Below are 53790 nucleotides of genomic sequence, written 5' to 3'. Positions count from 1 at the left end.
CGACGCGCTCGCCGCGCTCGGCCGCCCGCATACCGACCTGTCGTCCAAGCAGGAGAAGACCACCGCGACGCAGTTCGGCACGCTGGGAAGCGGGAACCACTTCGTCGAGGTGTGCCTCGACGAGCGCGACCGGGTGTGGACCGTGCTGCACTCCGGGTCCCGCGGCATCGGCAACCAGCTCGCCACCAAGCACATCGCCGCCGCCAAGAAGCTCGCGAGCCGCTGGTTCATCCCCCTGGAAGACCCCGACCTCGCCTACGTCGTCCAGGGCACCCCCGAGTACACCGCCTACATCCGCGACATGCTGTGGGCGCAGGCGTACGCCATGGCATCCCGCGCGCGGATGGACAAGGTCCTCAGCGATGCCCTGTTCAGCATGGTCGGCGCAGGACAGCGGGTCCGCTCCATCAACTGCCACCACAACTATTCGCAGCGGGAGCATCACCACGGCAAGGACCTGTGGATCACCCGCAAGGGCGCCATCAAGGCCGACACCGGCGACGAGGGCGTCATCCCCGGGTCGATGGGCACCCGGTCGTACATCGTGAGCGGCCGCGGCAACCCTGCCTCGTACAACTCCTGCTCGCACGGCGCCGGGCGCCGCATGTCCCGGACGCAGGCCCGTCAGCGGCTGACGGCCGAGTCGCTCACCGCGGCGATGGCTGGCCGGACGTGGAACGCCGACCGTGCCCGTGCGCTCGTCGACGAGCACCCCGAGGCCTACAAGTCCATTGATCGTGTGATGGACGACCAGCACGACCTGGTCGAGATCCAGCACGAGCTCCGGCAGGTCTTCAACTACAAGGGCTGAGATGCCATGGGCAGACGTCAACGGACGGCTGCCCATCGGCAGATCAGGAAGGCCGATCGCCGCTTATGTGTGTCGTCACGTCGTAGAATCGGCCTATGAGGCGGAGGGATCAGCGTTCACCAGGTGGCTGGTGTCAACGTGGCCGGATCGCCGTCGTCGCCCTCTCGGCAGTCACCATGCTGTCTGGCATCGCGTCTGGTTTCAGCGCTCTGCCCAGCGTCCCTCAAGTGATCTTGGGCGTTCTAGCGACAGCAGGCGCTGCACTTCTGGCGGCGGAACCCTCTGCATTAAAAAAACTCTCGCAGTTTGCATAATGTCCGTCTTGCCTCTTGCCTCTTGGCACGTGGGCATGTGCCGTGTTATAAATCGCTCTGATCATGGAATTTTCAGCCCTCGGCCGGGTCACCGTCGAGGGCCTTTTGCATGTCGGGGGGTGCCCGGCATGCCCGAACCTCCACGGCGTGAGCCCATCACCATCCCCGTGGCCGCGACCAAGCTCGGCAGGCCGGAGCCGACGCTCCGCGTGCTGGCGTCCCGTCACAACGCCCGCAAGCTGCGGAAAGTTGGCAAGACCGCCTGGTACGACTGGCACGACCTGAAGACCATCGTCCGCCAGCTCGACCTCGGCCTGCCCGTCCCGAAGACCCCGGACGAGCGCGACCAACTCCGCGAGCAGCTGCACGCCGAGCGGTCGGCCGCCTGCCCGTAGACGCACGTCCTCCACCCCTGTGGGACGTGCCCGCCCCGCGCTGGCAGCCCCCCGCCGGCGCGGAGCCCACCCTGAGGTACGGCCCGGCCCGAGCACTAGGGCCGCTCAGAGGCCGGGCCGTGCCTTCCCCCTCCCGGCCCTGGAGGACCCTGTGGAAGCGCCACTCAACGGCAAGCTCGTCTTCTGGTACGACACGCACAACCGCGGCCAGCCCGGCAACGTCGCCAGCCTCGAGCTCGAGGGCACACCGTGGCACGCCGAGTTCCTGGACTGGGCGCGCGGCAGCGGCATCGACGTGGACCTGGCCAGCGCCGTGAAGGTGCACGAGGTCGACGGGAAACTGTTCGCCACGGTGACGATGTACGAGACCGATGCCCAGGGCCGCAAGGTGCTGGACGGCCAGAACGACTTCCGTAAGCGCACGGAGACGTTGGTTCTGTCGTCGCGGCCGCCGGCTCCGCTCTCGCGCGAGGACCTCGAGCGTGCGGCTGTCGGCGCTGAGGGCTGATCGGATGTCTACGCGGTTGCCGACCGAGAGCGTCGTCGAGGTGGCGTCCTGGCTGCGCGGCTGGCGCGGAGACCTACCCGTGCTGATCGAGAGCGGCCCATTGCGGATCGTTCTCCAGCAGCAGTACGGCCGGGAGCTGGTGTTCGAGGCCGACGCCATACAGCGGCTCGTCGTACGGGGAAGGAAGCGATGATGGTTCAGGGGCACTACGCCGCGCCGGGCGGCGATCCGGCGGAAGTCGCGGTGACATTGAAGTTCCTTCTTAGGCGGGACACCTCGGGAGGCAACGCCATCGCGCTGCCTACCGGTGAGCCCGCGCAGCACGACTTCACCGCCGGGTGGCTACGCCTCGTCGGCCCGACGTTCGGCGAGCGGTTCCAGAGGCACCTGGATGCGGCGCTGAACTCGCTCCCGGTCATCGAGATCGGCCCCGATTCCAGCCCGGACGAGCGGAGCCTCGCCGAGCTGCGAACCCGCCTGCAGGAGCTGAGCGGTGAGCGCATCGGCGCCGACATCGATGCCGCCACCGCGCTCACCGGTCTTCGTGAGGTGGCGACGGGTCTGGACTCCGTCCGCCGAGTCACGCTGGCGCCGCCGGTCAGCCCGCCGTGCACGGGTTCGATCGTCCGTTACCGGGGCAAGCAGGGCCTCCACGCCGTCCGGGCCGCGATCGTCACCGCCGACGTCCAGACCCTCGACCCGCGCGGTGTCGAGGCTGGCCACGTCCCGGCGCTGGACTCGCCGGAACACGTGCACCTGTGGGTGTACACGCCGAGCGAGGCCATCGGCGGAGGGTTCGCCGAGTTCAACGTCGGCCCCGGCGACGAGCCGGGCACCTGGCATTGGCCCTCGCAAGGGGAGCGACTGTGAGCTGCGCCGTCACCATGAGTCGCGAGACCCGGGAGGTCGCGCCTACCTCCGATGGATGGCGCCGTTTCGAAGCCACCGGCGTTCTTGCCGTGCGGTGTGCATGTGGAACGACAGCTCGCGGCGGAAGCGCCGAGATCATGACGATGGCCGCTCCGCACATTCAGCGAGCACAGGGCACGGCGCCGAGTACGGCCGGGACTCATGAGCGCTGAGGCTGAGGCGCTCAGCGACCGCATCTTCCGTGCCCTCGCTGACGCGATCGGGGCCGGCGAAGTCAGCGGCGGGGCGGAGGATCTTCCGCCGTCGTCATGAACTCCCGGCCCCCGCGCGGCCGGTGGCGTCCGTGGCCGCTGGGAAGCGGCATCTCCCCGGATGGGGGGACACGCCGGTTCGAGTCCGGCCCGGGCGACAGCACAGCGGCGTAGGGGAGCTCGGAGTCCCCGCCTGCCTCATAAAAGCAGGAGACCACCGGTTCAAATCCGGTCGCCGCCACGAAGGGCGCCGCGCAGGGACTCGCGGCCTGGCACGGCGCCCTCCACCACATCACGACCCTGGAGGTGGCGTGCTACAGGGCTTCGGTGTGGACAACCTCTTGGTCTGCACAGTCTGTGGGGCACCCGTCGTGGACGGTTGGCAGCCGGAACACATCCAGTTCCACGAGGCTCTCAACGGCCAGGCCGCCACCGGGGCGGCATGATGGCCATCGTCCCCGAGCTGTACCAGCTGCGCCCGACAGTCCCGATGCGTGCCCAGGTGGTGCGCTTCCACGGGGACAACGCCGAGGAAGTCGCCGCCTGGATGCGGCGAGTCGCCGCCGGCAACGACGAGTACTACCCCCAGGTGCGCATCCAGGTGGAGTACCTCGCCAGCGGCCCCCGGATCCTCGTGCCCGCGCCGCTCGGCTGGCAGATCTTCACGCCCAGCCTGGTGCTGCACCTGGGCGGCGGCCAGTTCTGGAGCTTGGCCGACGAGAAGTTCACAGAGGACTGGGAGCCCGTCGTGGAGCCCGCTGGCCCGCCAATGATGGAGGGCGATCGGGTGCGATGAGCCGAGAGCGCAGCGATCCGCCGTTGAACTGGGCGCCCTTCCCCGTGACGAAGGTCACGGACGACATCTACTACGGCTGGCCCGAGGATGAGCGGGATCCGTGGTTCTGGCACTGGTGCACCGGTCACGCCCCGGGCGACCAGCCGCCCGTCGACGCGGGCCGGTGGTCGGCATCAGGCACCGGGTTGCACACGCTGGTGTCGCGGGAGCCGCTGCATCTGGAGCCGTCTCTGCACTGGCTGTGCTGCGGTTTGCACGGGTTCGTGCGGAACGGTTATTGGACACCCGTGTGACGAGGGCGGATCCCCACCCCTTGAGCCCGGTCCGGCTCCGAGACGGGACTCACGGAGCCGGACCGTAGACCCTCTGCCGACCACGGGGGATACCCCCCTCAGTAAAGGATCACGAGTGACCTGCCAGCCTGCGGCACCCATCGTTGAAGGACTCGACCTCCGCCTCGACGTGTCCGAGGGCGGCCTTGTGGCCAGTGCGGTGCTCATCGCGAAGGTGGTAAACGAGGACGGCAGCGTCAGCATCTCGATCTCCACCAGCCCTGGCACGAGCTGGCTCGACGAACTGGCGCTCGTGACCGCCGCACGCGAGATCGTCAAGCCCGATTTCTCTCACTCGTGTGAAGACGACTGACGGCGACGACGACTACGAGCGCGCCCACACCCAGGCAGACTCCACACGACCCTGCTCACGTATCCCCCCGGAGAGTCCCTTGACCAACCCGCACAGTGCCGTCTCGGTCCTGACTGCGTCCCTGATGCGAGACGAGATGCTCGCCCAGGAGCCGGACCAGGTCGCGACGATCGTCAAGGGCCTCCTGATGGACCTTCAGGAGAACGGCATGAAGGTCGTCGCAGATGTAGAGCAGACCGCATACATCGTCGCCACCGGCAACGACTTCGATGGCATGTTCATCCGGGCGGCGTTCGCCACCCGTGAGCTCGCCGACCAGCACGCCGCCGAAGGCGAGCACCCCCCCGAGCGCTGTGCCGAAGTTTGGGAGCAAGTACTGCGTACCGCGTTGCCCGGACACGCGATCCTCCACACTTACCACTCCCACTCCGGCCAGTGGCTGGTTAAGCACGACCCCCGGGACGTGTGGGACTTCGAGGACCACCCCGAGTGTGAGGTCCGGTGGGACACTCCTGCTGCGCTTCAGGTCTGGGGTACCGACCATGATCGTGTGAAGGCGGCGTTCGATGAACTGCTCCACAAGCGCCGCGTTGAGGTCTGCGAGGGCCATCACCGGCACGGCTGGGGCGAGGACTGGCGACCGTGAGCGCCCGCCCAGAGCAGGACATGCTCTCCTGGTTGCACTGCCAGATTCTCGCCAGGCAGGGGGCGGCCGAAGCGGTGCCGCATGGCCCTTGGCACATCGAGGGCAGGTACCCGCAGGGCATCAGCAACGCTGAGGCGATCGTCATCGCCGAGACCTTCACCGGTCCCGAGGTCCCGCCGAACATAGCTCAGCACATCGTCGCCCACGACCCTCGGGACACCATCGCCCACTGTGAGTACGAGCTGTGGGAGCTGGCCCGGCACGAAGAGAGCCCGTTCCGTGATTGTGCGCTGTGCGGGTCACGTGATGGGGACTTCCCGTGCCAGAGCCTCCTGCGCCTGGCGCACGCCTACCGCCACCTTCCCGGCTGGCGTCCCGAATGGGCTCCCGAGTGATCTGTCCCTTGCCCTGTGATGATCTCCGTAGACCGCTAGCCGGACCCTGCTCGAATACACGTTCGAGTATCCGGGTACTGTCCTGTGTATGGACGAGCCTCGGCCACCGGTCGTCTGGATACCCACCTACCGCCACGGAGCTGGCCTCATAGCCTGGCTGAGCCACGACGGCGAGTGGTGGGCTCACCTGGTCTGGGTGAAAACCAACCCCAAGGCGCGCTACAAGGAGCCGGACTTCGTCCGCTTTGAGGCGTGCTTGCCCGCCACGATGATCATCCCTCGTACGGGCTACGACTACTCCCGGGTGCCCCGGTACAAGGTCTGAAGTCTTCGGCTGCCCCGTTCGCGTCCAGGGGGTCCTGCCCTCTGCGCCTGTCGTGCCGCGGTGGCTACGCGGTGGTGGGCGGGGAGCCCGCCAGCCCGCAGCGGCGGGGCGGCCGACATAACTGCATCCTCGGGCCTCGCGGCCACCAACCCTCAGGGAGGTCGCCGCCGTGACCGACTACAAGCTGTGGCCCGCCACCAACGGCCCCAATACGGCAAGCGCCGACGACGCGGCGACCGTGGGCACCGAGTTCAAGACCGCCACAGCGGGCCGCTACGTGAAGGGCATTCGCTACTACCGTGGGACAACCGCTGTGGTGGCGACGACCGCCGCCGTGTGGGCGCACGACTCCGCGACCCTGGTATCCGGGTCGTCGATCACGTTCGATGCGCCGACCGGGACGGGGTGGCAGGAGAAACTCCTCACCGCTCCGTACCCGGAACTGACCCCAGACACCCGGTACGTGGTGGGCGCCCATTTCGCCGACAACTACACAGCCACCCCGTCCTACTGGACGTCCGGCGCGGGCGCTTCGGGCATCGGGGACGCTGACCTGTCCGCCCCGAACCCCGGCGGGTCGGCCGGCGGGCAGGGCAAGTACGCCTATGGCGAGACCCTGTCCCGCCCAACAGAAAACGGCAACGGCACCGCGTTCTGGGTCGACGTCATCCTCAGCGACTCAGACGGCTCCGGCGGTGGCGGCGACCCAGACCCCGAGGAAACCGGCACCGTCAGCGCCCAGCTCGTCGGCTCCGCCATCGGCGACGCCTTCGCCGGGCTCATCGACTGGGAGAACGGCGACATCGTCGCGACCCTCCACACCGCCGCCTGGACCCCCAACCTCACCACCCTGTCCCGGGTCTCCGGCCTGGCCAACGAAGTGCCCACCGGGCACGGATACGTCCAGGGCACCGGCCAGGAAGTCGACGGGCGCACCTCCACCTTCGTCCCGGCCGCCAGCCTCACCGCCCGCGCCAACACCACCGAGTACGCCGTCGGCGACCTCGTCCGGCCCGCCTCCTCCAACGGCCACGTCTACCGGTGCATGGTGGCCGGCACGTCCGGGTCCAGCGCCCCGACCTGGCCCACGACCACCCTGACCACCGTGACCGACGGCGAGGTCACCTGGCTCGAATGCGGCCGCGGCGTGGCCGTCCTGGCCTGCGACACCATCCCGTTCGGCGGCATCACCGGCGAGGCGCTGTACCTGGTGCTGTCGGACCGCACTGCGGCGCTCGCCGCAGATCAGCCGATCATCATGGTCGTCCAGTTCGAGACGGCGACGTCCGGCACCGACCAGTTCGACTACGTACCGCCGGAATCCGGGCTGATCCACTTCCCGGTGTTCTGATGCCGCACCGGCTCACCGGCCGCAGCCGCCTCGGCCGGCTCCCGCAGACTTTCGCCAGCGCGGCCACGACCGGCCCGGAAGCGTGGCCGGGGTGGACCGGCGGCTACACCCAGACGATCGAGGGCGACGACCTGATCATCGACGAGGGCGGCACCGCCGATGCCCACCGGGTGATCTCGGGCGTCCACATGATCGGCGGGACCATCCACACCGTGCCGGGTATCCAGTACGTCGACATCATCGGGTGCCTCGTGGAAGGTTGGCAGCCCTCGTTGGGCGGGATCAACCTGTCCTACGGTGACAACTCCTTCTGCAGCATCCAGTACTGCCGCGTCTCAGCGATGAGCGACCAGGACGGCACACCCGAGAGCTACGACAACGTGCGCCTCAACTACGGGCTCAGGGTGTTCGCCGATGACCTGCTCCTCGCCCACAACGAGATCTTCTGGGTGCCCGACGCCATCCAGATCGCCGGGTCCCGCAACCAGATCATCGGAAACTATGTCCACAATTCGACGTTCTGGGACGACGGCGAGGGCGGCGAGGGATCGTCCCCCGGCGGGGACCACAACAACTGCCTGCTGCACAACGGCGGCGTCGTCGACGAGCTCACCATCACCGGCAACACGTTCCTGCTGGACCGCCAGGGCGCCGGGATGGTGCAGACCGGGGCCCTGAGCCTCCAGCAGTCCGCAGAGTTCCCGGGCGCGTACACCAACATCTTCATCGAGCGGAACCGGGTCGCCGGCGGCGGCTACGCCCTCTACAGCGGGTACGAGCCCGCCAAGGAGGGCAACTCGCCGGGGACCAACTTCGTGGTGCGGGACAACGTCTTCAGCACCCGGTACTTCCCCGACTGCGGGTTCTTCGGCCCGGTGACGGGGGCGCAGCCGTGGGGAGAGGACGGCAACACCTGGGAGGGCAACAGATGGGGTGACGGCATCCGCGCCGGCCAGCTCGTGCCCGCCCCGTGATGGGAGGCGACAGTGGCTGTCATCCGCCAGTCCGCGCCCGCACTGTCGCTCACCGTTCTCCCCGAAGCCGGTCTGGACGCCGCCACCGTCCTGGAGTGGGGCTGGCCCGGGCTGGTCCTGGCGATCGGGCCGCCCGGCACGCTGGTGGCCACCAACGCCGAGCTGCCCGTCGCGATCGTCCGGCAGTCGGCGCCCGCGCTCGCCCTGGCCCTCGGCAACCTCGGCACGCTCATGGCGGCCGGGACGCCGCCCGCAGCCGCGGTCGTACGGCAGAGCAGCCCGGCCCTGGCGCTCACGCTGGGCGGCGCCGGGACGCTGGTCACGCTGAGCGTGCCCACCGCCGCGGCGGTGATCCGGCAGTCGGCGCCCGCGCTGGGCCTGGCGCTGGGCGGCGCGGGCACGCTCGTCACGGCGAACGCCCCGGTGGGCGACGTCGCGGTGATCCGGCAGAGCGCCCCGGCGTTCGCCCTGGCGCTGCCGGGCGGCGCCGGCGCGATCGAGGCCGAGGACCTGCCGCCGTGGGACATCTCGCTGGAGCTCGGCGACCCGTACATCGAGTGGGCCGTCGGCGCCGCGTACGTGTGACCCGGGGCGGGGGTGGTCGGGGTGAGGGACCTGGACATCTCGTTCGGGTCGCGGCCGTGGCTGCATCTGCCGTTCACCAAGGTCCCACAGGGGGTGACCCTGACCACGCTGCCGGTGCGGATGGCGATCACGCCGTACACGCAGGCGGGCCCGGCGGGTGGGGATTGGCTGAACGCCGAGTGGACGCCGGGGGCCTCACCGCCCGCGGCGCGGATCCTGATCGGGCCGGGCACCTCCCGGCCGCTGGCGCGTGGGACATACGTGCTGTGGGGCGAGGTGACGGCCTCGCCGACGCTGCTGGTGCTGGAGTCCCGGCGCCTAGTACGGATCACCTGACAAGCGAAAGCCCCCGGCCGGGTGCCGGGGGTGGGGCGTCAGCCGTCGTAGTCGGCCTGGCCGTCCCAGAACTCGCGCTCGCCGAGCGGGTCGAGTTTCGGGCCGCCGCGCCACGACACCGTGGTGCGGGGCGCGGGGTCGTGCTGGGTGCTGGGGTCGGTGGACATTGGGTGTCCTTCCGGTTCAGGCGGCGCGGCGGGCGGCCGGGGCGGCGGCGTCGAGGATGCGGGCGGCGGCGCGGTGGTAGCAGGCGCGGCCCTTGAGCCCGGCGGTGCAGGTGCAGGTCACCAGGTGGACCAGGTAGGTGGTGGAGCCGTTCCCGGAGACGGTGGTGTAGATGCCGGGCCGGGAGGTCCGCAGGATGCCGCCCTGCTCGATCAGCTCCATGGCCTTGTCGATCTGGGCGGGCTTGAAGTCGGCGAGGTCGGCGGCCGCGCGGGCGCGGCGGATCTTGGCGGCGCAGCCGGGGCCGATGCCGTTGGCGATGGACTTGGCGGAGCGGAGGGTCCGGCGGCACTCGCGGCACTCGGTGGTGGTGGGGGTGGAGGTGTCCATCGGGGCGCTCCTTCAAACGTTGTCCTTATTTATGGACAACGTTAGCGCTCTACCGAAACATTGTCCAGTTGTAGGGACAAAAAAAGGCGGACGGTTGGTGACCGCCCGCCTTCCGGGACTCACACGAAACAGCGCTCCCACTGCATCGTCATCGACACCGCCCCGCAGAAGTACGTCGCCGCCCTGCTGGCCACCAGCCCCGACGACCGGTACAACGGCCCGTACCCGTGCGTGTGCAGCCAATGCGCCAACTTGCCCACGCTCTGCATGGCCTGGTTGTACTCCGCCCTGGCCGCCTGCTCGATGTCGGCGCCGTCCGCCACCGCCTGGGCCACCCGGCCAGCATGCGCTGCCACGAGCTGGTTCAGCAGGCGCCAGTCCAGCTGGGCCATCAGCGTCAGCGCCATCTGCGCACCCGCGTTGGTCCGCGTGACCCGGCGCAGATCCGCATCCGCCTGTCTCCCGGCGCGCATCATGCGGTTGATCTCCTTGGCCAGCATCTCCTCGTTGTCAGCCATCCTGCGTAGCCGGGCCAGCTCCTGGGCCGCGTCGCTGGCCCGGGTCGAGGCGTTGACAAAGGTGGTGCGCAGGGCCCGCCGCTGCGCACCCTGAGCGGGCGCTTCGGCGCCGACGGCGCGGAGCAGCTCGCGGAGTTCGTCGGCCGAGCGGCCCCGGGCGGTCTCGGCCGCGCGGTGCCGGTGCTGCTTGACCAGCTCCTCCAGGCGGCCCTGTCCGGCGGCCAGGTCGCGGTGCGCCTGGGACCAGGCGGCGGGCGTGCGGAGATCGATCTGCGGGGCGGCAGGCATGGCAAGCTCTCCTAACATTGTCCGTGTGTATAGACAACGCTAGAGGCAGAGTGAAACATTGTCCAGTTATATGGACAATGTTATGAGCGGGTCCCCCGAGAGCTGAATCCGGCGCCCATCACGACTCGCTCTTCCGCAACGCGGCCACAAGCTCAGGCATGGCCGCCAACGCCTCCCGCACTTTCTCGGGAAGAGCGCTCGTGTCCGCCGCCGACGCCTCCGCGATCAACGCCGCCGCGTGATCCAGATCCACCCCGCGGCGGACCCGGGATGCCGAGTTCCTGCTGCCAGGCGGCCGGCCCCCGCCGGCGCCACGTCCCGGCCGGCCCCTCTCCCACGCGCGCCACTCCTGCTCGCGCTCAGGGAGCCAGCCCCTGACCTCCCTGCCGTCCTCGTCGCCGATCAGCGCATCCGGCTCCGGCGTGGGGTGGCTGTCGGCGTACCGAGTGGTCCACTTGAACACGGTCGCGGTCGGCACGCCGAACCACGCGCCGACCTGCTTGGGGCCCAGATACCTGATCGTCCTCGTCGGCGTGTTCGTCACGGTGACCTCCATAACATTGTCCATGTAACTAGACATGGACAATGTAACGCGCGGCGGCGCCGGCGTCGACCCCACCCCGCGGGGGAGGCATGTCCACCGCCTTCCTGGAACTCGCCGCCAAGAAGGCCGAAGCGCGCTACGGGACCCCCACCCGCCGCTGGGCCACCCCAGGCGAACTCGCCCGAGAGCTCGACCCGAAAACGATCCAGACCCCCGCGCTCGAGATCATCGATAAGGCGCTCGTTGAGGTCGGTGACGGTCACTGCAACCGCCTGATGATCTCGCTCCCCCCTCAAGAGGGGAAATCCGTAAGGATCTCGCGGCGCTTCCCTGAATGGCTCCTCACCCAGAAGCCCGACCTGCGCCTGGCCGTCGTCTCCTACGCCCACAGTGTCGCCCGACGCCACGGCCGTGCCATCCGAGACGACATCACCGGCAAAAGCGACATCCTCGACCTCAAGGTCAACCCCAACTCCTCCGCCGCCCACGAATGGGAACTCGCCGGCCACGACGGCGGCGTCTACTGCGTCGGCATCAAAGGCAGCTTGACCTCACGCCCCGTCGATGGCCTGATCATCGACGACCCGTATAAGGACGGCGAGCAGGCCGACTCCGACGCGTGGCGCGAAACCGTACGCGACTTTTGGACCGAAGTCGCGATCCCGCGCCTCGGCCCCGGCGCGTTCGTCGTCGTCGTCCAGACCAGGTGGCGAGATGACGACCTGACCGGCTGGCTGAAAGCCGAGGACACCAAAGGGCGCTGGCAGGTCATCAACATCCCCGCCCAAGCCGACCACGACCCGAACAAGGGCGAGACCGATCTCCTGGGCCGAGCGCCGGGCGAGTATTTGCGCTCCGCCCGAGGACGCAGCGTCGACGAGTGGGAGACCAAGAAGCTCGAGGTCGGCTCCCGCACCTGGACCGCCCTCTACCAAGGGCGCCCATCTCCGGCCGAAGGCGGGATCTTCCACCGCATCTGGTGGCATCTGTACAACACGCCCCGATGGGTCGTCCGTGGCGACGGATCCCACTGGGCGATCAACCCCGACGAGGTCATCCTGTCCTGGGACATGGCCTTCAAGGACCTCGACTCCTCCGACTTCGTCGTCGGCCAGGTATGGGCCCGATGGGGCCTGCAGGTCTACCTACTCGACCAGGTCCGTGACCGCATGTCCTTCGTGGAGACGCGCAAAGCGGTCCGCATGCTCGCGGCTAAGTGGCCCCAGGCCACCTTGAAACTGGTAGAAGACAAGGCCAACGGCACCGCCGTGATCAACTCCCTCCGCCATACAGTGGCTGGGCTGATCCCCGAAGAGCCTCACGGGACCAAGATCGCACGCGCCTCCGCGATCGCCCCGTTCGTCGAGGCCGGCCAGGTCTTTCTCCCCTCCCCGGAACTCGCCCCGTGGGTCGGCGCGTACATCGAAGAGACCGCCAGCTTTCCCCGCGGCTCCCACGACGACCAAGTCGACGGCATGTCCCAGGCCATCAACCGCCTGCTCCTGGCCCCTCTTCTCGCCGGCGACCTCATCGTCGAGGCCGACGACCTCGACGATGACCTGGACGGCCACGAGATCAGCCCCTACTGATCAGTGAGGGGGCGTTCGTGGGGATCGCCGCCCGCCTACAGGAGGCTTACTACCGGTTCACCGGCCGGGCCGAGCTCGCCGAGGTGAAGCGTGCCTATCGCTTGACGGTCGAGCACCTGCAGGAGTCCGTCGCCGGCCTCGAGGCACGCGCCTACGAGCCGGGCTGGCAGCTCATGACGGCCCACGCCGAGCAGGAGTTCACCCGCGCAGGCCTCAAGCAGATCTCCTCCGTGAACCGTGTCATGGCGATCAAGAACCCGCTGATCAAGCGCGGCATCGCGCTGCGCACCGCCTACGTCTGGGGCCAGGGCGTCCAGGTCTCAGCCCGGGCCGCCGGGAAGAAGAGCGGCCCACGGCGCCGCGGGCAGCAGGACGTCAACTCGGTGATCCAGGCGTTCATGGACGATCCCGGCAACCGCCGGGTCTTGTTCAGCCAGCAGGCCCACGAGGACCTCGAGCGCGCCCTCGGCACCGATGGGAACCTGTTCTTCGCGGGGTTCACCAACCCGCGCACCGGCCGGGTGCAGGTCCGCATCGTGCCGTGGGACGAGATTTCCGATGTGATCAGCAATCCCGACGACGCGTCCGAGGTCTGGTTCTACCGCCGGTCCTGGACGACCCCGCAGGGCGGCACGCAGGAGGCGTACTACCCGGCGATGGGCTACTGGCCCAAGGTTCGGCCACGGGTCATCGGGTTCCGCGGCATCGGTGACAGCGCCGTGCTCCCCATCCAATGGGACTCCCCGATCAAGCACGTCGCCGTTAACAGCCCGCTGCACTGGAAGTGGGGCCTCGGCGACGTCTACGCCGCGGTCGACTGGGCGAACGCCTACCGCGAGTTCCTCACCGACTGGGCCCGTCTGGTCAAAGCGCTGAGCAGGTTCGCGTGGCGCCTCACCTCCCGCGGCAGCAAGCAGGCCGCAGCCAAGGCCAAGGTCGCGTCCGCGCCTAGCACTGACCCGCTGACCGGCGAAGCCCGCTTCGCCGGCGCCACAGCGCTCATGTCGCCCGACATGGCACTGGAGGCCATCCCTAAGTCCGGCGCCACGATCGACTCCGAATCCGGCCGGCCACTCGCCGCGATGACCGCCTCAGCGCTCGACGTCCCGGTCACCATGCTCCTCGGCGACCCCGGGACGACCGGCGCCCGGGCCGTGGCCGAGACACTCGACCAGCCGACCGAGCTGGCCATGACGATGCGCCGCGAACTGTGGGCGGACTTCATGCGCGACCTGTTCGGCTACGTCATCGACCAGGCGGTCAGGGCACCCGACGGGCCACTGAAGGGTGTTGTCCGGCGCGAACCCGACGGCCGCGAGGTCATCGAGCTCGCAGGGAAGACCGACCGCACCATCGACATCACCTGGCCGAGCCTGGACTCGATCGACGCCGGGCAGATCGTGAAGGCGATCGTGGAGGCCGATGGCACGCAGTACCTGCCGCCGCTGATCGTAGTCCGGCTGCTGCTGCAGGCCCTCGGGGTGCGCGACGTCGACGAGATCCTGGCCACCCTCACCGACGACCAGGGCCGGTTCCTACGGCCGGACGGCGCCGGCGGCGGGTCCGGGCAGGCGGCCGCAGACGCCTTCCGCCAGGGGCAGGATCCGGCGGCGGCGTTCGGCGGCGGAGATGCCTCACCCCCAGCCCCGGCCGACGAGGACACCCCGGAGGAGGATCTGGTGCAGAGCCGCCTGAGCGGGGACAGCGCACAGCTGGTGCCGGCGTGATCGAGGCGCCACCCAGCCTGGACCAGCGACAGCAGGGTGAGGCCTGATCATGGCGCTGCACATCGTGCCCGTAGCCGAGTCCTCGCGTCACACACCATCACCGAGCTGCGCCTGTCGCCCCGCCCATAAGCGGGTGGTGCACGACGGTGTTCGCCGCATGGCGATCGTGCACAGGCGAGGGGGCAGGGGTGGCGATCACCGAACGGACCCTGGCCCTGGTCCGGGAGATGCGCGCGAACCTCGACCGGATCGTTGACGACCAGACCCGGGCCACCACCAAGGCGTGGGTGCGCGCGTGGGACGAACTTATCTCCGCGTTCAACGCCGCCGCCGACGAGCTCATCACGTCGGCCGTCGGCGGCCAGTGGCCCTCGCGCCGCCAAATCGCCCGCGCCGGCCGTACGCAGCGGGCGCTCGACCTGGCCGCACGCAGCCTCGCCGAGCTCGCGCTCAAGGCCAGCAGCGACGTCGCCCAGGCTGCGTGGCAAGCCGTCTGGCTCGCGGTCGAGGCCACCCTGCCGATCCTGCGCTCCCAGATGCCCACCAGCCCCCGGGCGCAGGCTGGGATCCGGTGGGACCGGCTCGACGAGGCGGCCGTCGAGGCCATCGTCAAGCGCACCACCCAGCAGATCACCGCCCGCCACCGGCCCCTCGCCGCAGACGCCACCGAGGCGATGCGCCGGGAACTCATCCGCGGGGTGGTCGTCGGGGACAACCCTCGCGACGCGGCCCGCCGCATGGTGAAACGCTGCGAAGGCGCGTTCAACGGCGGCTTGGCGAGGGCCACGAACATCGCCCGCACCGAGATGCTCGACGCGCACCGCGCCGGCGCCCAAGCCGCCCAGGACGCCAACGCCTCCACCCTCGCCGGATGGGTGTGGACAGCCGAGCTCACAGCACGCACGTGCGCTTCATGCTGGGCTCAGCACGGCAGGGTCCACCCGCTCGAGGAACCGGGCCCGCTGGATCACCAGTCCGGCCGCTGCGCCCGTACCCCCAAGACCAAGACGTGGCGCGAGCTCGGCATCGACCTTGACGAGCCCGAGGACGTCATCCCCGACGCCCGGGCCGCGTTCGCCACGCTGTCCCGCGCCGAGCAGCTCGCCATCCTCGGGCCCGCGCGGCTCGGCATGCTCGAGGACGGCGAGATCAGCTGGGAGCAGCTGACCACCCGCCGGAGTACCGACGGGTGGCGCGACTCCTACCACGTGACCCCGCTCGCAGTGCTGAACCGCGGCTGACCGCTACGGCAGCGGAATGTTGATCCAGCCCTCCTGCTGGTCCCACTTCAGCCGCAGCTCTCTGGGGGCGTCGATCTGGTACGCCGAGGTGATGGTGAACGACACCGAGGCGTGCGCCTCGATCACCGCTCCCTCGGGAAGTCGGCGCGCCAGGTCCTGGAACGGCGCCCCATCGGCCGTCACCCCGGTCGCCCTCGACCTGCCGACGTTACGCAGCACATACTCGCTGCCCCTGCTACGGGTGATGATCCACTCGATGGTGCTGGTGCTCATGATCACGTACTCCTGTGTCTCGACTCCGAGTCGCATTCGCGCCACCTCGCGCGACGTCCGGATCGCCGCCTCGAACTAGCAACGCGGCGAACGGTACACATCGCCGGCCTTAACGTCCCCGCCTGCCGATCCGGCCGGGGCAATCCCCGAGACGGAGGGGCCGTGTCGAACCCTGACCTGCTGAAACTGCTCGCGATCATCCTGCTCGGCGCGGCCTCGGTCTTCGCCATCACCCGGAAATCCTGGGTCGCGGCGCTGGTCTGCGCCGCCGGCGTCTGCCTTCTGCTCGCTGGCCACCCGCTCCTTCACTTCTGACCCTTCGAGGACTGACCATGCCCGAACGGCAGCTCCTGGCGGCGGCCGCCCACGCACATCTGCCTGCGGATCCCGCGGCGATCCAGGAGCACCTTCCCGGCCGTCACGACCAGAGCAGTCATGCGAGGAAAGGCCGCGGCACGTCATCGGCAGGCGCCACCAGTACGGCAGGCGGCAAGCCCTCGGCGCCCCGCCGCCCGGCATCCGGTGGCAGCTCCGGCAGCGGGACCCGCGCCGCAGGCCCGGCGCCCGCCAAGGACACCAAGACGCCCGCCAAGCAGACCACGGCGCCCGCGCGGGACAAGAAGTGGCTGAACGACCACTACGGAGAATGGCGCGACAGCCTGTCCCCGGCGCAGGACAGGGCCCTCGGCTTCTACCAGTCCCCGGGCTTCGCGTTGATGAACGGGCAGCTCAGAGGCCTCGACAAGGCCGACATCAAGGCCAGCGTCAGCTTCAACGACGCAGATCTGGCCCGCGCCGCGAAGGCCAGCAAGGACCTGAAGGCGGCCATCCGGAAAGCACCGCCCCTCACCGAGGCCATGACGGTGTACCGGGGATTCTCGGCTGACCAATTCGGTGACCTCAAGGCCGGCCAGATGGTGTCCGACCGGGGATTCGTCTCGACGAGCATCACGCCGGATGTCGGCTCGGTGGGCCAGGTCGCGCGGCAGGCGACCGCTGAGATCACGCTCCCGGTGGGCACCAAGGCCGCCGCCGGATCCACCCGGGAAATGATCCTGCCGCCCGGCAGCAAGTTCCGCGTCCTCGACGTCTCCGACCGCAATGGCACGCCTCACGTCAGGATGGAGATGATCTTGTGAGCGACCGGTTTGCTTGGCAGGCAGACGAACTGCTCCTGGACGGCGGCGTGGAGGAGACAGCGCCGGGGGCCTTCGAGCCGGGGCTGGAGCGGCAGCTCCTGACCGAGGCCACGGCCGGCTTCGGCGCCATCCAGCAGACCCAGGCCATCCCCGGGCGGCGCCGGGTACTGCTCATCCAGCCAGGGTGGGGCTCCTCCGGGTACTACAGCGAAGCCCTGCTCAAGCGCGACGGTCCGAAGACGTGGCCGGCGGGCACGCAGAACTTTGTCAACCACCCCACTGCCTCCGAAGAGGCCGAGCGGCCCGAACGTGCCGTCGAAGACTGGGCGTCCGTGTTGATCACCGACCCGGTATGGGACCCGGTCGAGCGGGGACTGGTCGCCGAGGTGCAGATCTTCCCGCAGTGGCAGTGGCTCCTCAACGAGGAGTTCCTCAAGCAGGTCGGCCTATCCATCCGGGCGACCGGCACGGTCGAGTTCGGCGAGGCCGAGGGCCGGGAAGGGCCGATCGTCACCTCGCTCGCGGAGGGAATCTCAGTCGACTGGGTGACCAAAGCCGGAGCCGGTGGCCGGGTGCTGCAGCTGATCGAGTCGGCGCGGGAAGCCCTTGTGGAACGCCAGTACGATCGTGCGTCCGATGGGCGTTTCGGGCACGTCCCCGGCAATCATGGCCATTCAGGGAAGTCGGACGGCGGCGATTCGGGCGGTGGCTCGCGTGACGGCGGGCCACCCAAGGGTGGGAACGACTCACCCATCACCCTGCGGATCTCAAGCGGCGACCCCGAGGTCGACGCCAAGCGGGTGGCCGCACTTCAGGCCAAGTTAGACAAGATCGACAGGGACAACGCGGCGAAGGCGGCGAAGGCGGCCGAGCGCACGCGCACCGGCGCCGTCGACGACAACGCGGTCAACCGCCGAGCCTATGTTCCCCGTGCCGCAGCCTTCGACGACCGCGACGACGCCATGACGACGACGGTCACCTACGAGGAAATCCCGACCAAATCCGGCAACCTCATCGCCTACCGGGTGGCGGGCAACAACGACCACACCTATGTCAAGAGCGGCGACCAGACCGTCGTCCTCAACGACGGCGAAATCGAAGAGATCGAACGTACTGTCGACAACCCTTTGGGGCAGGGCGGCGAGGACGACGAGAACGAAGGCAGCGATGGGCCTCTGGTCGGACCCGACGGCTACCACTTCGGGTCCGTCGCCCACGCCGGAGGCAGAGGCAACCGGATGGCCGTCAACATCGACGGTGAGCCCGCTTTCGAGCTTTCCCCGAAGGAAGCCCGCGACCTCCTCAAGGCGCACGAGGGCATGCGGAATTCCCGGCGGCTCATGGCCGGCAACGACGCGGTCGACCTGATCAGCGACAAGCACGGCGGCGTCACGCTGAGAACCAAGGGCGAAGACGGCAAGGCGACCAAGGTGAAACTCCGCCCTTCCAGCGCGGAGCGCCTCACGAGCGCCATCAGCGACCTCAACGACGGCATCGAGGGCGAGCCTCTGAAGGTCAAAACCTCGGACGGTACGTTCGTCGCCGCACGGAACGGTGAGGGTGAGGACGCCGTCATGACGCTCACCCTCCCTAGCGGACAGACGCTCATCTTCGACTCCCAGGAACAGCAATGGGAGCTCCAGGGCGCACTCGTGGATGTGCTCAACGAGTCAGAGAGGCGCGGCACGGGCGGCGCCGGGACAGTCCCCCTCCGGGAGGCCCGCAATGTCGGCGCCTGGCTGGAGTCCCGGCTGCACCTGTCGTTTACGCAGCTCACCGACGACATGTACGGCGACGGGCGGCTCACCCGGGAGGAACGGATCGCCCTGTCGGGTGCGATCGGGGACGCCTTGGCCGCCTTCACTGGCCGGGTGGAGGCCGACCAGCCGCAGCTGTACCAGCGCGGCCCCTACGACGACCCCGGCACCGCGGTGACGGAACCCACCCAGCTCGGCGAGGCCGAGCTGACCGCCAACGACCTGCGTGACGCCCTGTGCACCGCACTCAAGGCGGTGCACGGCGGCAAGGACGTGTGGGTCTGGGAACGCGACCACACCGACTCCTGGGTCGTGTTCACCGTCGAACCCTCAGCGGAGTCCGGCCAGTCCGGCACGCCCGGCCTGTACCAGCAGACCTACACCGTCGACGCCGACACCCGCGCCATCACCCTCACCGGCGAACCCATCGCGGTCACCGCGACCACGACGTACACGCCGGCCCCCAAGTCCAGCGACGAGGGCGCCACGGCGGCCGTCGCGGAGAACGACCCGGGCACCGCGCCCACCCCCACCCCCCAGAAGGAGAGCGAGATGCCCGAGCTCACCGAAGAGCAGGCGCAGCAGCTGGTCGAAGCCGCAACCGCCAGCCTGACCACCCGGCTCGAGGAGGCCATGAACCGGCTCACCACGGCCGCCACCCAGATCGAGACCCTCACTGAGCGGGTCGACCGCGCTGACGCCCGCGCGGCCGCGTCCGACGCCGAGACCCAGCGGCTGCGCAACGACAACGCCGCCCGCGCGGCGGTGACCGAGGCGCTGAGGGACAGCAGCCTGCCGGCTCGGTCCCACACCCGGGTCACCACGGAGGTGTGCCGCGACCTGCCGACCCTGGAGAACGGCGACCTCGACACCGCCGCGCTGACCGAGTCCATCACCGCGGCGATCAACGGCGAACGCAGCTACGCCGCCGGGCTGCTGGAGGACAGCGGCGTCGGCCACGTCCGCGGCCTGGGCGAATCCCGCGACACCAAGCCCAAGCCGGAGGTCGACCCCGCGGTGATCACCGCGCTGGAGGAGTCCTACCAGGCCCGCGGTTTCACCCCCGAAGCGGCGCGGGCCGCGGCCCTCGGCCGCCCCTGACCTGAAAGGAAACCCCTGATGGCGACCAACATCCTGTTCGAGGACGGCGACCAGCTGCGCCTCGTCTGCTCCGCCCCCGCCACTCCGAACTCCGGGGACCCGGTGCTGGTGGGCCAGCTTCCTGGCGTCGCGCTCACCAAGGAGGACTCGGCCGGCTACACCACCGTCAAGCTCAACGGCGTCGCCGAGCTGCCGGTGAAGGGCGAGACCACGACCAACGCGGCCGTCACCTACGGCGACGTCCTCTACTACGACTCGGGCGTGATCAACAAGGACTCCACCAACGGGGTCCGATTCGGATACGCGCTCGGCGCGGTCAACTCCGGCGCCACCACCAAGATCCCCGTCAAGATCGGCTACTGAGGAGCCCGCCCCCATGACCGCCACCCTGTTCGAATCGGCCGTCAACCGTATCGACGCCAACGCGTTCGAGATCCAGGAGACGTTCGGCGGGCTGCGCCGGGTGTCCCCCGGTAGCCAGCGCAGAAGCCCCCAGTACATGGCCCGGCTGCTCGAGGTCGAGCAGTTCATGGACGAGATCCGCACCGGCCGCCGCCACGTGAACCACTTCAGCGAGGCCATGAGCACCAGCGACTTCCCGCTGATGTTCGCCGACTCCCTCGACCGGCAGCTGTACGCCGCGTACGAGGGGATCACGCCCGTCTGGCAGAACTACGCCCGGGCGGCGACCGTCAACTCCTTCCTCACGGTGAAGCGGTTCGCCACCAGCGGTATCCGCGGCCGACTCAAGAAGGTCAACGAGCTCGCCGAGTTCGAACGGCGCTCGCAGTCCGAGAAGGTCTACGAGTACGGCGTCGACAAGTACGAGGCTGGCTTCGCGCTCAGCTGGGAAGCCATGATCAACGACGACCTCGACGCATTCGTGCGGCTCCCGCAGGACCTGGCTCAGTCCGCCACGGACTCCGAGGACGCGTTCGTCACCGAGCTGTTCTGCGACAACTCCGGCCCGCACGCCTCGCACTACACCGTCGACAACAACAACATCCTCACCGGCAACCCGCCTCTGAGCCGCGACAGCCTGCAGGCGGGCATCACCCTGCTGATGAAGCGCAAGGACGAGCGCGGTAACCCGATCGCCATCAGGGGCGTGCGACTGGTCGTCGGCACCGGCCTGCTGCTCACCGCGCAGGAGATCATCGACACCAGCGAGTACCACGTCGTCGACGGGACCGGCAACGTCCGCGTCATCCGGGGCAACGGTGTGGCCGCCGGCCTCACGATCGACCACAACAACTGGATCGACTCGATCGCCACCACGGCGAACGCGGACACCTCCTGGTGGCTGTTCGCTGCCCCCAGTGGTGTGCGCCCGGCGCTGGAGTTCGGCCGGCTGAGGGGGTACGAGGCGCCGGCGCTGTTCGAGAAGGTTCCCGACACGCGTCGGATCGGTGGCGGCGAGGAGCCGTACTCCTTCGACACCGAGGCCAGCGAGAAGAAGATCAAGCACGTCTACGGCGGGACCTTCGTCGACGAGCGCATGACCATCGCGTCCAACGGCTCCGGCTCCTGACCATGGGGCTTCCCCCGGAACTCGCCCTCGACAGGCTCGACCGGCCGATTCACCGGCAGGACAAGTACCTGGCAGCCATGTGCTACCTGCTCACCGATCTCAACGGGCTGCTGGAGCAGATCCGCGACCGGCTCCCCGAACCCACTAGTACGGCGCCCGAGGGCGGCACAGTGGAGCTGAGGGAGCCGGTTTCCCCGGGGGAGCCGGTTCCATCGAGCGAGAGAGGGCTGGTCCGCCAGGCGGATGCCGCCGAACCGGCCCCGGACGTGGCCCCCCGGAAACCCGCCAGCACGGCGCGTCCCCGCAGGTCCACGACCAAGGCCTCCCGCAGCCGAACGGCAACCAAAAAGGAGGAGGTGCCCGATGGCAGCGCCTAGGGCCAAGTACTACGGCGACAAGCCGCAGCCCATCACCGTCCTGAAGGGCACCGCGACCCTGGACTTCCCCAGCATCGCGGCCGCCACCAGCGCCGAACTGACCATCACCGTCACCGGCGCCGCGGTGGGGAACGCTGTCGCGCTCGCCCCCCCGGCGACGCTCACCGCGGGCCTGGTGGCCTTCGGCCGGGTCACGGCGACCAACACCGTCACCGTGCGCCTGGCCAATGTCACCGCCTCGGCAATCGACCCGGCGTCGGCCACCTGGGGCGCGTCGGTCATTCAGACCTGACATGCCGATCGACTACACCACCCCGGTCGGCAAGGTCCGGCTGCTCATCCCGGACACCGACCCGGTGACCCAGCTGCTCAGCGACCCCCAGATCGAGGGGTTCCTCGCGATCGAGGGCGGCGACGTCAAGCGCGCCGTAGCCCAGGCCCTCGACGCGATCGCGTCGTCCGAGGCGATGATCTCCAAGAAACTCACGATCGATGGCCGCTCGACCGACGGGCCGGCGGTAGCCGCCGAGCTCCGTGCCCGAGCGGCCGAACTTCGCCGGCAGGTCGACGCCGGAGAAGGCGACGACTCGGTGGGTTTCGACGTGGTGGACTTCGATCCGATGCTCGGCATCCGGGGCTACCAGGGATCCTCGCTCCTGCACTGACGGGAGGCTCGAGGTGCCGTTCGCAGGGCATACGCCGATCCATCAGCGCTGGTCGGAGTTTCATCGGCCGGTGGCTACCGGCACCCAGACCGGGGCGTGCCGTATCACCCGCCGAACCGGCAGCGCCGGAACTCTCGGCGGGGACCTGGTCTGGCACCCCGGGACCACGCGCGTCACCGTCTACACCGGCACCTGCCACATCGCGCCCCCCAACCCCGTCGGCTACCAGAACGTCGGTGAACGCCGCACCGGCACCACCGACTACCAGGTCGCCATCGCGTCGGATGCCCCCGAGATCCTCGACGGCGACGACGTCGAGGTCCTGGCGGCCGAGGACTCCGAGCTGGTCGGCCGTCACCTGCGGGTGACCAGCGCGCTCGGCGACGGCGGCACCCAGCAGTGGGAGCGGCTGCTGACCTGCGTCCAGGACACCACCAACCGGGAGCAGTGATGGCGGAGATCGAGTTCGACGAGGTCATCACCCACTTTCGGCGCATCGAGAAGGCCACGGCCGAGGTCCTGACCAAGAGCGTCCTGATCGTGGAGAAGACCAGCCACAACACCGTCGCCTATGCCCAGGGCCTGGTGCGAGTCGACACCGGGAACCTGCGCAGCACGATCGGGGCCGACCTCGACGGCGACGGCATGGGGTTCGAGGCCGGGCCGACGGCCGAGTACGGGGCGGACGTCGAGTACGGGACCCGGCCACATGTGATCAGACCCAGTCAGAAGAAGGCCCTGTTCTGGGAGGGCGGTGAGCACCCGGTGCGCAAGGTGAACCACCCGGGGACCGCGCCGCAGCCCTACATGCGGCCTGCGTTCGACCGGGCGACGCGGGAGTTCGACGCGGCCATCGACGCGGTCGTCCGGGACGCGTTCTCATGACGGTCAGCGCCCCGGCGCCGGCCGCGCCTCACACCGACGCGTTCAAGGCGGCGCTCCTCGCGGCCGATATCGCTGTCGACGTCGCCGTCGCCCCAGCCGGCGCGGGCTGGCAGGGAGAGCCGGACGACTCGGCGTTCGTGCCTTACGGCGTGCTGTTCCCAAGCCCTGGCCACACAGACGGCGACCTGTCCGACCCGAACACCTACTTCGACTACGAGGTACAGCTCACCGTCGTGGGGGCCACCGCGGGGCAGGCCGAACGCCTGCTGGATCTGGTCAAGGCCACGCTCGTCGGCCGCCAACTGGCGGTGACCGGCCGCAACTCCTACCGGGTGCAGCTCGAGGAGGGCGGCCGGCCGCTCACACGCGACGAGACGGTCCAGCCGCCTGAGTACTACTCCAGCGTCCTGCTCAGCCTCCGCACCGGCCCCGCCTAACCCGCCACCCCTCCCCTTTCTTTCGTCTGCCCGGCACACCCAGGTGCGCGGGCTTTTTCGCATGCCTGGAGGAGCCCCTCGTGGCCACACGCGACATGCAAACCCCGAGCCCGGGCGGCACGCAGCTGACCTTTTACAGCGCCGCGTCGGGCGACAAGATCCGCGGTCTGCGGAACAAGCCCGGCCGGATGTTCGTCAACAACGCTTCCGGCGGCTCGATCAACATCACCTTCTCCCCGCCCGGCAGCACCAGCTACGGGTCCACCAACCCCACCAAGGTCGTCCCCTGCGCCGCCGGCGCGATCACCGAGATCACGCTGCTGCCCGAGTACCGGGACGCGACCGACGGCTACAACATCGCGGTCGCCTGGTCTGCGACCTCCAGCGTGACGTGGGCGGTGAGCCGCTGATGGCGCGCCGCATGATCCCGGTCCGCAACAAGGAGACCGGCCTGACCGCGCTGGTGTCCGCGCGGGCCTTCCGCTACTTCGCCGACTCCCACGAGCGGACCGACGAGACCAGCGACGCCCCGCCCGAGCAGGCCTCGACGGTTCAGGACGCCCCCCAGGAGCCGGGTCCGCAGGACACCGCCCAGCCCACCACCAAGTCCCAGCGCCGCGCCGCGGCCGCCGACCCCAAGGAGTAGCCGATGGCCGGCGCAGACCTTCTCGGCGATGGCAACGTCAAGGCGACCTTCGCCCTGACGATCGCCGACATCGAAAACCCCACCGCGAGCGAGCTGAACGCGGGGGTCGACCTGCAGGAGTACATCACCAAGACCGGGCTCGACATCCAGCCCGACCAGGCCAGCGTCGACAACACCGCGCTCGCGTCCCGTACCGAGACCGAGGACGCCGGCACGGTGTCCTACAAGATCGAACTGACGTGCAAGCGCAAGCAGGTCGCGCTCGAGGACATCGCCTGGAACACCCTGGCGGACGGCCAGCTCGGCTACCTCGCGGTGCGGCGCAACCTGCCGCACGAGACCGCGTGGGCTGCCGGGCAGGACGCCGAGATCCACCCGGTCCGGTGCGGCCGCCCGAACATGCAGCCGCCTGAGCTCAACACGCCGCAGGTCTTCAAGAGCAAGCTGTTCAACCACTCCGAGTCGGCGCCCGCGGCGGAGGTGGCGGCGTGACAGAGATGAAGGTCGAGGACATCCTCGGGCAGCTCAAGCGGCCTGAGAAGTCGGTTCCGCTGTGTCTGCGGGCGGACCTGCAGGCGGAGTTCGACGAGCTGGAGAGGAAGCTGCGTGCCGCGCAGCAGGCCCCCGACTCGGACTCGCTGGCCGGCAGCGGGTCTGTGGCCCGGCAGATCGCCCAGGACATCGAGGCGCTGCGCGCGAAGATGCGGAAGCACATCGTCGACATCCGGCTGCGTGCCCTGACGCGGAAGGAATGGTCGGACCTGATCAAGCGGCACCCGCCGCGCAAGGGTCACTCGGACGACGTCAACGTCAACGGCGAGACGTTCGGGATCGCGGCGCTGGCCGAGTGTGCGCAGTCGCCGAAGATGACCGAGGCGCAGGCCGGGGAGCTGGTCGACGCGATGACCCACGGCCAGTGGGAAACCCTGTACAACGCCGTGCTGAGCCTGAACGCGGGGTCGGTGGATGTCCCTTTCTCCGTCGCTGCATCCGTGCTGGTGGGCGACATGCCGAGGAGTTAGAGCTCGCCGCGGCATACGGGATTCCGCGGTCCAAGCTGCTGGGCCGGGAGCCCATGGAGACGACGACCTTCCACTACGACGCCGCCGGGCTGCTCACGCACACCGTGACCGTCCGCGAGCCGGAGTGGCTGGAAGACGACGTCGCCTGGGCCCTGGCCTGGCGGCAGGAACAGGCCGGCAAGTGCCCCGGGTGCGGGCTGCAGCTGGAGGAGACCACGAATCCCGCCAACGACGGCCGGTATGTGGTTCCACTGCCGGTGCGCTGTTTCGCCTGCACTCCGATCGCGGAGGCGCACACGATCTACGCGAAATCCCCACCCGGGCTGCTGATCCACGCGGAGCTCCCCGAGGGCGCCGAGTAGGCCTACTGCACGGGGTAGGTGAAGACGGCGAGCAGGATGGCGATGATGCCGAGGGCCAGCCCTGCGATGGCGGTGCCGCGGGTGACCGCGCCGTTCCTGGCGACGAACAGACCGGTGATGCCGCAGACGGCGGAGATGATCCCCAAGATCACATCGAGTCCGTTCGCGGCGGGCACGAAGAGCAGGACACAGCTGATGATTCCCAGGACCAGCGCAGCGGTGCCGAGGCCGTTACTGGCCGGCGCCCCGCGGTGCGACGCCGGTGGGCTGGGCGGCGGTGCGGTGTGCTGCGGATACCCCTGCGGTGCCGGCTGCTGGGGGTAGGCAGAGTGATCGGGTTCGGGAATGTACGGCTGGCTCATGTGTGGCTCCCGGTCGCAGGGCGGTTATGCGGCCCCCCGGCCCGCACCGATGAAGATGACACGTTCCCGACACAGCCGGTTGGCAAATCGCCCCAGATTGTTACCTGAGTGACAGATGAGGCGGGGGTGGTCCGCTGTGACCGACCGCACCGTCGTTACCAGGCTTCGTCTCGATGTGACCCAGTTCGTGGCCGGCGAAAGCAAGGTCAAGGGCAGTCTCGGTGATCTGAACAGGCAGTTCGCGCAGAGCGCGGGGGCTGCGGAGGGATTCCGGAAGAAGCTCGAGTCGGCGTTCAAGGCCCTCCCGAAGATCAAGCTCGATGCGGATTCCAGCCCAGCTGAGGTCAAGGTCGCCGAGCTACGCGCCAAGCTGCAGACCCTCGCGGCCCAGAAGATCGGGGTCGACCTCGACCCCAGCGCCGCGCTGCTCCAGATGGATCAAATCCAGCGCGAACTGGAGGAGATCGAGCGGCACACCAGCTTCGAGGTCCGGGCCGACGTCGGCCGCGCGCTGGCGGAGCTGGAGTCGGTGGTCCGCGAGGCTCAGCGGCTCGACGACACCACCGTCCAGGTAGACGTCGAGGTCGGCGGCGGGGCGTTCGCGGAGAAGCTGCGGGCCCAGGTCGAGGCCGCGGCCCGGTCGCTGCCGAAGATCCGCCTGGATGCGGACTCGACTCCGGCGCAGGTCAAGGTCGCCGAGCTGCGGACCCGCCTGGACACCCTGGCGGGCAAACGCATCGGGATCGACATCGACGCCGCGGCCGCGCTGGCGGAGATGGCGGCGGTCCGCGCTGAGCTGGAGCAACTGGATGGCGACTCGGTCACCATCGACGTCCGGGCCGACGCCGCGGCGGCCGCGGCCGCGCTCGCGGCGGTCAGCGGCGAGGTTTCCAGGCTGGACGGCCGGTCCGCGACGGTGCGGGTCGGCGCGGATGTGGCGGGCGCGCTGGCCGGGATCGCCACGGTGGCCGCCGCGCTGGCGTCGCTGCCGGCGGCGACGGTGGCTTTGGCGGGCGCGGCCGGGCTGGGTGCGGCGTTCGGGGCCGCAGGCGCGGGTGCGCTGGGTTTCGCGGCTGTGGCCGTACCGTCCTTGGGCCGGGTGAACGAGGCCCTCAAGCAGACGGAATCCGCTGCGGGTGGCGCGGGTGGTGCGACCAAGTCGCTGGCGCAGGCGCAAGCCGAGGCGGCGTCGCGGGCTCTTGGGCTGGCGGAAGCGCAGAACCGTGTGCGGGATGCCGCGGTCGCGGTCGCGCAGGCCAAGCGTGCCCTGAAGTCCAGCATCGACGACGTCACCCGCGCCCAGGAGGACGAGCGCCGCGCCGCCGAGGACCTGGCGCGGGCCGTCGAGGACAGCGCCCGCCGCCACGCGGAGGCGTTGCGGCAGGTCGGGGACGCGGAGCGTTCCGTACGTGACGCCCAGGCCGATGCGTTGCGCGCCCAGCAGAACCTCAACGACGCCCGTCAGCAAGCGGTCCGCGACGCCCAGGACCTGGCCAGCCGCCTGGCGAACACCCAGATCGACCAGCGGCAGGCCGTGCTCGACCTCAGCGATGCGCAGGCCCGGCTGAACGCCACCCTGGCCGATCCGCGGGCCACGGCCGCCCAGAAGGAACAGGCGCAGATCAACTACGACCGCGCCCAGCGGCGTATCGAGGATCTGCGGCTCCAGGTGCAGCGACTGCAGGCCGAGCAGGCCGAGTCCGACCGGGTCGGAGTCGAAGGCTCCAAGCGGGTCCAGGACGCCAAGGACGCCCTGGCGCAGGCGAACGAGCGGGTGCTGCAGGCCGAGCAGAAGCTGGTCGACGCCCAGGCGAACGTCGCGCGCGTCGCTCAGGAGAACGCACGCCGGGTCGCGGACGCGCAGCGGCAGCTGGCCGATTCGCACCGCCGGGTCGCTGAGGCGCAGGAGAAGGTGATCAGCGCCCAGGAGCGGCTCGCGAAGACCCAGCGTGACGAACTGGTTGCGGCGCAGCGGCTCAAGCTGGAGCGGCTGCAGGCCAAGGCCGCGCTGGACAAGGTAGGCGGCGCGGCCGGTGGCGCGGCGTCCAAGATGAACGAGCTGTCCAAGCGGGAGAGAGAACTCGCCCGGGACGTCAAAGACTTCCAGGACGCCTACCTGGAGTGGCAGCGGCAGCTGCAGCCTGACGTGTTCCCGGTGATCTCCGAGGGCCTGGACATCATCGAGGGGCAGCTGCCCCGGATCAGTCCGCTGGTACGGACCGCGGGCCGGTCGTTCCTCGATTTCGAAGAGGACGCCAGCGAGGCCCTGGAGAAGCCGATCTTCGACACGCTGCTGTGGAACCTCAACACCGCGATCCCCGGAGCGGTCAGCGGCCTAGGCGCGAGCTTCCTCAACGTGATCACCGGGGCGGCCGGCGTCGTGAACGCCTTCCTGCCGTTCGCGCCGACTGTCGTGGGCGGTATCGAGGCTGCGTCGAAGCGGTGGGCAGAGTGGGGTACTCAGCTGCAGAACTCGCCCCAGTTCCACGAGTTCATCGCGTTCGTGAAGACGAACGCCCCCGAGGTGTGGCGGCTGATCAAGGACATCGCCACCGCCGGTGGGGACATCGTGGCAGCGCTGACGCCGCTCGGCGTCGGGAGCCTCGGCGGGCTGGGGCTGCTGGCGCGGATCGTCTCGGGGATGGACCCGGGGCATATCCAGGCCATAGCTCTCGCGGTGGCGGCCATCTACACGGCAGTCAAGGTCGGCGGAATGGTCGGTAAGGGTGTCGAGCTGGTCGGCACTCTGGGCCGCAACGCCGAGTCCACCGGCAAGCACGCCGCCGGTGCGCGAGGCAAGCTCGTCGGGTTCGCCGACAGTATGTCCGGCCTGGGTTTGAAGGCCGGGATCGCTTCGGGGGGACTGGTCATCCTCGGGGCCAAGTTCGCGGCCATCGAAAACGCCGCTGGGCGGTATGCGGAGAAGACCGCCGCTCTCGGCGGGGACGATCTCGCGCGCCAGATCGCTGCGGTGAACGCCGAGCTGGCCAAGCAGGAAAAGCAGATCGGGTTCCAGCTGTTCGGGAAGCTCGCCTTCTCCCAGGCGTCAGCGGATGCGGCCAACCGGGCGGATGCGCTCCGGGAGAAGCTGGATGACCTGACGTACCAGCAGGAACTGGAGGCCATCCACGCCAAGCAGGCCGCCGGGGCGACGTCGGGACTGGGGGAGCAGGCCGGTATCGCGGCCGGCGGCGTTGGAGGTCTGAACGACCGAGTCGGTGATCTTCAAAACTCTTTCAATGCTTTCGCAGGTCGAACAGACGCCCTCACAGCACTGCAAAACATGCGGCAGGCATACAAGGACGCCAGCGACGCTATCGAAGCGTCGAATGGCAAGCTGGAAATCAACGCCAGGATGACCGACGCGCAGCGCGACGCTGTTATCCGGGCCCGCGAACAATTCGCGACGTATCTCCAGCGAGTTAAGGACGGCGCGGACGCGCAGGCGTCGTTGTCGGGCAAAACGACCGACTCGACGAAAACGATCCTCGAGCAGCTGCCTAAAATGATGGAGCTCGCGGGCAAGAATAAGGAGGCGCGCGAGCAGGTCCTGAAGCTCGCCGAGGCGTACGGGATTTCCCGGCAGGATGCGATCAAGGCTGCTGGCAGCGTCGATGCGTTAAAGAAGCTGCTCGACAAGCTGAAGTCCAAGCAGATCAAGATCGATGCTGACACCAAGGCCGCTGAAGACAAACTGAAGCGGCTTTATGATTGGCAGCTGAAGATCTTCGGGATCAACAAGGAACTGCCGAACGGAATCGCCGCACCACCGAAGTCGAAGAAAAAGTCAGACGGCGGCGTTTCATTTGACCCGTTTGCCGAGGGCGGTATCCGGTATTTCGCATCCGGCGCGGAGAACCACGTCGCGCAGATCGCCCCGGCCGGGGCATGGCGAGTATGGGCCGAACCTGAAACCGGTGGCGAGAGCTACATCCCGCTGGCACCGAGCAAGCGGGAACGCTCGACCGCGGTCCTGGCCGAGACGGCGAACATCATGGGCTACCAGCTGCTGCCTGCTGGGAAGCTCGGACTGATCGCGATGGGCAACGGCGGCCTGGTCGCGGGCGCGTCGACGCCGGTGGTGTCGACCGGGTCGGCGACCGGTGGCCTGACGGTGTCGATCAGCAACCTCGGCTCCATGACCGCGGCCCTGGACGCGACCAGCCGGACTCTTGCCGAGCAGCTCGCCGGGGCGTCCGGCCGGCTGCTCGACACCCTGGGCGATGGCGCCCCGATCACGCGGACGATCGATGCGGTGGGCAAGACCGCCGACAAGGTGGCCGGCGCGACCGGGAAGGCGGCCACGACCACGGCGGCGGGCACGGCGAAACTCACCACGGCGATCACCGGGCTGACGACGGCGATCACGAAGCTGACCGCCGCGGTGTCCAAGGCTGGAGGGGTCGCCAAGTCCGGCACCGGCGGTGGTGGGAGTGGGACGACCAAGCCCAAGCCGAAGGCGAAGGACGTTCGTACCGACCCCAACGACGTCACCTACGACCGTGGGCCCAAGCCCAAAGCGAAGGCCGATTCGACGAAGCGGACCAGTGTCGGGCGGCCCGGCAAACCCCAGGCCAAGCCTAAGCCGACCAATCAGGTCGAGCCCTACGCCGGTGGCGGCGGTGGTGGTGACTACATCGTCGGCGAGGCGGCGTACGCGGGGTCGATGGCAGGTGTGACCGCCGCGGCGACGTCGTTCGGTCAGGCGGCCGGGCAGGCGTTCGGGTCGGTGATGGCCGGGTCGTCGCAGCGGTCGCTGCCGATCAGCGGCACCGGGTCTGGCGGGACCCGGCCGGTGAAGCGGTCGGCGCCGCAGATGGGCGGCGGCGGGATGTCGTACGGCGGGCCGTACGGCGCGGGGCCTGCTGAGCAGGGCCCGCTGGCCGGCCGCCTGGCGCGCGAAGCGGCCGGCAAGGGCGGCCGGGACGCTCCGCTGATCGGGACCTACAACGCCGCACCCAACGACTCGCCGCGCAAGGTCGTCGAGGCGATCAACTTCGAGCAGCGCCGCCGGTAGTCCGCCCGGCCCGGCGGCGCGCTCCCTTCCCATGACATGACCTGGGGGTCTTTGGCATGCCCAATCTCGATCCGGATGAGCCCGGGATCACCTTCGGCGAGAAATGCCGCCGCAAGAACCTGCAGATCCGCCCCGAGGGGTGGACCTGGGCGACGAGGGACCAGCACACCTACGGCGAGCGCGGGGACGGCGTGAAGGTCAAGCGCACGCGTGACCAGTGCGGCAACGACGTCACCGAGCATGCCGACGACCGGGTCGACGTCATGATCAACCTGCGCTGACGGGGGGCCGGTCTTGTCCATTACCAGAGACGGCTGGTTCATCGACACCTACGTCAAATGGGCCAAGCAGACCATCGCTCTCAACCTCGGCAACGCGTCGGCCGGCTACTTCATGGTCGCGATGTTCGATGACACGATCACGCCGAACTTCGCGCAGACCAGCCCCGCGTACAACTCCGCGCCGTTCAACGACGGCCAAGTCGAGGGCGCGGGATACGACGCAGGCGGCCAGGCTCTGACGGCTGTGGCTTTCGAGCCGCATCCGACAGCCGACTGGGTGCGGTGGATCTGTGACCCCTTGGCCTGGACCGGGTCTACCATCACCGGCGCGAAGGGCGCGCTGATCTACGTGCCGTCGCTCAGCAACGTCGCGGTGCTGCTGCGGAACTTTGGCCAGGCCTACTCCACCAACGACGGCACGTTCGGCCTGAACCCGCATCCCACCGACGGCCTCGGGCGGTCGCGCATCGTGGCGCCGGCCGCTTGACCTGGTTCCTGACCTCTCGACCCCTGCCCTGAGGGCGGGGGTTTTCGTATGAAAGGAGGCCGGGTGCCTACCTATGTCATCGACACCAACGGCGACATCGCGCTGTCGGCGGCGACCGCCAAGACGATCCTTAACGCCATCGCGGCGTCAGGCGGCCTACTGAAGATCGTCGAGCTGTCTGTGTCCTGCGACGGCACGAGCTCGACGGGCGAACCGGTGACAGTTGAGCTGTGCGCCTCCACCCAGGCCGGCGCCGGGACCTCGACCTCACACACCCCGCTGCAGGTGTCCGGCTCCCCCCGCACGGCCAACGCCAGCGGCGCCCGTAACTACTCCGCCGAGCCCACCGTGCTCAGCGTGCGCAAGCGCTGGCTGGTCCACCCGCAGGGCGGGCTCCTGGTCCTGCAGTTCCCCCTCGGACGCGAACCGCAGCTGAAGGCGACCGGCGGGTGGGCGTTGCGCTGCACCGCCCCCGCAGCCGTGAACGTGCAGGGATACCTCGAATTCGCCGAGGACGAGTGAAGGAGAAAGCCATGGTGTACCTGTACTGGCGCTGGCCCGGCGACCGCAAGGACGAGCACGGCCGTCCGATCACCGAGCGCTGCGCGCCGTATGCCAGCCTGGACGACGCATACGGTCAGGCCAGCTACGACCTGGACGTCTGCGTCGCGGCCGACGACTACGCGGCCGCGCCGCAACGGATCATGGATGCTGGCGGGGTCGAGCTGTGGAGCGCGCCCCTGCCTGAGGGCCGATGACCCTCGGGATCGGGACGTCGCCGGCGCTCAGTGCCGGTTTCGCCAGCCCTGACCGGGAGACGAGTACGTTCTCACCGCCGGCGCAGTCGTTGCTGGTCGCCGCGATCGTCGGATTCGACGCCGTGGATGAAGAGGACTTCGACGAGCTGCCGCAGAACACTGGCACCGCGCTGGAGTGGTCGCGGCGGGCCTCAGACGATCCTGACCCCGGGGTGCCGGCGACGATCCGGTTCTACACCGCGCCGAATGTGTCCGCACAGACCAATATCACGGTGAGTGCCCGTCTGAGCAACGGCGAGGGGATGCTCAAGGTCTGGATGGTCACCGAGGCCGCGTTGTCTGCCCCGGTGGGTGCAACCGGTGCCGGTACGACGTCGGGGAACAACGTCACCCCGGGGGTGTACACCTCCACTGTCGCTGGGTCGCGGGGGTTCATCGCGGCGTACGACGAGAACAACCGGGGGGTGCCAACGTCGACCGACGCCGCCGAGGGTTATGGCGGCGGCACGTTCGTCTGCGGCCTGGTGGCCGCCAAGGCGGCCAACACCCCCGGCGCTGGCACCGGTGTGACGTTCAACCTGGATGCGGCCGGCAGCGGCGGCGGTAGCTGGCTGTGGGTGGCGATCGAGGTGCTGCCGCGGCTGGACCCGAGCCGCCCGATCCGGGTCATGCAGGTCGGGCAGGCGGTGAAGCGCGGCACCATCTGGTAGGTGACGGGGGGCGCTGGTGGCTCGGATCGGGCGCGGATTTCCCTCTCGGATCACCGCGACGCGGGCGGGTGGCCACCCGACGGACGTTGCCGTTAATCTGCCGTCGTTTTCGACCGAGTGGGAGTTCCCGCCGATCGAGGTGTCCTCGCCGTCGGTCACGATCGATCTGCCGTCGTTCTCGACGACGTGGGAGTTTCCCGCGCTGGACGTCGTCTACGACACTGACGTCGGGCTGGCGTCGTTTTCCACGGTTTGGGAGTTCCCGCCGATCACGGTGGACACCCCGATCCGCCCCGGCATCACGATCACCCGCGACGGGGAGATCGAGTGGCGGGGCGTGCTGTGGTCGCCGCGCAACCAGTTCATCCCGCAGAACGACCTCGACGGGTGGGAGGACCTTCCCGACCTGGACCAGGGCAACGTCCCCAAGTCCCAGGACGACGGCTCGTGGGCCGGGGTGGACTACCCGCAGGAGCGGATCGTCACGGTGACGGTCCAGATCGACGACGACATCACGTTCGCGGCGTCCCGGAAGGCGCTGCGTGACCTGACCACGCACGGGGTCGACGAGACTGAGTCCCCGCTGGTCATCCGGACCGCGGGGGAGACCCTGCTGGCGTACGGCAAGGTGACCAAGCGGCGCATCCCCGTTGCGTTGACCGGTATCGGCAAGGCCAACGCCGTGATCCAGTGGACCTGCAGCGACCCCTACCGGTACTGGCTGCAGGAGTTCGGCGTCTCGGTCCTCACCACCGCCTCGCAGGTCATCGCGAATGAGGGGGGCGCCCGGACCAAGCCGAGGCTGCGGTTCCACGGGCCGGTCGTCGTGCCGCGGATCCGGGTGGCCGGCCGGATCCTCGCGCTCCAGGTCGAGGTCCCCGACGGGGTGGACCTCAACGTGAACTGCCGAACCGAGGAGACCTTGCTCGGCGACAGCGACTACGTGCGGGTCCACGACTTCAGCGTGGCCATCGGCGACCTGGTGATCCCGCCCGGGGACCACGAGCTGGAGTACATCCCTGACGGCGGCGGCGAGAACGGCCTGGACGTGTTCTGGCGGCCGGCGGAGTGCTGATCGGGGGGCTTGGTGGCCGTCCGGTACAGGTACATCTTCGCGGACCTGCTGACCGACGAGACCATCTGCGAGCTGCCGCTCACCAAGGTCTCCTATGACCATCGGATCAATCAGCCCGGGGTGTTCAGCGCAGGGATGCCGATCGCCAACCGGCGGGTGTCCAACCTGCTGGCCAGGGCGATCCCCCGGGACATCGCGGATCTGTCGGCCGGGCCCGGGCGGATCGTGTGTCACTGCCTGCGCGACAACGGCTCCTTCGTCGACCTGTGGGGGTCGTTCTGGGTCTGGTACGCCAAGACGTCCCAGGGCCGCAAGGGGCCGCCGCAGGTGGACCTGCGCGGCATGTCGCTGGACGGCTACCTGGCCAGCGTCGAGATCCAGACGGCCTTCTCACGTCTGGCGACCGACCGGATCGTCATCGCGCGGGACCTGGTCACCGAGGTCCAGGCTCTGCCGTACGCCGGGCTCGGCATCAACTTCGGCGCCGGGACCAGCGGCGTCACCCAGGACCTGATCGTCGCGCCGGGCGACAAGGCCAACTACGGCGAGACCCTTCGGAAGCTCGCCGAGCAGACCAACGGGTTCGAGACACATCTGAACACCTACCTGGCTGGTGGTCAGCGGGTTCGTGAGTTGCGATGGGCGTACCCCACGCTCGGCGAAGAGGGCGCGCACCACGAGTTCTCCCAGCCCGGGAACGTCCTGGAATGGTCGCAGGAGAGCGACGCGCTGCGCGGCGGCACCCGCTGGCGGGCCCGCGGTGACTCCGCCAACAACGACCTGTCCTTGGCTTCAGGCCCGCAGTTCTCCGAGCCGGTCGAGGCGACCGCGCACCTGCAGGCCGGGTGGCCGCGGATCGACCGGACCCTGGACCTGCAGGGCGAAACCGATCCGGCGTCGCTGCAGTCGTACGCCGCGTACTGGGCCGCGACAGCGGCGGGCGCCGTGCGGGTGCACACCGCGACCGTGCGGCTGGCACCCAAGACCACGCTGACCCCGCACCGCCTCGGCGACTTCGCAACCTTGCGGCTCAGCAACATGAGATTCCCGCGGGTCAACGGAGTCGCGGGCTTCGTGAGGTCCTGGCGGGTGATCGGGATGGAGATCAAGCCGCCCGATCGGAGCAACGGGATCGAAGAGGCCAACCTGATCTTCGAGGAGCTGGTGGCCTAATGCCCGTCGGCTACCCCCAGGACGCCCTGGTACGACTCGAGCGGCTCGAGAAGCTGGTCGACCAGCTGTACACCGCCTCGCAGACCCGGCCGGCGCAGGACGTGATCCGCTCGGCCGCGGTCACGATCGGCGATCCCGACGGCGCACACATCAAGCTGATCCCGGTGGGCGACGTTGGTGCCGAGATCCACCTGACGCCCGGGTCGGGGACCAACCCGACCAAGCTGCAGGCCGACACCGCGGCAGGGTACCCCGGCGAGGCGGCGCTGCACATCGTGTCTGGGGACGACGGCGGGATCTCCTCGGAGCTGCTGATGGCCTCAGGCGAGGTCTCTATGCGGATCCTGGACGGTGGGGGCGACGCCGGAGGGTTCGCTTCCTGGGCGAGCAACCGGGCCAAGTTCGGGTTTGTCGACGGCACCAACGACAACTACTTCGACTTCACCCCGATCTCGGTTTCCAGACACTTTGGCCAGTGGGACGACTTCGGGTCGGTGCCGTCGAACGCGGGGATCTTGTGCGGGTCGTGGACGCTGGCCAGCGGGTTCGCCGGGGTCCACATTTCCTATCCGACGACCATGGATTCGAATATGGGGCCGGTCGGTGTGATCCGCGACGGCGCCGCGAACCCCAACTTCTACTGGTGCCTCACCGCGTCCACCAACTCCGGGTTCGACATCGACTGGTCGCTCGGCGGCGGCGTTTTTTCCGGCAAAGCGGGCTACTTCTGGTCATTCCGTCACTGAAAGGGGGGCGGATGCCGGAGCTGGTGGAGATCTACGACTCCGAAGCCTCGTACGCCTACACCCAGCGGGCCGCCGACATGACCAGCCGTGCCATGGCGCCGGACGCCGCAGTGGAGCCCCGCTGGGGTGTCCACCTGTGGGATTCCAGGCGCGGCCGACGGATGGCGATCATCCCGCACGCCCGCTTGGAGTCCACGGTCGTGGCGCACGGCTACGACCCCGACGACCTGCTCGGCATCATGAACGCGGTCCTGCACCTGCCGTTCATGCCGGCCCCCGGCGACCCGCTGGCGTGGGAAGACCCGGTGGCGGCCGCCGTGCTCACCGCGGCCGCCGAGATCCCCGACCCGCTCACCCCCGGGATGCCTGACCAGGAGAAGCACGCGGCGACCGAGGCGCGGATCGCCGTGGTGCGCGAGCACCGGGCGACGATCGACCCGGCGACGCGGGAAGACCGGCAAGGCGCCCTGGACTGGCGCCGGGCGGTCATCCTCGCCCGCGGCGACGTCCCCGAGGAGTACCAGCAGGGCTTCGACGACCAGGCGCCCGAGCACGCGCTCAACGCGATCCTCAACGGTGCCCGGCTGGATCCGGCGCGAATCGCCGCGCGCCGCGCCCAGGCCCGCTGGATACAGGAACGCCGCGAGCACGCCGCGTCCCGGCGCGCCGCGCTGATGGGCCCGGACATGTTCGGCTTCGCCCGCGCCATGCCCGGCCCGTGACCAGCGGGGGGAGTTACGCGCCCCGTACTCGACCCGAGAGGCGGCTGAGTGGACCTGGCGGTGCTCCCCTGGGTGGTGGACCTGACGACGATCCCCTGGGTACAGGGAGGCGCCCTGGGCCTGGGCCTCGCGATGGTCCTCACGACGACCGGCGCCGTCATCAAAGGCCTGCTGATCCCGCGGAAACAGCACGACGACCTCCGCAAGGACCTGACGGCGGTGATCGAAGCGGTACGCGCCGACGCCGCTCAGGCGGTCAAGGACGCCCGCGACGATCGCGACGCCCGTGTCGCCGAGGCCAACGCCGACGCCGAGGAATGGCGGCGGCTGTGGGAGGAAGAGCGGGGCGCTCACAACCTGTCCCGCGACGCATTCGACGAGCAGCTGCGCGGCGAGCTCCGCGTGGCCGCCGAGGGCACGCAGCTTGCCGTGGCCCTGCTGCAGACGGTGCACACACGCCAAACCGGGGCGGGGCCATGACAGGTGACGAGCAGGACCGGCCGGACCTGGACCAAGCGCGACACCTGGTCGACGAGTCCCGCCTGAGAGCGCAGCGCGACATGCGCGCCGCCAAGGAGAAGGCGCGCCACAAGAGGTCGCTGGCCCAGCGCCTGCGTGAGCTACGCGAGGAGAACGGGTTCGACCGGGTTCTGGATGACGCGTTCGGAGGTGGAAGTGGCTGACGCGGTGTACCTGATCGGCACAGTGCTGGTGATCATCTCGGCGGTGTTGGCAGACGGCTGCGTTGCCGCGCAGATGCTGCTCGCCCGCTGGTGGCTCACCCCGCAGGGCCGCCACGTTTTCGTCTTCCAGGGCGCTTTGGCGCTGACCCTCGACCTGTGGGGGTTACGCGCCCTGACGTCACCGCGGGCGGCGGCTCCGCCCGTCGACTGGTTCCTGATCGCCCGGACAGCCGCGTTCGCGCTCATCCCGATCGCCCTCGGATGGCGGCTGATCATCATCATCCGCACCTGGCGCACGGGGCGGCGCAACCGAAAGGAATCGGGCTGATGCCCTACCTCACCCAGCTCGCCGCCGTGGCCCGGCGCACCGGCTACCCCGTCACCGAGTGCCCCGGCTGGAAGACCCGAGGCCACGGCCCCCAGCCCGCCGTCCAGGGTGTGGTGTGCCACCACACAGCCGGCTGGAACGACATGCACGTCGTACGTGACGGCCGCCCCGGCCTCGAGGGCCCGCTGTCGCAGATCTGGCTGCGGCGCGACGGCCGGATCTTCATCGTGGCGGCCGGGCGGTGCTGGCACAACGCGCCATCGACCTCGGTGTACCACCAGAACTCCAGCAGCATCGGCATCGAGGCAGAGAACAACGGCAGCGCTCCCTGGCCGGAGGCGCAGCTCGACTCCTACCAGCGGCTGTGCGCCGAGCTGTGCAAGGAGTTCGGCCTCACCGCGGCCCGGGTCAAGGGCCACAAGGAGGTCAACCGCCAGAAGGTCGACCCCCACTCGATCAGCATGGACGGCTTCCGCGCCCAGGTGGCGCGGCTCATGACGGGCGCCGGCCCCATCCCCGGCAAGGCAGGACCCCACGAGGAGGATGACGACGTGCCCGAGATCGTTTCCCTGGGCGCAGGCCAGGACCAGGACGTGCCCGCCGGCGGGGAACTCGCCGTCAGGTGGCACACCGAGTACACCGACGACGCCGACGACCACGGCGCGGAGGGCGTGGCGGTGCTCGCTGATGGCACCCGCTGGGCGATGTGTGACGCGCTGGTCAAGCTCGGCGGTCTGGAGCCCGGCGACGAGGTCGACCTGGCGTGGACCAGGTACTCCCGCGACGGCAAGGAGCTCCTGGACGACCCATGGCGGCTGACCGTCCACGCCGACCCCGACGGCCGTGTCGAACAAAGCGTCCCCGGCCAGTTCGGGCTGGGTAAGGACAACCAGCTGCGGCTCCGGGTGATCAACCCCGGGACCCGGCCGGCGAAGCTGGAGAAGGTCACGATGGCCAAGGTGGCGCTGTTCCGGCGCTGATCGCGTCCCTCCTGCAGGCCTGCGGCGACGCCGCGGGCCTTCCGCTTTCTATCCCCCGACCGAGGAGAACTGTGCCCCAGCCCATCACCCGCGCGAAGTGCCGCTGCCAGTCCATCGAGATGTTCGCCGGCGCCGACCAGCGCAAGATCCGCTTCACTCCCGAGTACGACGCCTCCGTGCCGGAGGACCAGCGGTACGCCAGGTACACACCATCCGGCGAACTGTGGCTCATGGTGACCAACCCCGCGGTCGACTTCCGACCCGGCCAGTCGTACTACCTCGACTTCACGCCCGTCGAGGAGACCAGCGACGGACCCGCTGACTAGCCTCGCGCAGCTGCCCTGGCTACGGCGCGAGCTCCAGGCTCACGTGCCCGAGGTTCCAACCCATCCGGCACGGGAGTTGGATCCGGACCCCGTCGATGCAACACGGCTTGGACCTGGCTCGGCCGGGTTCAGCCAACCCGCCGATGCCCTGAATCAGCGGGCGGCGGATACAGGTACACCTGAACGGCCCGCTCCGGCGGGCGTCCCCGAGGAGGGGCATATGTACGATTCGTCCGCACCGGCGCCTACGAAGAAGCCCGTCGAGTGGAAGGTCAAGGCCGCGTCGCTCGGCACCTATCTCGGCACGGTGGCCGGCCTCGCGGTCCTTCAGACGCTGGACGCCGATCACTCGCTGATCGCGTTTCTGCCGGACGTGATCGAGGCGATCACCCTGCCGCTGATCCCGACCGGCATCGCGTGGCTGGCGGGGTACAAGGCCAAGCACACCCCCCGCCCGGACCTTCCGGCGGACCAGCGCTGACGAACCTGCAGAGCACGAAGCGACTTCGCTCAGCCTGCCAGCGGCCCGCGCCTCCCGAGTGGGGGGCGCGGGCCGTTTCGCGTTGTACGGTCGGGGATGAAACTGCGGTGATCTCAGCGGCCCATCCCGGTAACCTGAAGGTCATCCGGGTGTTGGGCAGCTAGGTCGCCCGCCTGCTTTGGGAGCAGGAGACCGCAGGTTCGAATCCTGCCACCTGGACGTAGCCGGCGCACCGCGGTGACGTCGGAAGTGGTCCCCGGGAGTTCCCGCCGGAACGGCGGGGCCCGAGGGCTGCGAGCGTCCGCCTCTGCTGCTGGAAACAGTGGCGCCCGGTCGGAACCAGAGTTGATGGTTCGACCGGCCGGGAGCGCAGCCCGTTCGAGCCGGGCCGGACAACCGAGGCGGCGGCGCAAGGGGAGCTTGCGCGGTCCTGCGTGGTGCCGCCGCACCGCCCGGCAGTACCGGGGCCACGCGGGGCGGTACAGCGGCACGGGAGAGCGGGCAATCACGGTGAGCAGAGCTGGACGCCGGTTCGGGTTCGCGGCCGAAAAGGTAGCCAGGGCGAGGCCGTGGACCATGCTGCTGGCCGGGGAGGGCCGTGCCGCTTGGCAGGTCGCGCCGTGGTGCGATCGCGGCGCGGTCTTCTCAGGCGATGGGGAATGGGCCGCAATCGGCGGGCAGCACCTCAAAAGGCGTAGTGCGGGTCGAGTCCCGCCCCTGTTTGAAGGCTTTCATTTTCATGTGGGCTTCATGTAGCCCCGTTCCCGTCATGAAAAGCGGGTGTGACCTGCACCGTTCTTATTTGGCGGGTATTTGATGGTTTGTGCAAGCGCCCTATAACCGGCCATAACGAGGGGGCCTGGCGGTTGCGGAGCGCCGGGAGCTCGCTGACTGTGTGCTCTCAGCGCCAGAAGGACGACATACCTGGACGTTGCCTCGATAGGCCGGTGTCTTCGCAGGCCAGGCGCTATTTTCGCCGTGTGAATGATGTGAAGGAATGGCGCCTCAAGAACTTCGAGTGCGATCGCTTCGAGATCGTCAACGTGTGGGCCACTCCGTGTGAGGGGCCGCATCGGGTGAAGGCCGAGGCGGCGATTCGCGCGGCGTTGGAGAATGCGCTCGCTGAGGGGCACGAGATCCAGATGACGGTGGGGCCGTGCCACTACCATGGTGGCTGGCCTGGTGGTCCTCGGATGTCGCCGGCTGTCGCGCTGGAGCGGATTGACTCTGCTGGTGGGGCTTTCCCGTACACGTACGAGTCGAGCTTCCTCTACAACGGGAACGGGTCAGACGATGCTGCGCCGCCAATCCCGACCGAGGCCAACATCACGATCTACTTCCCGGAGGCTCCTGCCGCGGAGCCGCCAGATGGTAGCCGCGGGGCACGAGACGGGGCATTGGAGTCATAGGGGCAAGTGGAAAGAAAGTTTCATGCTGCGCCAGATCGGCGACCTGCGGTGAGAGCAAAGACACCGTCATGTAACTCTAGGTAACTTGACCGGTCGCGTGGGATACCTGGTATCTTTCAATCGATTCCCCTATCCGCTTCGGTGGGTAGGCGCGGGCCCCGTCCTTGGACGGGGCCTTTGCTTTTCACCACTTCGCGGGGCGCCGGATCTCGCCGGTGCCGTCGGTGAGGGCCTCGGGGAACTGTGAAGCCTTGAGCGCGTTCTCCTTGATCTGCTTGAAGAACAGCGGCCGCAGGCTCATCAGGTCCCGGCTCCGGAACTGCGGCCGGTGGGGGTTCACCAGCCCGACCGGCACCCCGTACTCCGCCATGGCCATGCGGATCGGTTCCTTGAGGTCGGAGTCGTTGCTGATGACGACGGCGAGCTCACAGTCTCCGCGGGAGGCGTCGAGGAGGAGGTGGCTGGCGAGGTTGACGTCCGAGCCCTTCTCCTCGGTTTTGATGACCTTCACCATCCGCGGGCCATTGGGGTCCGGGTGCGCCAGGGGCATGACCGTGCGGGTCTCCTGGAAGTGGCCCAGGTGCACGGTGAGGTGGGGGATGGTCTGCAGGGCGCGCAGGTAGGTACTCTGCCGGACGGGGCTGTCTGGATCGTCGCAGCGGGCGGTGATGCGCGCGGTGAAGTAGCGGATGCGCTGGATGTCGTGGCTCGGGAGGAGCTTCCGGCACAGGGCGTCGAGATCCAGCCACTTGTGCTGCCGGCCCTTGAGGCAGCCGTAGTAGAGGTTGAATCCGTCTATGTAGACGTTTGTGCGCATCGGTCCCCCGCGCTCCTCATAACACGACCGACCTTCACTACGCAGGCCGGGGGAGCTCTTATAGTACTCGCGATCACGGCACTGTCTGCGCCGAGTGAAAACGAGGATAATTGCTCGCAAAATCTTCGCGAGCCACGCAAACCGACGCCTCTCGCGTTGCCTTGGGCGGGTCTACCACTCCCACGCCCTAGTGGGGAGTCCCCTGGTCACGAAGTTAGACCCCACCCGATCGCGGCAAGGTGTCCCTCGGGTGACAACCTCCTTACCTCGATGGGCGTCTCTCTGAATGTGATTCGGAAGTTGCTCGACCTGCTTTACCGGCGGGAATTGGCGGTCATCGCCCGGTTGCACGGCGCCTGGCCGCTGGAACACGTTTACGCGCTCTACGGACGTGAGATTCTCGCGGCTGCCCAGAATGACCACGACCTCGCCGCGCGCGTCCTGGAAGAGGCCGAGCTCATCAAGGCCCTGCTCGACCACCACAAGATCCCGGCCCGATCCCGTAGAGGGGGGCCGTTCCTGCTCGGGTATGTCGCCGGCCGGATCCAGGAACTTCAGGAGGACGACCCCGACCCCTTGGAGCTGTACCTGCCCAACGCCTCAACGGTGAGACTGGCGGGGGCCTGCCAGCTCGCGATCGAGTGGCGCCTGCTGAAGCCGTAGGGCCCGGCGCTCTCACCCCGTGGGCAACATGATCAGTTCCACAAGGTCCGCGAGGTCGACGTGCGTGGCGAGCTCGGCGACGTTGCGGCAGTAGGCAAGGTGATAGCCGTGCTTACGGACCCGTAGGACCGGGCGGCCGTTGAGGCGGATCAGCTCCACGGTGAGTTGTTCGGGCCCTACCCAGATCGACACGCCGACACCATAGGAAACAACAGGTCAAGACACGGCAAAGCACCCCATCGTGGGTCAACTGAGGCGGTGCTCGTAGGCTCACCCCTGTACCGCGCGCGACCCCGGGGGAGATCATGGCTGACGACACCGACTTCCCGCCAGAATTGGTCCAGGCCCAACGCGACTACTACGCCGTGGACGCCCGCGTAGATAAACTCGTCGCCCAACTGCCATCGTCGGTGGACGTCTTGGCCGGTACTGCGGCAATGCCGGCGGAGCTGCGGGCGGCCGTGGACGCCGCCCGCGCCGAGCGGCTCAAGCTCGTGGACGTGCTCTACGGGCATGAGTACTGGGAGACCGTGGACGACCGGCACGCGGCCAGGACGGAGCTCCAGGAGATCGCGCGAAGGTAGCCGCCTCAAAAGCGGGTTGCGGCCAACCCTCCACCGCCTTACCAGATCGGCAGGCCGTCGGTGCTGTATGAACGCAACGTCCAGGTTCCCAAGGCGTGCCCGCTGTGCCCCTACGAGTTCTGGCGCGGCGACGGTCACCTGCGCGTCGACGCCGAGTCTGCCAGCGAGTCGTTCGAGGGTCACGACTTCCGCCGGCACCGAGGCCTGCTGCGACTCATCGCCCGTCAATGTGCGTCGTTCTGATGGGACGGTTCGCTCCGCGGTACGGTTCACACTGTCCCGGGTGGCGTTACCCGTACAGGTGGTCCTCACCCTCCGGAGGCGCGGCGGACGGATCGTCGTCCTGGTCCTCGTCTGCTACGTGGCCGGGTGCGGGGTGAATCTGGCGGACCATGAGGCCGTTGAAGACCGCTACCCAGAGGTGCACTCCCCGGAGTTGCCACTCGCCCGGCTCTTCGAGCCTGCGCAGGACATTGGCGTCCGGCGGCTCCAGGTCGCGAGTACCGCTGAGGTAGAGGCTGCCCCACGCGGTTTCGATCAGGTTGATCATGCCTGTGCCGCCGGAGTTCACGCACTTCCTGAAGAGCAGGAAGCGCTCCCGGACCTGTTCGCCGTCGCGTGGATCGGCGCCTATCCACTGCACCAGGGTTGCGGCGATCGGGGCGACCTGCTCTTGCGTACGGAGGTCGGCGGGCCGCGGCGTGTCGTCGACCGCGTTGATGACGAGTTCGCGCAGTATCGCGGAGCGGGTGGTGCCGCGGGCCGCTGCTATGCCGTCGACGAGATTGCGGGTTTCCTCGGGGACGGTGATGGTGACCGGCGTTCCGATCTTGGGGCGTCCGCCCTTTTGTTCAGCCATTTGGATCTCCTCGGACGCGGTCGTCGCGGGTGTCGGCAAAGGTTTTCGCATGAAAAATACTACACTGAACTGACGATTTCGCATTGAAAACAGCCTGTGGAGGGCAAGGAAAAGCCCGCCCAGTCCACACGGCCAGGCGGGTCTCGGGCACGTGCACGGCTACCGGACGGGCACCAGCGCGACTACGAACTTGCCCACAGGGAGCACCCGATTCATGTACTCGTCGGGCCCTTCGTCGCTGCGCGCGGGGGCGTAGCCGATGGCGAGGACCACCCGGCTGTGCTGGCCCGCCAAGCTCGCCCACTCCTCACTCATCGGCCGGGCGAACTTCTCGCCGCCGGGAGCGTGCAGCGTCGCCCACGTACCGTCGATGCTCACCCAGGTGTCGGCGGCCGGCGCCATCGTCATGGATCCGGCTGCGGACTTGAGGCCGAGCACCTCGGCGACCAGAGGCAAGGTGATGTGCGCCCGCTGGTCCGGGGTGGTGAGCAGCATGTACGCGCCATCCTCACCGGTGTCAGGCGTCTCGGAGATCCAGCCGGACACGAGAACCTGGCCGAACCTGCCCTCGATGGGGTCGACGGTGCTCATGACGCGTCCTGGCCGTGTCCCCGCACGCTCAGCGCCGTGGCCAGCTCGGAGGCTGTTCCCTTCAAGATTTCCATGGTGTCTCCTGGGACATCGTGGGTGGATGGCGCCTTGCTCAAGCCGCGGTCACCAGGACCCGGTGCCGGATTCCGTAGACCTTGCTGCCGACCGCGACCTCCTCGGCGCCGTCGGCGAGCTGCGCAGCGCAGGCGGCGGCCACCTGCTGTCGCTCGTCCCCCAGGTTGCGGTCCTTGGCCAGCCTGCCCATGTGCCCGGCGAGCCAGCCTCGCGCCTCCCGCTCGGTGGCCCAGTGTCCGTACTCGTGGCTGGGGCCGTAGGCGGTCCAGGGCAGCGGCGATGGCGGGAGTGCGGTCAAGGCGGCGTCGCCGGCTTGGACGGCGGCGGTCAGCTCGTTGGGGTCGAAACGTCTGCCGACCAGGGTGTCCGCGCTGGTGAGGACCATGAAGCGCTTGACGAAGACCTGGCCCCAGCTCTCGTTGTAGTACTCGCCGTCCTGCAGGTGGCCGCACTCGGCGCCCGCCGGGCACTGGGGGACCAGGTCGAGGGACGGGTCCATCTCGGCGCAGACGCGGCAGGAGGTGCCGTGCCGTCCGGGGTTCCATGCAGGGTAGGCGATCACGCTGCACTTCCAGTCGTAGCCGAAGTGGTCGCCGGGGGTGACGTCCCTGACGCCGACGGCGATGTGGGCGTCCCGGGACTGCCGGTAGTTGCCGCTGTAGAACAGTGGGTGGCTGGTGGTGATGCTGGGGAGGTCCTCGCCGAGGATTCGGGTCGTCAGCATGGGGGGCTGCCTTTCACGTAGCGGGCGTGGGGGAGGGGGTGGTGCCGGGGTGTACCAGCTTGGCGAAGCCGTTGGTGCGGCCCGCCTCGGTGAACCCTGCGCTGGTGTACACGGCGGCGCGGGCGTGGCGGACGGTGGCGCGCACTGGGGTGGGGGCGACGCAGGCCAGAGCGGCGCGGATCAGCAGGGCCAGCAGGTCGGTGTCGTTCTCGTCGACCAGGTAGCAGGACTCGGCCACCACGCCGCCCTGGGAGCGGATGCCGATGAAGCCGGTGACGGCGCCGTTGTCGGTGGCGATGATCCAGGTCTTGTTGTCGTCGTCGTAGATGGGGCCGCCGACCTGGCGGTGGACGTCGCGACGGGCCAGGTAGGGGCCGAGGAGCGTGTAGAAGCGGGGGTCCGCGTTGGTCATCGTGGCCAGCGTGGTGGTCAATGTCCGCTCCCTTTCGCCTGTCCTGGGGTGTGGTGGCCACGCTAGTACCCGCACCACAAAATACGCAACAGAGTGTGCTAATTAGGTTGGGGTTCCTGGTCGCCACCCCGGCGCGGCCTGCCGACCCGGGGACGCCGAACCCACCAGTCGTCCATCTCCTGCGACGGGTACCGCGGCTGCGGCTCCCCCGGATTGACCGGCTGCGGCGGCGCCGGCACCAACGGGTCCTCGGTGTGCGCCGCCGCTGCCACGGCGAGCGCCCGCGTCACCGTCGACCGCGCGACGCCGTACCGGCGGGCAAGCTCCGCGGCCGTCAGATCCGGCATCACTCACCTCCCAGCGGCTGGCCACCGCGATACCGCGCACCGTCCGCCCACGCGGTATCGACCTCCCACGCCTCGGAGAACTCCTCGTCGGCGAACATCTCCGCCAGCCCGGTGATCTGCCGCAGCCTGCGCACCTCGTCGGAGTCCAGGCCGAGCTCGCGGCCGATCCACTCATCGGACTTACCGCGCCGCGCGAGGTCCACCACGATCTCGCTCATGCCGTCCACGGTGTGCTGGCCACGAGCCCGGTTGTGCCGGATGGTCGCCGCCACCCGGTCCTCCTGGCCGGTCCGCCCAGGATTGATCACCGCGAGCGGCAGACGGCCCCGCACGGCCGCGCGCACGCCGGGGTCCTCCTTGCCGATGCGGTGCCGGTGGAACCCGTCCACGACCTCGTAGACGACCTGCTCGCCGTCGCCGTCGTCGCTGGTGACCGGCCAGGCCACGATGGGCTGGGTGAAGCCGTCGGCCGCAACCGACAGGCGCAGCAGCTCCATCTCCGGCGGCGCCACGACGTTGGGGTTGTAGGCGTTGCCCCGCACCTGCCCGGCCGGGACCCAGACCACGCAGTCCACCGGCTGCCCGGCCAGCGGCGAGTGCTCGGCGAGCGCCAGACGCAGCTGGTTGAGCGCGTCGATCCGCGCGTCGTTACCCAAGCTGGCCAGGCGGGCGAACACCTGGCGGGCGTCGGCGACGATGCCGCCGATGTGCTCGCTGCCGGTGGTGTCCTCGACGTCCTCCAGGCTGATCTGCCCGGCCGGTTGCCGCTTAGAGGCCATCGAAGCCCCACTCCCTTCGGCGGATCTCCATGGTCTTCTTGTAGCGCTGGTAGGCCTCGCGGTGCGCGGGCGGGGAGAACGTCAGCCCCTTGCACCAGTAGTCGTAGGTCAAGATCACCTTGCAGACCCGCCGCCAGGACGGGTGCTTACGGTCGATGGGGCCGTCGTCGGGGATGACCCCGCCCTCGCAGCCGGGGGTGTTCACCGAGTGCCAGTGGATGAACCAGGCGATGCGGTCCTTGTAGGCGTCCGCGGTCGCCGGCGGCATCGACGCCAGCAGCGACATTGCGTACTCGCGCCAGGTCATCCCCTCGGGGCGTTCGATCGTCACGCGGCCCATGATGTTTCCGGTCTCCCGGGCGTAGCGCGCACCGAAGTTGGCGCCCTGCACCCGGGCCACGACCCGGCCCCAGGTGCGGGGCTCGATGATGTGGTACAGCCACAGGCCACGTTTCTGGTCGTCGCCGTAGGGCTGGCACAGCCGCGCGGCGTGGATGGACACCCCGGCCCGGTGCATCAGGTCGTACACCCGGTTGTACGGCGTCCTGGACCGGCCGTAGAACCGCCAGACGTCCTCGGTGCGCCAGTCGTACACCGGGTAGGCGTTGTACAGCGTGCCGTCGATCCACGTCGTCCAGGCCAGGCCCTGGTGCCGGGTCTTCTTCCGGGACGCGATCGTGCGGAAGCGGTTGAGCGACTCATCGGAGCGGATACCGACCAGGCACGCGGTCAGCCGGCCGCCGTGGAGCTCGGCGTACCACTCGCCGAACCGCACGATGAAGTCCTCGAACTCCATCCCGGTATGGAAGAAGCCGAAGAAACCGGGGTCGCTGATCACGCCGGGATGTTCGGGAAGGGGCCGCACCCAGGAGTCGCGGGCCGCCGGGTCCCAGCACTGCCACTGCGGCTGGAACTGGCTGACAGCGTTGCGCAGCGACATCGGCAGCGCCACCCAGTACACCTCCAGCACATCGGCGTGCCGGGCCAGCATCGTGTGGACGTAGTCGATGGTGTGCTCGTACTGGGCTTCCAGATCCACGATCAGCACGCCAAGGCGGCGGCCGCGGAGCCGGGCCTCCTGGGCGGCGAGCTCCAGCAGGACACCGGAGTCCTTGCCGCCGCTGAAGGAGCAGTAGACGTTGGCGAAGTCGGTGAAGACACGCCGGACGCGGTTGCGCGCCGCGGTGAGCACGTCGATCCCGAGGCCGCGTTTGGCGCGGCTCAGCTCGCGATCCACACCGCCGCGTTGTCCAGCCACGCCTCCACCTCCTCGCCGGTGATCCCAACGATGTCGCCCTCGGGGGTGACCCGCAGGAATTTCCGTTCCGTCCATGACCACGTCTGCGGGGAACTGGCCTCGTACACCCGGTTGACCGCGAGGGTCCACCCGTACCTCACGCCCCGCGCGCCCGTGCTGCTGGCGTGCTTGTAGTCCCGCTCGGGGCTGATGAACTCCCGCCGGTAGCCGTACGTCGCGTCGCGGCCGGTGATCTCCGCAAGCCATGGCCGCGTCTCACCGATCTTCTCAGCGGTCCACCGGGCCCGGAACCCTGTGGCGTGCGGTCGTGCCAGCTCGGCCGACGCCAGGCGACCTGCCAGCAGGTCGGCGGCCTCGTCCGGCGTGGCCAGCCGGAACCGTGCCCGTGTGCGGCGGCCGCGGCGTCCGGCGATGACCTCCAGTGCGAAACCGACCAGTTCAACGTACCTGTCGTCCAGGACGCGGTAGCCGGGCGTGCTGATCGGCAGTGGCATCTCGCCTTCGCCCAGTCGCAGCCGTACCCACGTCGCCTCGCCTACCGCGGCCAGCTCGCCGGGTGGAACGCGTCCGATCCACGTCGGGACCGACACCGTCGGCGGCGGGCACCCGCGGTGGTGGTGAAGCCTATTCCTCAGCCAGTAGCCGGAGTCGGGAGTTACCAGCTCGCCGCAGTCGGCGCACCAGCCCGGCTGCCGGTTCGGCGGCCCCGGAGGAGCGTCCACCGGGCACGGCGCGTTGTGCATCTGTTCGTACCGGCCGCCGGTGACCGGGCGGGGCGCGGTCAGGCGCACCGCCACGCCCTCTCCGGCCTGGACCCAACCACCGCACGCTCCGCAGATACCCGCCCACCGGTTCGGCGTGATGACCTGCGGCGGTGGCGGACAGCCTCCCGGGAGGTGCGTCACGATCCCGCGGAGCGGGCCGGGCAAGACGAGGCCCTTTCCGGCGGGCACTTCGCGGCGGCAGCCGCTGCAGCGCCCCGGGTAGCGGTTGGGCATGGATTCCAGGCGGTGGGCGTGGTGGCGGGCAGCGTCGGAGGGGAGGCGGCGCGTGAGGTAGTCCACCACCCGTTTCCCCAACGGGGACTTCACCGTCCAGGTGTGCGCATCGGTCAGGCCCTCGTTCTGCGCGGTGGTCATCCGCACATGCCAGTGGTCCCGGTAGCGGTCCACCACGATCACCACGGCGCCGGCGGTGAGCTCGTAGGCCACCCCCGGCTGAAGCCACGGGCCTTCCAGCGCGAAGGCGCCGGGCCGGGTGGTATCGATGGTCTTGACGAGCCGCCGCCAGCAGGAGATCGCCCCGTCCGGCTGGGGCGGGATGATCACGGCCGGAGGTGCGGACCTCGCGGCCGGCCGGGTAAGCGTGCTGGTAGTCACCTGGGCAGCATGCCCCCCCACACCAATATTCGCAACACAATGTGCAAAATTGGGTACTCTGTTGATGGCGCCCGCACAGAGCCACCGCGGCTATCCCCTGACAGTCTGCGCTCCCCGCACTACGCTCACGTCTGCCCCTGACCGCCCTTCTGAAGGATCAGCTCCGTGACCGACCTCGTGCACCACGCCGCCGAGCGGATCGCCAAGCACCTGCGCATCCTCAACGGCCGCTACCCGGCCGCGTTGCCAGGCCTCGAAAGCTTCTCCCGGCGACGCGGGCAAGACGGCCTGCCCGACTGGCCAGAGTGGTGCTGGGTACCCATGGCAGCCGCCGCGTCGATCGTGTCGAACGCCAGCATGCGCAACCCCGCCGACATCGGCCGCGTCGCCGCCGTCGCCCAGTGGGCGCTCCACACGCCCACCATCGTGCTGCCCCGCCAGGAGGTCGCCGAGCGGGCCGTGCCCGGCAAGGCCGAGGACATCGAGTCCATGGACATCGCCATCCCGCGCGACCACCTGCTCGAGGTGCTCGGATCCTCCTGCCACTACCTCATCCAACCGCTGGACCGACCACACGACCACGCCGGCGACTGGCTGCACGGCGTGTACGTCCACCTGGAGCACGACTCCCACTCCGGCCGCACCGAAGTGCGGTTCGTGCTGGACTTCGGCTCCGGCTGGAATGGCCTCATCCCGTCGTTCGTCCACGCCGACCAGCCCACGCTCGCCTGGTCGGCCCGGGACATCGCAGCGACGGCGGCCCCGTCGCCCGTCCCAGGAGAGGTCACCGCGGACTTCGCCCGCGTGCACACCTGGATGGCGTGGCCGCTGCTCGGAGCACTGCTGGACGATGACGCGCGGCTCGTCGGCCCAACGCCGGTCCCCGGGACGACGCTGCCCGCCGAGGTGCCTGCCGAGCGGTGGGAACTCACGTACGGGGCGCCGCGAATGAGGCCGGTCTAGCGGGCCTGGGCCCACAGCACCTGGTGCTCCGCCAGGTCGAGGTGGCGTTGCAACTGGATGGGCCCGTAGGTCCTGACCTTGGCCATCACTGACTGCCTGGGGGGAGCGCGAGGCGTGGGCGAGACGGGACCGGGCCGCGGCCATTTGCGCGGCGGGCGGGCGAGGACGCCTGATCGGTGCGCTCGGCCGAGACGTACGCCGGGCGCCCGTCGGTCCGCGCCGGGATCACCTCGAGGAAGATCCGCAGGCCCGGCCCGCGCTTGTTCGGTACCTGTTTCTGGTCGCCGAGCACCACCTCGTCCGACGCGCCCAGGATTCGCGAAATCAAGGCGGCGGTCTCACGTACCCGGTCTGGGTCGTCGCCCATAAGCCGGACCTCGACCATAGTCCCTCGCAATCTACTGATTTATGGGGATGCTCCCTGCTTATTATTTCCGCAGGTCGGACAGGCCGGGCCGCTTTTGCCGAACTGTCGTTTCTTTGTCGGCTATTTCGGCAGAACGACCCGGCCGGGTGATTGCTCAGGGCTTGAATCAGTACGACATCATCGGCCGCGGGCGTAGCATTACGACGGCGGTGGCATCGTCCCTGTAGCCCTTGCCGTTCTCGCAGGCGGCCTCGACGATGGCGTCGGCCAGGGCCTGCGGGTCGTCTTGGTGGGTGAGGACGAGCACCTCCAGGGCCTCATGAGGCACGCTGTCGTGGACGCCGTCACTGGTGAGGACCACCAAGCGGTCCTCGATGACGACGAAATGCACCGTAGCGACCGTGCTGCGCCCCAGGCTGGTGCGGAGCCGGTCGTCGTGCTGCGCTGCTACGTCGACCGGGACACCATGGGCCCGCAGATACTCCCCGATGGTGTCGTCGGTCGTGCGCAGTTCCAGCTTCTCCCCGGTCCAGCCGTACGCCCGGCAGTCGCCGGTCCACGCGATGCTCGTGCTGCCGGGCTCGGCGACGGCGACCACCGCCACCCCGTCGGTCTCGATGTCGGACGCTGCGGGTGCGGCGTTCAATTCGGCGGCCGCCAGGATCCCGAGCGTCGCGGTGGTGCGGGCACCGACCCGGGCGGCGACCTGCGCCGCGAGCCACGCGAATTCGGCGACGTCGGGGGAGTTGCCGATGCCGTCGACCACCGCGGCGCCCACCACCTCGGTCCCCGGCACGCGGTGGGTCGCGGCCGCGTCCCCGTTGTGCGAGTGGATGCCTCGGCGGGACGCGGACGCGACCTGGAGCTGCCCGGTCATCTGCTGGTTCATCGGTAGGGGTCCTCTCCCTGGGGCTGGTTGGGGTTGTCGAGCCAGAGGCGTTGTCCGCCCGCGGACACGGTCATGCCGAACTGCTCGCGGCCGGGCATGCCGGCACGCCGCCAGCTGGTGTGCGCGGCCTCCAACTCGTCCCACAGGCGCCGCGGGCCACCGCCCTGCCGGACGTCCACTGGGCCGAGTTCCCGGGATGCGGCCGCCACCGCCCAGGAGTCGCCGCCGAGCTCACGCAGCCGCATGGTGTAGACCAGACCCCGGCCGGTGATCTCCTCCAAGCCGACGTCGGTGACCACGAGATGCGGCGCGGCCATCGCCAGGAAAAGACCGAAACCGGCATCCCGCAGGGTGGTGAGACGCGGAGGGACGGTCCCGGCCGACTGGATGCTCGGGCCGTCGTAAGGCGGCCAGTGCCGGGGCACCCGCTGGGTCCGCAGCATCATGAACCGGGCGTGGGCGTGGAACCGGCCCATCGCGGTGCCGTCGCCGCGGACCAGGAGCTGCAGCAGCTCACCCCACTGGCCGTGAGCGGGCATCCAGGGCGCCACGATCACCCCGCCGGGGCGGGTCTGCTCCACCCACGCGTACGGGATGTCCCGCACGCCGCACGTCACGTGGACCCGGTCGTAGGCGGTGCCCCGGAAGTGGCCGTGGGTGCCGTCGCCGGTGACCACGTTGACGGTGCCCCGGCCGCAGTACGCGAGGTTGTCCCTGGCCTGGGCGGCGATCCTCTCGTCGACCTCCAGAGTGGTCACGCGGCCGGCCGCGCCGGTCCGCCAGTCGAGCATCGCGGCGGTCCATCCCGTGCCGGTGCCGATCTCCAGGACGTCCTGCTGGTGCTCGTGGTCCTTGGTGAGGTTGAGCAGCCGCAGCATCTGCAGCGCGATGCGCGGGCACGACAGCGAGGAGGTGGCGGGGGCGGCGATGTCGTCGATCTGGGCAGCGCCGTCGCCCCGCTGGGTGACGATGGTGGTGTCGCTGTAGAGGGCCTCCCACCAGTGTGCGGGGGCGGCGTCGCGGTCGATCAGGTGCGGTTGCCGGTTGTCTCGCGGCTCGGCCCAGGCCCGGGTCGGCACGAAGGGGTACCGCGGGACGGTCTGCAGTGCGGCCAGCCATGCTTGGCTGTCGTGTTCGCCCGGGTTCAGGACGCGTTCCTGGATGAGGTGGGCCGCCAGGGTCCGGGCATGCATCATCGTGTGCATGTCAGCCCTTTCGCTGATGCGGGTGGCCGCGCCCGGCCATCTCCGGCCATAACTCAGTGGTGGGCATGCCTGTCCTCGCCTTCTTCGGGGGCGTGCCGGGTGGTCCCGTCACGGGAGCCGAAGCTCCGGAAGCGCGCCGCCGGCGGCCGGCGCGCAACCGCAGCCTCAGCGCCGCGCCTCGCGAAGCTTGGCGAGCAGGCCGGGTAGCTCGTCCGGTAGGAGCCGGACCTCGCGGGCCTTGGAGCCTTCGCTCGGCCCCACCACGTTCCTGCTCTCCAGCAGGTCCATCAGGCGGCCGGCCTTGGCGAACCCGACGCGCAGCTTGCGCTGGAGCATGGAGGTGGACCCGAACTGCGTGGTGACGATCAGCTCGGCCGCCTGCACCAGCAGGTCGAGGTCGTCGCCGATCTCCTCGTCGATCTCCTTCTTGGCGGTCGCCACGGCGGCCACGTCGTCGCGGTACTCGGCCTGCATCTGCGTC

General features: G+C 69.2%; 75 protein-coding genes and 2 tRNA genes (1 of these 77 only partly in view). 57 read left to right on the top strand and 20 right to left on the bottom strand.

Translation table 11 applies throughout. The annotated features are described in order from the left end of the window. From ACFP1K_RS07255 to ACFP1K_RS07180, 16 genes are all read left to right on the top strand, one after another. Positions 1-811 carry the 3' portion of an RtcB family protein gene (locus ACFP1K_RS07255; RefSeq protein ID WP_380748280.1) on the top strand. Its footprint begins 344 nt before the window's first position, so the window shows 811 of its 1155 coding nt (coding positions 345-1155); the start codon falls outside the window, past its left edge; its stop codon occupies positions 809-811. A gap of 442 nt (positions 812-1253) precedes the next feature. Next, positions 1254-1520: a hypothetical protein gene (locus ACFP1K_RS07250; RefSeq protein WP_380748278.1), complete on the top strand. Its 267-nt coding sequence runs from the start codon at positions 1254-1256 to the stop codon at positions 1518-1520. Between the two features lie 151 nt (positions 1521-1671). Then, complete coding sequence (locus ACFP1K_RS07245; RefSeq protein ID WP_380748276.1) at positions 1672-2028, top strand: hypothetical protein; 357 nt, start codon at positions 1672-1674, stop codon at positions 2026-2028. 4 nt (positions 2029-2032) lie between these two features. Beyond that, positions 2033-2221 (top strand): hypothetical protein, encoded by a 189-nt coding sequence (locus ACFP1K_RS07240; RefSeq protein ID WP_380748274.1) that lies wholly within the window; start codon positions 2033-2035, stop codon positions 2219-2221. Beyond that, a complete protein-coding gene (locus ACFP1K_RS07235; protein WP_380748272.1) occupies positions 2218-2898 on the top strand; it encodes a hypothetical protein in 681 nt (226 codons plus the stop codon). The genes ACFP1K_RS07240 and ACFP1K_RS07235 overlap by 4 nt, the downstream gene beginning before the upstream one ends. A 416-nt stretch (positions 2899-3314) precedes the next feature. Further along, positions 3315-3390, top strand: a tRNA-OTHER gene (locus ACFP1K_RS07230). A gap of 201 nt (positions 3391-3591) precedes the next feature. Continuing rightward, positions 3592-3945, top strand: coding sequence for a hypothetical protein (locus tag ACFP1K_RS07225; RefSeq protein WP_380748270.1), 354 nt, complete (start codon positions 3592-3594; stop codon positions 3943-3945). Beyond that, positions 3942-4238 (top strand): hypothetical protein, encoded by a 297-nt coding sequence (locus tag ACFP1K_RS07220; protein WP_380748268.1) that lies wholly within the window; start codon positions 3942-3944, stop codon positions 4236-4238. Before ACFP1K_RS07225 ends, ACFP1K_RS07220 begins: the two co-directional genes overlap by 4 nt. A 115-nt stretch (positions 4239-4353) precedes the next feature. Then, entirely contained in the window at positions 4354-4590 is a 237-nt protein-coding gene (locus ACFP1K_RS07215; protein WP_380748266.1) for a hypothetical protein, read from the top strand. Further along, on the top strand, positions 4577-5236 hold the full coding sequence (locus tag ACFP1K_RS07210; protein ID WP_380748264.1) for a hypothetical protein: 660 nt from the start codon (positions 4577-4579) through the stop codon (positions 5234-5236). Before ACFP1K_RS07215 ends, ACFP1K_RS07210 begins: the two co-directional genes overlap by 14 nt. Further along, positions 5233-5631, top strand: a complete 399-nt coding sequence (locus ACFP1K_RS07205) for a DUF6221 family protein (RefSeq protein ID WP_380748262.1) — start codon at positions 5233-5235, stop codon at positions 5629-5631. Before ACFP1K_RS07210 ends, ACFP1K_RS07205 begins: the two co-directional genes overlap by 4 nt. An 88-nt stretch (positions 5632-5719) precedes the next feature. Next, positions 5720-5956, top strand: coding sequence for a hypothetical protein (locus ACFP1K_RS07200; protein ID WP_380748260.1), 237 nt, complete (start codon positions 5720-5722; stop codon positions 5954-5956). Positions 5957-6125: 169 nt separating this feature from the next. Next, complete coding sequence (locus tag ACFP1K_RS07195) at positions 6126-7307, top strand: DUF4082 domain-containing protein (protein WP_380748258.1); 1182 nt, start codon at positions 6126-6128, stop codon at positions 7305-7307. Next, positions 7307-8281, top strand: coding sequence for a hypothetical protein (locus ACFP1K_RS07190; RefSeq protein WP_380748256.1), 975 nt, complete (start codon positions 7307-7309; stop codon positions 8279-8281). The genes ACFP1K_RS07195 and ACFP1K_RS07190 overlap by 1 nt, the downstream gene beginning before the upstream one ends. Before the next feature lie 12 nt (positions 8282-8293). Then, positions 8294-8866 (top strand): hypothetical protein, encoded by a 573-nt coding sequence (locus ACFP1K_RS07185; RefSeq protein ID WP_380748254.1) that lies wholly within the window; start codon positions 8294-8296, stop codon positions 8864-8866. A 21-nt stretch (positions 8867-8887) separates the two neighbouring features. Beyond that, complete coding sequence (locus ACFP1K_RS07180; RefSeq protein WP_380748251.1) at positions 8888-9202, top strand: hypothetical protein; 315 nt, start codon at positions 8888-8890, stop codon at positions 9200-9202. A gap of 38 nt (positions 9203-9240) precedes the next feature. On the opposite strand, the gene ACFP1K_RS07175 is transcribed toward ACFP1K_RS07180, so the two are convergent. The 4 genes from ACFP1K_RS07175 to ACFP1K_RS07160 form a co-directional block, all read right to left on the bottom strand. Beyond that, positions 9241-9369, bottom strand: coding sequence for a hypothetical protein (locus ACFP1K_RS07175; protein ID WP_380748245.1), 129 nt, complete (start codon positions 9367-9369; stop codon positions 9241-9243). A gap of 16 nt (positions 9370-9385) precedes the next feature. Further along, the gene (locus ACFP1K_RS07170; RefSeq protein ID WP_380748242.1) at positions 9386-9757 is read right to left on the bottom strand and encodes a DUF6011 domain-containing protein; all 372 of its coding nucleotides are present in this window, start codon (positions 9755-9757) and stop codon (positions 9386-9388) included. A 119-nt stretch (positions 9758-9876) separates the two neighbouring features. Further along, on the bottom strand, positions 9877-10563 hold the full coding sequence (locus ACFP1K_RS07165; RefSeq protein WP_380748239.1) for a hypothetical protein: 687 nt from the start codon (positions 10561-10563) through the stop codon (positions 9877-9879). Between the two features lie 118 nt (positions 10564-10681). Continuing rightward, a complete protein-coding gene (locus ACFP1K_RS07160) occupies positions 10682-11119 on the bottom strand; it encodes a hypothetical protein (protein ID WP_380748237.1) in 438 nt (145 codons plus the stop codon). 77 nt (positions 11120-11196) lie between these two features. Between ACFP1K_RS07160 and terL the strand changes: the two genes are divergently transcribed. The 3 genes from terL to ACFP1K_RS07145 all read left to right on the top strand — a co-directional run bounded on the left by terL (position 11197) and on the right by ACFP1K_RS07145 (position 15664). Then, positions 11197-12696 (top strand): phage terminase large subunit, encoded by a 1500-nt coding sequence (gene terL, locus ACFP1K_RS07155; protein WP_380748235.1) that lies wholly within the window; start codon positions 11197-11199, stop codon positions 12694-12696. A gap of 17 nt (positions 12697-12713) precedes the next feature. Continuing rightward, complete coding sequence (locus tag ACFP1K_RS07150; RefSeq protein WP_380748233.1) at positions 12714-14423, top strand: hypothetical protein; 1710 nt, start codon at positions 12714-12716, stop codon at positions 14421-14423. A gap of 188 nt (positions 14424-14611) precedes the next feature. Beyond that, positions 14612-15664 (top strand): phage minor head protein, encoded by a 1053-nt coding sequence (locus ACFP1K_RS07145; protein ID WP_380748231.1) that lies wholly within the window; start codon positions 14612-14614, stop codon positions 15662-15664. A gap of 3 nt (positions 15665-15667) precedes the next feature. Here ACFP1K_RS07145 and ACFP1K_RS07140 read toward each other — a convergent pair whose 3' ends face one another. Then, on the bottom strand, positions 15668-15973 hold the full coding sequence (locus ACFP1K_RS07140; protein ID WP_380748229.1) for a hypothetical protein: 306 nt from the start codon (positions 15971-15973) through the stop codon (positions 15668-15670). 126 nt (positions 15974-16099) lie between these two features. Between ACFP1K_RS07140 and ACFP1K_RS07135 the strand changes: the two genes are divergently transcribed. The 16 genes from ACFP1K_RS07135 (at position 16100) to ACFP1K_RS07060 (ending at position 25859) form a co-directional block, all read left to right on the top strand. Continuing rightward, positions 16100-16252, top strand: coding sequence for a hypothetical protein (locus tag ACFP1K_RS07135; protein ID WP_380748227.1), 153 nt, complete (start codon positions 16100-16102; stop codon positions 16250-16252). Between the two features lie 17 nt (positions 16253-16269). Continuing rightward, complete coding sequence (locus ACFP1K_RS07130) at positions 16270-17076, top strand: ADP-ribosyltransferase (protein ID WP_380748225.1); 807 nt, start codon at positions 16270-16272, stop codon at positions 17074-17076. Then, positions 17073-19934 (top strand): hypothetical protein, encoded by a 2862-nt coding sequence (locus ACFP1K_RS07125; protein WP_380748223.1) that lies wholly within the window; start codon positions 17073-17075, stop codon positions 19932-19934. The genes ACFP1K_RS07130 and ACFP1K_RS07125 overlap by 4 nt, the downstream gene beginning before the upstream one ends. 18 nt (positions 19935-19952) lie before the next feature. Further along, complete coding sequence (locus tag ACFP1K_RS07120) at positions 19953-20297, top strand: DUF2190 family protein (protein ID WP_380748221.1); 345 nt, start codon at positions 19953-19955, stop codon at positions 20295-20297. A 13-nt stretch (positions 20298-20310) separates the two neighbouring features. After that, the gene (locus ACFP1K_RS07115; RefSeq protein ID WP_380748219.1) at positions 20311-21465 is read left to right on the top strand and encodes a phage major capsid protein; all 1155 of its coding nucleotides are present in this window, start codon (positions 20311-20313) and stop codon (positions 21463-21465) included. 2 nt (positions 21466-21467) lie between these two features. After that, positions 21468-21842, top strand: coding sequence for a hypothetical protein (locus ACFP1K_RS07110; protein ID WP_380748217.1), 375 nt, complete (start codon positions 21468-21470; stop codon positions 21840-21842). Further along, a complete protein-coding gene (locus ACFP1K_RS07105; RefSeq protein WP_380748215.1) occupies positions 21829-22134 on the top strand; it encodes a hypothetical protein in 306 nt (101 codons plus the stop codon). The genes ACFP1K_RS07110 and ACFP1K_RS07105 overlap by 14 nt, the downstream gene beginning before the upstream one ends. A 1-nt stretch (position 22135) precedes the next feature. Continuing rightward, on the top strand, positions 22136-22507 hold the full coding sequence (locus tag ACFP1K_RS07100; RefSeq protein WP_380748213.1) for a hypothetical protein: 372 nt from the start codon (positions 22136-22138) through the stop codon (positions 22505-22507). Positions 22508-22577: 70 nt separating this feature from the next. Continuing rightward, positions 22578-22958: a DUF6093 family protein gene (locus tag ACFP1K_RS07095; RefSeq protein WP_380748211.1), complete on the top strand. Its 381-nt coding sequence runs from the start codon at positions 22578-22580 to the stop codon at positions 22956-22958. Then, the gene (locus tag ACFP1K_RS07090) at positions 22958-23392 is read left to right on the top strand and encodes a hypothetical protein (protein ID WP_380748209.1); all 435 of its coding nucleotides are present in this window, start codon (positions 22958-22960) and stop codon (positions 23390-23392) included. Before ACFP1K_RS07095 ends, ACFP1K_RS07090 begins: the two co-directional genes overlap by 1 nt. Then, complete coding sequence (locus tag ACFP1K_RS07085; RefSeq protein WP_380748207.1) at positions 23389-23829, top strand: hypothetical protein; 441 nt, start codon at positions 23389-23391, stop codon at positions 23827-23829. Before ACFP1K_RS07090 ends, ACFP1K_RS07085 begins: the two co-directional genes overlap by 4 nt. An 80-nt stretch (positions 23830-23909) precedes the next feature. Next, positions 23910-24239 (top strand): hypothetical protein, encoded by a 330-nt coding sequence (locus ACFP1K_RS07080; RefSeq protein WP_380748205.1) that lies wholly within the window; start codon positions 23910-23912, stop codon positions 24237-24239. After that, positions 24239-24475 carry a hypothetical protein gene (locus ACFP1K_RS07075; RefSeq protein ID WP_380748203.1) on the top strand — a complete coding sequence of 79 codons (237 nt, stop codon included), beginning with the start codon at positions 24239-24241 and terminating at the stop codon, positions 24473-24475. Before ACFP1K_RS07080 ends, ACFP1K_RS07075 begins: the two co-directional genes overlap by 1 nt. Positions 24476-24478: 3 nt before the next feature. Beyond that, positions 24479-24967, top strand: coding sequence for a phage tail tube protein (locus ACFP1K_RS07070; RefSeq protein ID WP_380748201.1), 489 nt, complete (start codon positions 24479-24481; stop codon positions 24965-24967). Continuing rightward, a complete protein-coding gene (locus ACFP1K_RS07065; protein WP_380748199.1) occupies positions 24964-25497 on the top strand; it encodes a hypothetical protein in 534 nt (177 codons plus the stop codon). Before ACFP1K_RS07070 ends, ACFP1K_RS07065 begins: the two co-directional genes overlap by 4 nt. Positions 25498-25550: 53 nt before the next feature. After that, positions 25551-25859, top strand: a complete 309-nt coding sequence (locus tag ACFP1K_RS07060) for a hypothetical protein (RefSeq protein WP_380748197.1) — start codon at positions 25551-25553, stop codon at positions 25857-25859. A 2-nt stretch (positions 25860-25861) separates the two neighbouring features. Here ACFP1K_RS07060 and ACFP1K_RS07055 read toward each other — a convergent pair whose 3' ends face one another. Continuing rightward, positions 25862-26221 (bottom strand): DUF4190 domain-containing protein, encoded by a 360-nt coding sequence (locus tag ACFP1K_RS07055; RefSeq protein ID WP_380748195.1) that lies wholly within the window; start codon positions 26219-26221, stop codon positions 25862-25864. Between the two features lie 136 nt (positions 26222-26357). On the opposite strand from ACFP1K_RS07055, the gene ACFP1K_RS07050 reads away from it, so the two are divergent. The 18 genes from ACFP1K_RS07050 (at position 26358) to ACFP1K_RS06965 (ending at position 41397) form a co-directional block, all read left to right on the top strand. Continuing rightward, the gene (locus ACFP1K_RS07050) at positions 26358-31238 is read left to right on the top strand and encodes a hypothetical protein (protein ID WP_380748193.1); all 4881 of its coding nucleotides are present in this window, start codon (positions 26358-26360) and stop codon (positions 31236-31238) included. Positions 31239-31294: 56 nt separating this feature from the next. Continuing rightward, positions 31295-31519, top strand: coding sequence for a hypothetical protein (locus ACFP1K_RS07045; RefSeq protein ID WP_380748191.1), 225 nt, complete (start codon positions 31295-31297; stop codon positions 31517-31519). Positions 31520-31532: 13 nt separating this feature from the next. Continuing rightward, positions 31533-32006 (top strand): hypothetical protein, encoded by a 474-nt coding sequence (locus tag ACFP1K_RS07040; protein ID WP_380748189.1) that lies wholly within the window; start codon positions 31533-31535, stop codon positions 32004-32006. Positions 32007-32069: 63 nt separating this feature from the next. Further along, positions 32070-32528 carry a hypothetical protein gene (locus ACFP1K_RS07035; RefSeq protein WP_380748187.1) on the top strand — a complete coding sequence of 153 codons (459 nt, stop codon included), beginning with the start codon at positions 32070-32072 and terminating at the stop codon, positions 32526-32528. A gap of 11 nt (positions 32529-32539) precedes the next feature. Further along, complete coding sequence (locus ACFP1K_RS07030; protein ID WP_380748185.1) at positions 32540-32764, top strand: hypothetical protein; 225 nt, start codon at positions 32540-32542, stop codon at positions 32762-32764. Next, positions 32761-33474 carry a hypothetical protein gene (locus ACFP1K_RS07025; protein WP_380748183.1) on the top strand — a complete coding sequence of 238 codons (714 nt, stop codon included), beginning with the start codon at positions 32761-32763 and terminating at the stop codon, positions 33472-33474. The genes ACFP1K_RS07030 and ACFP1K_RS07025 overlap by 4 nt, the downstream gene beginning before the upstream one ends. Before the next feature lie 139 nt (positions 33475-33613). Further along, a complete protein-coding gene (locus tag ACFP1K_RS07020; protein ID WP_380748181.1) occupies positions 33614-34549 on the top strand; it encodes a hypothetical protein in 936 nt (311 codons plus the stop codon). A gap of 12 nt (positions 34550-34561) precedes the next feature. Next, positions 34562-35722 (top strand): hypothetical protein, encoded by a 1161-nt coding sequence (locus ACFP1K_RS07015; protein ID WP_380748179.1) that lies wholly within the window; start codon positions 34562-34564, stop codon positions 35720-35722. After that, positions 35722-36468: a hypothetical protein gene (locus ACFP1K_RS07010; RefSeq protein ID WP_380748177.1), complete on the top strand. Its 747-nt coding sequence runs from the start codon at positions 35722-35724 to the stop codon at positions 36466-36468. Before ACFP1K_RS07015 ends, ACFP1K_RS07010 begins: the two co-directional genes overlap by 1 nt. Positions 36469-36479: 11 nt before the next feature. Further along, positions 36480-37190 (top strand): hypothetical protein, encoded by a 711-nt coding sequence (locus ACFP1K_RS07005; RefSeq protein WP_380748175.1) that lies wholly within the window; start codon positions 36480-36482, stop codon positions 37188-37190. Between the two features lie 48 nt (positions 37191-37238). After that, positions 37239-37670 carry a hypothetical protein gene (locus ACFP1K_RS07000; protein ID WP_380748173.1) on the top strand — a complete coding sequence of 144 codons (432 nt, stop codon included), beginning with the start codon at positions 37239-37241 and terminating at the stop codon, positions 37668-37670. After that, positions 37667-37873, top strand: coding sequence for a DUF7620 family protein (locus ACFP1K_RS06995; RefSeq protein ID WP_380748171.1), 207 nt, complete (start codon positions 37667-37669; stop codon positions 37871-37873). Before ACFP1K_RS07000 ends, ACFP1K_RS06995 begins: the two co-directional genes overlap by 4 nt. Then, positions 37866-38201, top strand: a complete 336-nt coding sequence (locus ACFP1K_RS06990; RefSeq protein WP_380748169.1) for a putative phage holin — start codon at positions 37866-37868, stop codon at positions 38199-38201. The genes ACFP1K_RS06995 and ACFP1K_RS06990 overlap by 8 nt, the downstream gene beginning before the upstream one ends. Next, a complete protein-coding gene (locus ACFP1K_RS06985) occupies positions 38201-39181 on the top strand; it encodes a peptidoglycan recognition protein family protein (RefSeq protein ID WP_380748167.1) in 981 nt (326 codons plus the stop codon). The genes ACFP1K_RS06990 and ACFP1K_RS06985 overlap by 1 nt, the downstream gene beginning before the upstream one ends. 71 nt (positions 39182-39252) lie before the next feature. Beyond that, the gene (locus tag ACFP1K_RS06980) at positions 39253-39507 is read left to right on the top strand and encodes a hypothetical protein (RefSeq protein ID WP_380748165.1); all 255 of its coding nucleotides are present in this window, start codon (positions 39253-39255) and stop codon (positions 39505-39507) included. Between the two features lie 220 nt (positions 39508-39727). Then, a complete protein-coding gene (locus tag ACFP1K_RS06975; RefSeq protein ID WP_380748163.1) occupies positions 39728-39988 on the top strand; it encodes a hypothetical protein in 261 nt (86 codons plus the stop codon). 145 nt (positions 39989-40133) lie between these two features. Next, a tRNA-Pro gene (locus ACFP1K_RS06970) sits at positions 40134-40207 on the top strand. Between the two features lie 761 nt (positions 40208-40968). Then, positions 40969-41397, top strand: coding sequence for a hypothetical protein (locus ACFP1K_RS06965; protein ID WP_380748161.1), 429 nt, complete (start codon positions 40969-40971; stop codon positions 41395-41397). A 184-nt stretch (positions 41398-41581) separates the two neighbouring features. Here ACFP1K_RS06965 and ACFP1K_RS06960 read toward each other — a convergent pair whose 3' ends face one another. Continuing rightward, positions 41582-42214, bottom strand: a complete 633-nt coding sequence (locus ACFP1K_RS06960) for an NYN domain-containing protein (protein ID WP_380748158.1) — start codon at positions 42212-42214, stop codon at positions 41582-41584. A gap of 300 nt (positions 42215-42514) precedes the next feature. On the opposite strand from ACFP1K_RS06960, the gene ACFP1K_RS06955 reads away from it, so the two are divergent. Next, positions 42515-42877, top strand: coding sequence for a hypothetical protein (locus ACFP1K_RS06955; RefSeq protein ID WP_380748155.1), 363 nt, complete (start codon positions 42515-42517; stop codon positions 42875-42877). Positions 42878-42889: 12 nt separating this feature from the next. Here ACFP1K_RS06955 and ACFP1K_RS06950 read toward each other — a convergent pair whose 3' ends face one another. After that, the gene (locus ACFP1K_RS06950; RefSeq protein WP_380748152.1) at positions 42890-43069 is read right to left on the bottom strand and encodes a transposase; all 180 of its coding nucleotides are present in this window, start codon (positions 43067-43069) and stop codon (positions 42890-42892) included. Positions 43070-43182: 113 nt separating this feature from the next. On the opposite strand from ACFP1K_RS06950, the gene ACFP1K_RS06945 reads away from it, so the two are divergent. Next, a complete protein-coding gene (locus ACFP1K_RS06945) occupies positions 43183-43461 on the top strand; it encodes a hypothetical protein (protein ID WP_380748150.1) in 279 nt (92 codons plus the stop codon). 60 nt (positions 43462-43521) lie between these two features. Next, positions 43522-43704 carry a hypothetical protein gene (locus ACFP1K_RS06940; RefSeq protein ID WP_380748148.1) on the top strand — a complete coding sequence of 61 codons (183 nt, stop codon included), beginning with the start codon at positions 43522-43524 and terminating at the stop codon, positions 43702-43704. A 46-nt stretch (positions 43705-43750) separates the two neighbouring features. Here ACFP1K_RS06940 and ACFP1K_RS06935 read toward each other — a convergent pair whose 3' ends face one another. From ACFP1K_RS06935 to ACFP1K_RS06900, 8 genes are all read right to left on the bottom strand, one after another. After that, positions 43751-44320, bottom strand: coding sequence for a ribbon-helix-helix domain-containing protein (locus ACFP1K_RS06935; protein WP_380748146.1), 570 nt, complete (start codon positions 44318-44320; stop codon positions 43751-43753). 159 nt (positions 44321-44479) lie between these two features. Continuing rightward, positions 44480-44911 (bottom strand): hypothetical protein, encoded by a 432-nt coding sequence (locus tag ACFP1K_RS06930; RefSeq protein ID WP_380748144.1) that lies wholly within the window; start codon positions 44909-44911, stop codon positions 44480-44482. A 112-nt stretch (positions 44912-45023) separates the two neighbouring features. After that, positions 45024-45710 (bottom strand): hypothetical protein, encoded by a 687-nt coding sequence (locus tag ACFP1K_RS06925; protein ID WP_380748142.1) that lies wholly within the window; start codon positions 45708-45710, stop codon positions 45024-45026. Between the two features lie 13 nt (positions 45711-45723). Beyond that, positions 45724-46143, bottom strand: coding sequence for a hypothetical protein (locus ACFP1K_RS06920; RefSeq protein ID WP_380748140.1), 420 nt, complete (start codon positions 46141-46143; stop codon positions 45724-45726). Positions 46144-46220: 77 nt separating this feature from the next. Then, positions 46221-46469 carry a hypothetical protein gene (locus ACFP1K_RS06915; RefSeq protein ID WP_380748138.1) on the bottom strand — a complete coding sequence of 83 codons (249 nt, stop codon included), beginning with the start codon at positions 46467-46469 and terminating at the stop codon, positions 46221-46223. Next, complete coding sequence (locus ACFP1K_RS06910) at positions 46469-47248, bottom strand: IbrB-like domain-containing protein (protein WP_380748136.1); 780 nt, start codon at positions 47246-47248, stop codon at positions 46469-46471. Before ACFP1K_RS06910 ends, ACFP1K_RS06915 begins: the two co-directional genes overlap by 1 nt. Further along, a complete protein-coding gene (locus tag ACFP1K_RS06905) occupies positions 47238-48506 on the bottom strand; it encodes a DUF3440 domain-containing protein (RefSeq protein ID WP_380748134.1) in 1269 nt (422 codons plus the stop codon). Before ACFP1K_RS06905 ends, ACFP1K_RS06910 begins: the two co-directional genes overlap by 11 nt. Further along, positions 48470-49885: a hypothetical protein gene (locus ACFP1K_RS06900; protein WP_380748131.1), complete on the bottom strand. Its 1416-nt coding sequence runs from the start codon at positions 49883-49885 to the stop codon at positions 48470-48472. Before ACFP1K_RS06900 ends, ACFP1K_RS06905 begins: the two co-directional genes overlap by 37 nt. Positions 49886-50050: 165 nt before the next feature. Between ACFP1K_RS06900 and ACFP1K_RS06895 the strand changes: the two genes are divergently transcribed. Then, positions 50051-50848, top strand: a complete 798-nt coding sequence (locus ACFP1K_RS06895) for a hypothetical protein (RefSeq protein WP_380748128.1) — start codon at positions 50051-50053, stop codon at positions 50846-50848. An 85-nt stretch (positions 50849-50933) separates the two neighbouring features. On the opposite strand, the gene ACFP1K_RS06890 is transcribed toward ACFP1K_RS06895, so the two are convergent. From ACFP1K_RS06890 to ACFP1K_RS06875, 4 genes are all read right to left on the bottom strand, one after another. Beyond that, entirely contained in the window at positions 50934-51233 is a 300-nt protein-coding gene (locus ACFP1K_RS06890) for a hypothetical protein (RefSeq protein WP_380748124.1), read from the bottom strand. A 148-nt stretch (positions 51234-51381) separates the two neighbouring features. Further along, on the bottom strand, positions 51382-52104 hold the full coding sequence (locus tag ACFP1K_RS06885; RefSeq protein WP_380748122.1) for a PP2C family protein-serine/threonine phosphatase: 723 nt from the start codon (positions 52102-52104) through the stop codon (positions 51382-51384). Next, positions 52101-53300, bottom strand: a complete 1200-nt coding sequence (locus ACFP1K_RS06880) for a methyltransferase domain-containing protein (protein ID WP_380748120.1) — start codon at positions 53298-53300, stop codon at positions 52101-52103. The genes ACFP1K_RS06885 and ACFP1K_RS06880 overlap by 4 nt, the downstream gene beginning before the upstream one ends. Before the next feature lie 174 nt (positions 53301-53474). Then, positions 53475-53790: DNA translocase FtsK (locus ACFP1K_RS06875; RefSeq protein ID WP_380748118.1), on the bottom strand; the 316-nt coding region annotated here is incomplete at its 5' end.

It is taken from the genome of Sphaerisporangium aureirubrum, assembly GCF_042658925.1.
GTDB lineage: Bacteria > Actinomycetota > Actinomycetes > Streptosporangiales > Streptosporangiaceae > Sphaerisporangium > Sphaerisporangium aureirubrum.
The sequence above is the reverse complement of the archived record's forward strand: the minus strand, read 5'-3'. Positions and strand labels throughout refer to the sequence as shown.

Coding starts and splice junctions, on each gene's coding strand:
- ACFP1K_RS06995 (WP_380748171.1), top strand. CDS start 37,667: ATGACAGGTGACGAGCAGGACCGGCCGGACCTGGACCAAGCGCGACAC.
- ACFP1K_RS07060 (WP_380748197.1), top strand. CDS start 25,551: ATGGAGACGACGACCTTCCACTACGACGCCGCCGGGCTGCTCACGCAC.
- terL (WP_380748235.1), top strand. CDS start 11,197: ATGTCCACCGCCTTCCTGGAACTCGCCGCCAAGAAGGCCGAAGCGCGC.
- ACFP1K_RS06890 (WP_380748124.1), bottom strand. CDS start 51,233: ATGGTCGAGGTCCGGCTTATGGGCGACGACCCAGACCGGGTACGTGAG.
- ACFP1K_RS06985 (WP_380748167.1), top strand. CDS start 38,201: ATGCCCTACCTCACCCAGCTCGCCGCCGTGGCCCGGCGCACCGGCTAC.
- ACFP1K_RS06925 (WP_380748142.1), bottom strand. CDS start 45,710: ATGCTGACGACCCGAATCCTCGGCGAGGACCTCCCCAGCATCACCACC.
- ACFP1K_RS07190 (WP_380748256.1), top strand. CDS start 7,307: ATGCCGCACCGGCTCACCGGCCGCAGCCGCCTCGGCCGGCTCCCGCAG.
- ACFP1K_RS06975 (WP_380748163.1), top strand. CDS start 39,728: ATGTACGATTCGTCCGCACCGGCGCCTACGAAGAAGCCCGTCGAGTGG.
- ACFP1K_RS07130 (WP_380748225.1), top strand. CDS start 16,270: ATGCCCGAACGGCAGCTCCTGGCGGCGGCCGCCCACGCACATCTGCCT.
- ACFP1K_RS07105 (WP_380748215.1), top strand. CDS start 21,829: ATGGCAGCGCCTAGGGCCAAGTACTACGGCGACAAGCCGCAGCCCATC.
- ACFP1K_RS06935 (WP_380748146.1), bottom strand. CDS start 44,320: ATGGCTGAACAAAAGGGCGGACGCCCCAAGATCGGAACGCCGGTCACC.
- ACFP1K_RS07025 (WP_380748183.1), top strand. CDS start 32,761: ATGACCCTCGGGATCGGGACGTCGCCGGCGCTCAGTGCCGGTTTCGCC.
- ACFP1K_RS07085 (WP_380748207.1), top strand. CDS start 23,389: ATGACGGTCAGCGCCCCGGCGCCGGCCGCGCCTCACACCGACGCGTTC.
- ACFP1K_RS07090 (WP_380748209.1), top strand. CDS start 22,958: ATGGCGGAGATCGAGTTCGACGAGGTCATCACCCACTTTCGGCGCATC.
- ACFP1K_RS07010 (WP_380748177.1), top strand. CDS start 35,722: ATGCCCGTCGGCTACCCCCAGGACGCCCTGGTACGACTCGAGCGGCTC.
- ACFP1K_RS06885 (WP_380748122.1), bottom strand. CDS start 52,104: ATGAACCAGCAGATGACCGGGCAGCTCCAGGTCGCGTCCGCGTCCCGC.
- ACFP1K_RS07030 (WP_380748185.1), top strand. CDS start 32,540: ATGGTGTACCTGTACTGGCGCTGGCCCGGCGACCGCAAGGACGAGCAC.
- ACFP1K_RS07240 (WP_380748274.1), top strand. CDS start 2,033: ATGTCTACGCGGTTGCCGACCGAGAGCGTCGTCGAGGTGGCGTCCTGG.
- ACFP1K_RS07075 (WP_380748203.1), top strand. CDS start 24,239: ATGGCGCGCCGCATGATCCCGGTCCGCAACAAGGAGACCGGCCTGACC.
- ACFP1K_RS06960 (WP_380748158.1), bottom strand. CDS start 42,214: ATGCGCACAAACGTCTACATAGACGGATTCAACCTCTACTACGGCTGC.
- ACFP1K_RS06945 (WP_380748150.1), top strand. CDS start 43,183: ATGGCTGACGACACCGACTTCCCGCCAGAATTGGTCCAGGCCCAACGC.
- ACFP1K_RS07175 (WP_380748245.1), bottom strand. CDS start 9,369: ATGTCCACCGACCCCAGCACCCAGCACGACCCCGCGCCCCGCACCACG.
- ACFP1K_RS07225 (WP_380748270.1), top strand. CDS start 3,592: ATGATGGCCATCGTCCCCGAGCTGTACCAGCTGCGCCCGACAGTCCCG.
- ACFP1K_RS07115 (WP_380748219.1), top strand. CDS start 20,311: ATGACCGCCACCCTGTTCGAATCGGCCGTCAACCGTATCGACGCCAAC.
- ACFP1K_RS07160 (WP_380748237.1), bottom strand. CDS start 11,119: ATGGAGGTCACCGTGACGAACACGCCGACGAGGACGATCAGGTATCTG.
- ACFP1K_RS07250 (WP_380748278.1), top strand. CDS start 1,254: ATGCCCGAACCTCCACGGCGTGAGCCCATCACCATCCCCGTGGCCGCG.
- ACFP1K_RS07235 (WP_380748272.1), top strand. CDS start 2,218: ATGATGGTTCAGGGGCACTACGCCGCGCCGGGCGGCGATCCGGCGGAA.
- ACFP1K_RS06915 (WP_380748138.1), bottom strand. CDS start 46,469: ATGCCGGATCTGACGGCCGCGGAGCTTGCCCGCCGGTACGGCGTCGCG.
- ACFP1K_RS07005 (WP_380748175.1), top strand. CDS start 36,480: ATGCCGGAGCTGGTGGAGATCTACGACTCCGAAGCCTCGTACGCCTAC.
- ACFP1K_RS06930 (WP_380748144.1), bottom strand. CDS start 44,911: ATGAGCACCGTCGACCCCATCGAGGGCAGGTTCGGCCAGGTTCTCGTG.
- ACFP1K_RS07200 (WP_380748260.1), top strand. CDS start 5,720: ATGGACGAGCCTCGGCCACCGGTCGTCTGGATACCCACCTACCGCCAC.
- ACFP1K_RS07170 (WP_380748242.1), bottom strand. CDS start 9,757: ATGGACACCTCCACCCCCACCACCACCGAGTGCCGCGAGTGCCGCCGG.
- ACFP1K_RS07165 (WP_380748239.1), bottom strand. CDS start 10,563: ATGCCTGCCGCCCCGCAGATCGATCTCCGCACGCCCGCCGCCTGGTCC.
- ACFP1K_RS07220 (WP_380748268.1), top strand. CDS start 3,942: ATGAGCCGAGAGCGCAGCGATCCGCCGTTGAACTGGGCGCCCTTCCCC.
- ACFP1K_RS07045 (WP_380748191.1), top strand. CDS start 31,295: ATGCCCAATCTCGATCCGGATGAGCCCGGGATCACCTTCGGCGAGAAA.
- ACFP1K_RS07110 (WP_380748217.1), top strand. CDS start 21,468: ATGGGGCTTCCCCCGGAACTCGCCCTCGACAGGCTCGACCGGCCGATT.
- ACFP1K_RS07120 (WP_380748221.1), top strand. CDS start 19,953: ATGGCGACCAACATCCTGTTCGAGGACGGCGACCAGCTGCGCCTCGTC.
- ACFP1K_RS07055 (WP_380748195.1), bottom strand. CDS start 26,221: ATGAGCCAGCCGTACATTCCCGAACCCGATCACTCTGCCTACCCCCAG.
- ACFP1K_RS07140 (WP_380748229.1), bottom strand. CDS start 15,973: ATGCGACTCGGAGTCGAGACACAGGAGTACGTGATCATGAGCACCAGC.
- ACFP1K_RS07070 (WP_380748201.1), top strand. CDS start 24,479: ATGGCCGGCGCAGACCTTCTCGGCGATGGCAACGTCAAGGCGACCTTC.
- ACFP1K_RS07100 (WP_380748213.1), top strand. CDS start 22,136: ATGCCGATCGACTACACCACCCCGGTCGGCAAGGTCCGGCTGCTCATC.
- ACFP1K_RS06910 (WP_380748136.1), bottom strand. CDS start 47,248: ATGGCCTCTAAGCGGCAACCGGCCGGGCAGATCAGCCTGGAGGACGTC.
- ACFP1K_RS06880 (WP_380748120.1), bottom strand. CDS start 53,300: ATGATGCATGCCCGGACCCTGGCGGCCCACCTCATCCAGGAACGCGTC.